Source organism: Pseudomonas sp. GW821-FHT07F05, from assembly GCF_059418765.1.
The window spans coordinates 148956-205118 of the sequence record NZ_JBWKQL010000002.1; the positions used below are offsets into that span (position 1 = coordinate 148956).

The 56163-nt window shown below is 61.8% G+C and carries 54 protein-coding genes, 3 tRNA genes, 2 pseudogenes and 1 riboswitch (2 of these 60 running past the window's edge); of the genes and pseudogenes, 24 read left to right on the plus strand and 35 right to left on the minus strand.

Annotated features, from left to right (window positions below; all coding sequences use genetic code 11):
- Both AC07RO_RS04870 and AC07RO_RS04875 read left to right on the plus strand, forming a co-directional pair.
- Window positions 1-109 carry the 3' end of a mannitol dehydrogenase family protein gene (locus tag AC07RO_RS04870; protein WP_495085417.1) on the plus strand. Its footprint begins 1022 nt before the window's first position, so the window shows 109 of its 1131 coding nt (coding positions 1023-1131); its start codon lies off the left edge, out of view; its stop codon occupies window positions 107-109.
- A 246-nt stretch (window positions 110-355) separates the two neighbouring features.
- A complete protein-coding gene (locus tag AC07RO_RS04875) occupies window positions 356-1063 on the plus strand; it encodes a FadR/GntR family transcriptional regulator (RefSeq protein ID WP_192173670.1) in 708 nt (235 codons plus the stop codon).
- Window positions 1064-1106: 43 nt separating this feature from the next.
- Here the strand turns inward: AC07RO_RS04875 and uxuA are convergent, their stop codons facing one another.
- Window positions 1107-2150: a mannonate dehydratase gene (gene uxuA / locus AC07RO_RS04880; RefSeq protein ID WP_423571232.1), complete on the minus strand. Its 1044-nt coding sequence runs from the start codon at window positions 2148-2150 to the stop codon at window positions 1107-1109.
- 338 nt (window positions 2151-2488) lie between these two features.
- On the opposite strand from uxuA, the gene AC07RO_RS04885 reads away from it, so the two are divergent.
- Window positions 2489-3778 (plus strand): MFS transporter, encoded by a 1290-nt coding sequence (locus tag AC07RO_RS04885; protein WP_495085418.1) that lies wholly within the window; start codon window positions 2489-2491, stop codon window positions 3776-3778.
- A gap of 203 nt (window positions 3779-3981) precedes the next feature.
- Here the strand turns inward: AC07RO_RS04885 and AC07RO_RS04890 are convergent, their stop codons facing one another.
- Complete coding sequence (locus AC07RO_RS04890) at window positions 3982-4881, minus strand: LysR family transcriptional regulator (RefSeq protein ID WP_495085419.1); 900 nt, start codon at window positions 4879-4881, stop codon at window positions 3982-3984.
- 238 nt (window positions 4882-5119) lie between these two features.
- Between AC07RO_RS04890 and AC07RO_RS04895 the strand changes: the two genes are divergently transcribed.
- A complete protein-coding gene (locus AC07RO_RS04895) occupies window positions 5120-6406 on the plus strand; it encodes an MFS transporter (RefSeq protein WP_495085741.1) in 1287 nt (428 codons plus the stop codon).
- Window positions 6407-6437: 31 nt separating this feature from the next.
- A complete protein-coding gene (locus tag AC07RO_RS04900) occupies window positions 6438-7712 on the plus strand; it encodes a glucarate dehydratase family protein (RefSeq protein ID WP_495085420.1) in 1275 nt (424 codons plus the stop codon).
- A 471-nt stretch (window positions 7713-8183) separates the two neighbouring features.
- Here AC07RO_RS04900 and AC07RO_RS04905 read toward each other — a convergent pair whose 3' ends face one another.
- The 5 genes from AC07RO_RS04905 to AC07RO_RS04925 all read right to left on the minus strand — a co-directional run bounded on the left by AC07RO_RS04905 (window position 8184) and on the right by AC07RO_RS04925 (window position 13370).
- A complete protein-coding gene (locus AC07RO_RS04905; protein WP_495085421.1) occupies window positions 8184-8990 on the minus strand; it encodes an ABC transporter ATP-binding protein in 807 nt (268 codons plus the stop codon).
- Window positions 8987-10018, minus strand: coding sequence for a FecCD family ABC transporter permease (locus AC07RO_RS04910; protein WP_495085422.1), 1032 nt, complete (start codon window positions 10016-10018; stop codon window positions 8987-8989). The genes AC07RO_RS04905 and AC07RO_RS04910 overlap by 4 nt, the downstream gene beginning before the upstream one ends.
- Window positions 10019-10029: 11 nt before the next feature.
- A complete protein-coding gene (locus tag AC07RO_RS04915; RefSeq protein WP_495085423.1) occupies window positions 10030-11031 on the minus strand; it encodes an ABC transporter substrate-binding protein in 1002 nt (333 codons plus the stop codon).
- Window positions 11032-11174: 143 nt separating this feature from the next.
- A riboswitch (cobalamin riboswitch) is annotated at window positions 11175-11370 on the minus strand.
- A 221-nt stretch (window positions 11371-11591) separates the two neighbouring features.
- Window positions 11592-12314 carry an aspartate/glutamate racemase family protein gene (locus tag AC07RO_RS04920; protein WP_495085424.1) on the minus strand — a complete coding sequence of 241 codons (723 nt, stop codon included), beginning with the start codon at window positions 12312-12314 and terminating at the stop codon, window positions 11592-11594.
- 60 nt (window positions 12315-12374) lie between these two features.
- Entirely contained in the window at window positions 12375-13370 is a 996-nt protein-coding gene (locus tag AC07RO_RS04925; protein WP_192173987.1) for an aldo/keto reductase, read from the minus strand.
- A gap of 383 nt (window positions 13371-13753) precedes the next feature.
- Here AC07RO_RS04925 and AC07RO_RS04930 point away from each other — a divergent pair, with 383 nt between their 5' ends.
- Together AC07RO_RS04930 and AC07RO_RS04935 are read left to right on the plus strand one after the other, a co-directional pair.
- Window positions 13754-14311 (plus strand): ATP-dependent Clp protease proteolytic subunit, encoded by a 558-nt coding sequence (locus AC07RO_RS04930; RefSeq protein WP_237254443.1) that lies wholly within the window; start codon window positions 13754-13756, stop codon window positions 14309-14311.
- Window positions 14312-14388: 77 nt separating this feature from the next.
- Window positions 14389-14553: a hypothetical protein gene (locus AC07RO_RS04935; protein WP_423571244.1), complete on the plus strand. Its 165-nt coding sequence runs from the start codon at window positions 14389-14391 to the stop codon at window positions 14551-14553.
- A gap of 118 nt (window positions 14554-14671) precedes the next feature.
- Here the strand turns inward: AC07RO_RS04935 and AC07RO_RS04940 are convergent, their stop codons facing one another.
- The 5 genes and pseudogenes from AC07RO_RS04940 to AC07RO_RS04960 form a co-directional block, all read right to left on the minus strand.
- On the minus strand, window positions 14672-14854 hold the full coding sequence (locus tag AC07RO_RS04940) for a con-10 family general stress protein (RefSeq protein ID WP_282373580.1): 183 nt from the start codon (window positions 14852-14854) through the stop codon (window positions 14672-14674).
- A gap of 129 nt (window positions 14855-14983) precedes the next feature.
- A complete protein-coding gene (locus AC07RO_RS04945) occupies window positions 14984-15733 on the minus strand; it encodes an endonuclease/exonuclease/phosphatase family protein (protein ID WP_197984053.1) in 750 nt (249 codons plus the stop codon).
- A gap of 268 nt (window positions 15734-16001) precedes the next feature.
- Window positions 16002-17228, minus strand: coding sequence for an MFS transporter (locus tag AC07RO_RS04950; RefSeq protein ID WP_192173983.1), 1227 nt, complete (start codon window positions 17226-17228; stop codon window positions 16002-16004).
- A 321-nt stretch (window positions 17229-17549) separates the two neighbouring features.
- Entirely contained in the window at window positions 17550-19136 is a 1587-nt protein-coding gene (locus AC07RO_RS04955; protein ID WP_133774936.1) for an ABC-F family ATPase, read from the minus strand.
- Window positions 19137-19183: 47 nt separating this feature from the next.
- Window positions 19184-19363, minus strand: a pseudogene (locus AC07RO_RS04960) (hypothetical protein); the annotation flags it as partial.
- Window positions 19364-19480: 117 nt separating this feature from the next.
- On the opposite strand from AC07RO_RS04960, the gene AC07RO_RS04965 reads away from it, so the two are divergent.
- A complete protein-coding gene (locus AC07RO_RS04965; RefSeq protein ID WP_346630457.1) occupies window positions 19481-20098 on the plus strand; it encodes a DcrB/PsbP domain-containing protein in 618 nt (205 codons plus the stop codon).
- Window positions 20099-20218: 120 nt separating this feature from the next.
- On the opposite strand, the gene AC07RO_RS04970 is transcribed toward AC07RO_RS04965, so the two are convergent.
- From AC07RO_RS04970 to AC07RO_RS04985, 4 genes and pseudogenes are all read right to left on the minus strand, one after another.
- Window positions 20219-20749: a GAF domain-containing protein gene (locus tag AC07RO_RS04970; protein WP_495085425.1), complete on the minus strand. Its 531-nt coding sequence runs from the start codon at window positions 20747-20749 to the stop codon at window positions 20219-20221.
- A gap of 150 nt (window positions 20750-20899) precedes the next feature.
- Window positions 20900-21349, minus strand: coding sequence for a methyl-accepting chemotaxis protein (locus AC07RO_RS04975; RefSeq protein WP_423571583.1), 450 nt, complete (start codon window positions 21347-21349; stop codon window positions 20900-20902).
- A gap of 84 nt (window positions 21350-21433) precedes the next feature.
- A pseudogene (locus tag AC07RO_RS04980) lies at window positions 21434-22210 on the minus strand (PAS domain-containing protein); the annotation flags it as partial.
- Window positions 22211-22440: 230 nt separating this feature from the next.
- Window positions 22441-22809, minus strand: coding sequence for an NUDIX hydrolase (locus AC07RO_RS04985; protein ID WP_192173979.1), 369 nt, complete (start codon window positions 22807-22809; stop codon window positions 22441-22443).
- A gap of 583 nt (window positions 22810-23392) precedes the next feature.
- Here AC07RO_RS04985 and AC07RO_RS04990 point away from each other — a divergent pair.
- The 8 genes from AC07RO_RS04990 to kdgK all read left to right on the plus strand — a co-directional run bounded on the left by AC07RO_RS04990 (window position 23393) and on the right by kdgK (window position 29923).
- Window positions 23393-24241, plus strand: a complete 849-nt coding sequence (locus tag AC07RO_RS04990; RefSeq protein ID WP_192173978.1) for a transporter substrate-binding protein — start codon at window positions 23393-23395, stop codon at window positions 24239-24241.
- 75 nt (window positions 24242-24316) lie between these two features.
- On the plus strand, window positions 24317-24979 hold the full coding sequence (locus AC07RO_RS04995; RefSeq protein WP_282372237.1) for an amino acid ABC transporter permease: 663 nt from the start codon (window positions 24317-24319) through the stop codon (window positions 24977-24979).
- Between the two features lie 12 nt (window positions 24980-24991).
- Window positions 24992-25654, plus strand: coding sequence for an amino acid ABC transporter permease (locus AC07RO_RS05000; protein WP_282372235.1), 663 nt, complete (start codon window positions 24992-24994; stop codon window positions 25652-25654).
- Complete coding sequence (locus tag AC07RO_RS05005; protein ID WP_495085426.1) at window positions 25651-26442, plus strand: amino acid ABC transporter ATP-binding protein; 792 nt, start codon at window positions 25651-25653, stop codon at window positions 26440-26442. Before AC07RO_RS05000 ends, AC07RO_RS05005 begins: the two co-directional genes overlap by 4 nt.
- 24 nt (window positions 26443-26466) lie before the next feature.
- Window positions 26467-26853 (plus strand): RidA family protein, encoded by a 387-nt coding sequence (locus AC07RO_RS05010; RefSeq protein WP_172611983.1) that lies wholly within the window; start codon window positions 26467-26469, stop codon window positions 26851-26853.
- A gap of 103 nt (window positions 26854-26956) precedes the next feature.
- On the plus strand, window positions 26957-27718 hold the full coding sequence (locus AC07RO_RS05015) for an IclR family transcriptional regulator (RefSeq protein ID WP_495085427.1): 762 nt from the start codon (window positions 26957-26959) through the stop codon (window positions 27716-27718).
- Between the two features lie 45 nt (window positions 27719-27763).
- The gene (locus AC07RO_RS05020) at window positions 27764-28969 is read left to right on the plus strand and encodes an amino acid deaminase (protein ID WP_495085428.1); all 1206 of its coding nucleotides are present in this window, start codon (window positions 27764-27766) and stop codon (window positions 28967-28969) included.
- Between the two features lie 12 nt (window positions 28970-28981).
- Window positions 28982-29923: a 2-dehydro-3-deoxygluconokinase gene (kdgK, locus tag AC07RO_RS05025; protein WP_495085429.1), complete on the plus strand. Its 942-nt coding sequence runs from the start codon at window positions 28982-28984 to the stop codon at window positions 29921-29923.
- 89 nt (window positions 29924-30012) lie between these two features.
- Here the strand turns inward: kdgK and AC07RO_RS05030 are convergent, their stop codons facing one another.
- Window positions 30013-30288 carry a peptidylprolyl isomerase gene (locus tag AC07RO_RS05030; protein ID WP_037009819.1) on the minus strand — a complete coding sequence of 92 codons (276 nt, stop codon included), beginning with the start codon at window positions 30286-30288 and terminating at the stop codon, window positions 30013-30015.
- Window positions 30289-30499: 211 nt separating this feature from the next.
- Here AC07RO_RS05030 and AC07RO_RS05035 point away from each other — a divergent pair, with 211 nt between their 5' ends.
- Window positions 30500-31666: a PilT/PilU family type 4a pilus ATPase gene (locus AC07RO_RS05035; RefSeq protein ID WP_346630450.1), complete on the plus strand. Its 1167-nt coding sequence runs from the start codon at window positions 30500-30502 to the stop codon at window positions 31664-31666.
- A 155-nt stretch (window positions 31667-31821) separates the two neighbouring features.
- Here the strand turns inward: AC07RO_RS05035 and AC07RO_RS05040 are convergent, their stop codons facing one another.
- The 11 genes from AC07RO_RS05040 to AC07RO_RS05090 form a co-directional block, all read right to left on the minus strand.
- Window positions 31822-32592 carry a 3-hydroxybutyrate dehydrogenase gene (locus tag AC07RO_RS05040; protein WP_463581778.1) on the minus strand — a complete coding sequence of 257 codons (771 nt, stop codon included), beginning with the start codon at window positions 32590-32592 and terminating at the stop codon, window positions 31822-31824.
- 10 nt (window positions 32593-32602) lie between these two features.
- Window positions 32603-33994, minus strand: coding sequence for a GntP family permease (locus tag AC07RO_RS05045; RefSeq protein ID WP_495085430.1), 1392 nt, complete (start codon window positions 33992-33994; stop codon window positions 32603-32605).
- 257 nt (window positions 33995-34251) lie between these two features.
- Entirely contained in the window at window positions 34252-35667 is a 1416-nt protein-coding gene (locus AC07RO_RS05050) for a sigma-54 interaction domain-containing protein (RefSeq protein WP_495085431.1), read from the minus strand.
- 63 nt (window positions 35668-35730) lie between these two features.
- Complete coding sequence (locus AC07RO_RS05055; RefSeq protein WP_463581775.1) at window positions 35731-37314, minus strand: ABC transporter ATP-binding protein; 1584 nt, start codon at window positions 37312-37314, stop codon at window positions 35731-35733.
- 1 nt (window position 37315) lies between these two features.
- Window positions 37316-38338 carry an ABC transporter permease gene (locus AC07RO_RS05060; RefSeq protein WP_192173966.1) on the minus strand — a complete coding sequence of 341 codons (1023 nt, stop codon included), beginning with the start codon at window positions 38336-38338 and terminating at the stop codon, window positions 37316-37318.
- Window positions 38338-39402 (minus strand): microcin C ABC transporter permease YejB, encoded by a 1065-nt coding sequence (locus tag AC07RO_RS05065; RefSeq protein WP_192131888.1) that lies wholly within the window; start codon window positions 39400-39402, stop codon window positions 38338-38340. Before AC07RO_RS05065 ends, AC07RO_RS05060 begins: the two co-directional genes overlap by 1 nt.
- Window positions 39402-41270 (minus strand): extracellular solute-binding protein, encoded by a 1869-nt coding sequence (locus AC07RO_RS05070; RefSeq protein WP_495085432.1) that lies wholly within the window; start codon window positions 41268-41270, stop codon window positions 39402-39404. Before AC07RO_RS05070 ends, AC07RO_RS05065 begins: the two co-directional genes overlap by 1 nt.
- A gap of 212 nt (window positions 41271-41482) precedes the next feature.
- Entirely contained in the window at window positions 41483-41764 is a 282-nt protein-coding gene (locus tag AC07RO_RS05075; protein ID WP_122624576.1) for a peptidylprolyl isomerase, read from the minus strand.
- A 107-nt stretch (window positions 41765-41871) separates the two neighbouring features.
- Window positions 41872-42753 carry an esterase/lipase family protein gene (locus tag AC07RO_RS05080; protein WP_495085433.1) on the minus strand — a complete coding sequence of 294 codons (882 nt, stop codon included), beginning with the start codon at window positions 42751-42753 and terminating at the stop codon, window positions 41872-41874.
- A gap of 301 nt (window positions 42754-43054) precedes the next feature.
- Complete coding sequence (locus tag AC07RO_RS05085) at window positions 43055-44140, minus strand: 3-deoxy-7-phosphoheptulonate synthase (RefSeq protein WP_495085434.1); 1086 nt, start codon at window positions 44138-44140, stop codon at window positions 43055-43057.
- A gap of 586 nt (window positions 44141-44726) precedes the next feature.
- Complete coding sequence (locus AC07RO_RS05090; protein ID WP_192173961.1) at window positions 44727-44957, minus strand: DNA-binding protein; 231 nt, start codon at window positions 44955-44957, stop codon at window positions 44727-44729.
- An 81-nt stretch (window positions 44958-45038) separates the two neighbouring features.
- Here AC07RO_RS05090 and AC07RO_RS05095 point away from each other — a divergent pair, with 81 nt between their 5' ends.
- The 6 genes from AC07RO_RS05095 (at window position 45039) to AC07RO_RS05120 (ending at window position 48898) form a co-directional block, all read left to right on the plus strand.
- The gene (locus tag AC07RO_RS05095) at window positions 45039-45389 is read left to right on the plus strand and encodes a helix-turn-helix domain-containing protein (RefSeq protein WP_346630441.1); all 351 of its coding nucleotides are present in this window, start codon (window positions 45039-45041) and stop codon (window positions 45387-45389) included.
- A gap of 191 nt (window positions 45390-45580) precedes the next feature.
- Entirely contained in the window at window positions 45581-46225 is a 645-nt protein-coding gene (gacA, locus tag AC07RO_RS05100; RefSeq protein WP_065990451.1) for a response regulator transcription factor GacA, read from the plus strand.
- Window positions 46226-48049 (plus strand): excinuclease ABC subunit UvrC, encoded by a 1824-nt coding sequence (gene uvrC / locus AC07RO_RS05105; RefSeq protein ID WP_133774984.1) that lies wholly within the window; start codon window positions 46226-46228, stop codon window positions 48047-48049. It begins immediately after the preceding gene.
- Window positions 48050-48081: 32 nt separating this feature from the next.
- The gene (gene pgsA / locus AC07RO_RS05110) at window positions 48082-48642 is read left to right on the plus strand and encodes a CDP-diacylglycerol--glycerol-3-phosphate 3-phosphatidyltransferase (RefSeq protein WP_065990459.1); all 561 of its coding nucleotides are present in this window, start codon (window positions 48082-48084) and stop codon (window positions 48640-48642) included.
- Window positions 48643-48703: 61 nt separating this feature from the next.
- Window positions 48704-48779 (plus strand) — tRNA-Gly (locus AC07RO_RS05115).
- Window positions 48780-48824: 45 nt separating this feature from the next.
- Window positions 48825-48898, plus strand: a tRNA-Cys gene (locus AC07RO_RS05120).
- 168 nt (window positions 48899-49066) lie between these two features.
- On the opposite strand, the gene sodC is transcribed toward AC07RO_RS05120, so the two are convergent.
- Entirely contained in the window at window positions 49067-49585 is a 519-nt protein-coding gene (gene sodC / locus AC07RO_RS05125) for a superoxide dismutase [Cu-Zn] SodC (RefSeq protein WP_495085435.1), read from the minus strand.
- Window positions 49586-49816: 231 nt separating this feature from the next.
- Between sodC and AC07RO_RS05130 the strand changes: the two genes are divergently transcribed.
- Window positions 49817-49903 (plus strand) — tRNA-Leu (locus tag AC07RO_RS05130).
- Between the two features lie 46 nt (window positions 49904-49949).
- Here the strand turns inward: AC07RO_RS05130 and AC07RO_RS05135 are convergent.
- The 6 genes from AC07RO_RS05135 to modA all read right to left on the minus strand — a co-directional run.
- Window positions 49950-52616: an excinuclease ABC subunit UvrA gene (locus AC07RO_RS05135; protein ID WP_495085436.1), complete on the minus strand. Its 2667-nt coding sequence runs from the start codon at window positions 52614-52616 to the stop codon at window positions 49950-49952.
- 37 nt (window positions 52617-52653) lie between these two features.
- Window positions 52654-52827, minus strand: coding sequence for a hypothetical protein (locus tag AC07RO_RS05140; protein WP_346625953.1), 174 nt, complete (start codon window positions 52825-52827; stop codon window positions 52654-52656).
- On the minus strand, window positions 52824-53894 hold the full coding sequence (locus AC07RO_RS05145) for a DNA topoisomerase IB (RefSeq protein WP_282372348.1): 1071 nt from the start codon (window positions 53892-53894) through the stop codon (window positions 52824-52826). The genes AC07RO_RS05140 and AC07RO_RS05145 overlap by 4 nt, the downstream gene beginning before the upstream one ends.
- A gap of 96 nt (window positions 53895-53990) precedes the next feature.
- The gene (gene modC, locus AC07RO_RS05150) at window positions 53991-55079 is read right to left on the minus strand and encodes a molybdenum ABC transporter ATP-binding protein (RefSeq protein WP_495085437.1); all 1089 of its coding nucleotides are present in this window, start codon (window positions 55077-55079) and stop codon (window positions 53991-53993) included.
- Complete coding sequence (gene modB / locus AC07RO_RS05155) at window positions 55076-55762, minus strand: molybdate ABC transporter permease subunit (protein ID WP_495085438.1); 687 nt, start codon at window positions 55760-55762, stop codon at window positions 55076-55078. Before modB ends, modC begins: the two co-directional genes overlap by 4 nt.
- Window positions 55763-56163, minus strand: partial view of a molybdate ABC transporter substrate-binding protein gene (modA, locus tag AC07RO_RS05160; protein ID WP_495085439.1) — the 3' portion only. It continues 367 nt past the right edge of the window; only the last 401 of its 768 coding nucleotides appear in the window; the start codon falls outside the window, past its right edge — the gene reads right to left on this strand; the stop codon is at window positions 55763-55765.

The window sequence follows — 56163 nt, forward strand, 5'->3', positions numbered from 1 at the left end:
GCAGAACCACGAGGAGAAGAAACGCCGCAGGTTCTTGCCGGTGGTGGAGATGGGGCGGGGGATTGCTGGGTTGGAGCAGCCGACGCTCAAGGGAGCGCTGGCGGAGTGATTCCCGGCTAAAGCCGGTCCTACTAAATGGGACGCATCCATTGATGATCGTCCCTACGCTCCGCGTGGGAATGCCGCCCGGGACGCTCCGCGTCCCCTCGTGTGACGCAGAGCGTCAGGGGATGTGTTCCCACGCGGAGCGTGGGGAACAATCATAAATTAAGGTTGTTCGCCGACTGCAAGGCCACCTGACAAGGCGCCCCAACGCCTGTGATATCCTCCGGCGCATCCTGATGGAACGTGATTGATGACCGCGCCAAGCCCAGCCCCCGAACGCCGCCTTTACCAGATCACCGCCGACCGATTGCGCGAGCACATTCGCAAGCATGGCATCGCCCCCGGCGCGCGGCTGCCGCCTGAACGTGATCTGGCGCAGTTGCTCGGGGTCTCTCGTCCGTCCTTGCGCGAAGCCCTGATTGCCCTGGAAATCGAAGGCAGCGTCGAGATTCGCATGGGTTCCGGCATCTATGTCTGCGAGCACCTGCTGGGCGTCAAAGGCAAAACCCGCACCTTGGGCGAGAGCCCGTCAGAGCTGATGCAGGCCCGGGCGTTGATCGAAGGCGAGAGCGTGATGCTGGCCTGTCTGCACGGCAGCAAAGCTGATTTCCGCTACCTGCAGGGGTGCATCGACAAGATGCGCGAGGGTGCGCTCAAAGGCGTGCCGGCACTGGACGACGACCGCAAATTCCACCAGCGGCTGGCGAAAATGAGCGGCAACTCGACCCTGGTGCGCATCATCACGTCCCTGTTCGAAGAGCGTTACAGCCCGCTCACCGCCCACGTCAGCGAACACTCCGAAACCCGCGAAACCTGGGCCATGGCGGTGGCCGAGCACGAAGCCATCCTGCACGCCGTGCAGACCCGCGACCTGATCGGCGCCCAGACCGCCATGCGCGAACACCTGCGCCGGTCCGAAGCGCGCTGGCTGGACGGGATGGACGCGGAATTGCGTTAACAGTCGCCCGCCGCAAGGCGGTGCTGTTCAAAGGTCCTCAGCCTCACGCCATGGTCTTGCGAATCCCTTCCCACAAGCCGTTCAGGTACACCGCCCCCAGCGCCCGGTCGTACAGGCCGTAGCCCGGTTTGCCGGTTTCACCCCAGATCATCCGCCCGTGGTCAGGGCGGTAATAGCCCTCGAAGCCGGTCTCGACGTAGGCCTTGACGATCTCGGCCATGTCCAGCGAGCCGTCTTCCGAGCGGTGCGCGGTCTCGTAGAAATCACCGGCTTCGTTGACCTTCACATTGCGCAGATGGGCGAAGTGAATGCGTCCCTGACCGCCGAATTCTCTGACCAGCGACGGGATGTCGTTACCCAGATCGGCGCCGAGGGAGCCTGAACACAGCGTCAGGCCATTGGCCGGGTCGTCGACCATCGCCAGTATGTGCGCCAGGTCCTCGCGGTTCTTCACCACCCGTGGCATGCCGAACATGGAGCGCGGCGGGTCGTCCGGATGTAGGGCCATTTTGATGCCCGCATCTTTCGCCACCGGAATGATCCGCTCCAGAAAATACGCCAGTCGCTCGCGCAAAGTGGCCTCGTCGACCTGAGCGTATTCGTTGATCAGCGCGCGCAGGACTTCCGGCTCGTAGCTGACGTCCCAGCCGGGCAGGCTGATGCCGTTGTCGAGATTCGCCTGCTCGATCATCGCCACGTCGAACGCCAGGGTGGTCGAACCGTCCGGCAGCTCCATGGCCAGGGTCGAGCGTGTCCAGTCGAACACCGGCATGAAGTTGTAGCAGACCACCTTGATCCCGCAGGCCGCAAGGTTGCGCAGGGTCTGGCCGTAGTTGTCGATCAATTGATCGCGGGAAGGCAAACCACGCTTGATGTCTTCGTGGACCGGCACGCTCTCGATGACCTCCAGCTCAAGGCCGTGGGCATTCACCGTGGCTTTCAGGGCGGCGATTTTCTCCAGCGGCCAGACCTCGCCCACCGGGATGTCGTAAATGGCGGAGACCACGCCGGTCATGCCGGGGATCTGACGAATATAGGGCAGGGTGACGGGATCGCTGTCGCCGTACCAACGGAAGGTCATTTTCATTACGCAGTCCTTGTTGTTATGGGGAGCGGGCCGCTCAAGACCGCCTGTGCTTCATTGAAGCCGGCCGGAGCGTGGCGTGCGCAGCAGCATAGATTGGTCAGGCCAAATTATGCAAATCCCGACCGTCGAGCCATAAATCGGCAAATAAATCGCCTTTTCGATTTCCATATCCCGGATTGCGGGTCTAGTATCGGCTGCATTCGGATATTTGGTCAGGCCAATTATGTCGTTCCCAAAGAGGGCTTTATCCCTCGGTGAACAGCGCGTGAATCAGGGCCCGGGCGCTAGACGAAGCTCTAACGACGTCTTACTCATAAAAATAATTAGGAGGACTCGCCATGCAGAAAGGGCGCTGGTTGGTAATTTTTCTGTGCTTCCTGGCGGTGGCCATCAACTACATCGACAGGGCCAACCTCGCGGTTGCCGCCCCCTATATCCAGAAAGAACTCGGTTTGGGCTCAGGGCAAATGGGCCTTCTGCTCAGCGGTTTCTTCTGGACCTACGCACTCATGCAAATGCCGTTTGGCTGGTTCGTCGACAAGGTCGGCGCGCGCATCGCGCTGCCCCTCGCAGTGGCCTGGTGGTCGCTGTTCACGGCGGCCACGGCGGCGGCCGGGAGCCTGGCGGCGATGTTCGGTTGCCGCCTGATGCTCGGCGTGGGGGAGGCGGGGGCGTATCCGTCCTGCGCGAAAATCGTCAGCCAGTGGTTCGACGTCAAGGAACGCGGCTTTGCCACCAGCATCTTCGACAGCGGCTCGCGGGTCGGCTCGGCGCTGTCCATCCCGCTGGTGGCGCTGATCATCGAGCTGTGGGGCTGGCGCGCGTCGTTCATCATCACCGGCGCAGTGGGTTTGATCTGGGTCGTGGGCTGGTTCCTGATCTACAAAGAGCCTCAAGCGGTTGCGGCCATCGAGCAGCACGAAGCGGGCAAGGCGGCGACCCTCGCCGCACGGCCGAAAGTGAAATGGGCGTCGCTGTTTCGTCACCGCACCCTGTGGGGGATGATGCTGGGCTTCTTCTGCCTGAACTTCGTGATCTATTTCTTCATCACCTGGTTCCCGACCTACCTGGTCACCGAACGCGGTTTCTCGCTGAAATCCCTCGGAACACTCGGTACCATTCCGGCGATCGCGTCCATCGTCGGCGGCTGGATCGGCGGGCTGACCTCCGACGCGCTGTATCGCCGGGGCTGGAGCCTGACCGCTGCGCGCAAGACCTGCATCGTCGGCGGCATGCTGATGTCGTCGAGCATTTCCCTGTCGGTGTTCGTCGATGGCACCTACGCGATGCTCGGCTTTTTCAGCCTGGCCTATGCGAGCCTGGCGTTTGCCGGCGCGAGCATCTGGTGCCTGCCGGCTGACGTCGCGCCGACCCCGGCCCATGTAGCCTCGATCGGTGGCATTCAGAACTTCGCATCGAATACCGCCGGCATCTTCATCACTACTTTCACCGGCTTCATGCTGGTGATCGGCAACGGCTCGTTCACCGCGCCGCTGCTCACCGCCGGGGCGTTTGCGCTGCTGGGGGCGTTCAGCTACCTGTTCATCGTCGGCAAGATCGAGCCGTTTTCCACGACGCCGGAGGATGCCGCGCCGCTGGATGCGACAGCGGTCGCCCAGCGCACCTGAGTGTTGAAATGGATGCGGGCATCACTTTTGCGGGGTGCCCACTGACGCTTTCCCGGCTGAAGCCGGTCCCACAAGTCGGCGTTCCAGCCAGTCCCATTGAATGCACGCGGATGGTTTAGTGGGACCGGCTTTAGCCGGGAAGAGGCCAGTGCAGGCACCGTCACGTTCACGGTGTGATTGACGCGTTCCCGGCCGCATCCGCTTCACACCCCTTCGGCTTTCACCGCCGCGCGAATCGCCTCCAACAGCATCTGACACGCCGGGTTGTCGTTGTCCGAGCGCCAGACCAGGTGCAGCTCGCTCTGCACCCCTTCACCGAGATCGATGTCGCGGAACGTCACGCCTTTGAACACCACATTCGTAGCGCAGCGGGGCACCAGCGCCAGGCCCATGCCGGCATTCACCAGCGCCAGAATGGTCAGCGACGAACCCAGCCACTGCACGTACTCCGGCGCCACTTGCGCCGAGCGAAACATGCCGGTGAGCAGTTCGTTGAACGGTGGGTAAGCCGAGTGGGAGTACATCAGGAAGGGCTGGGCGTCGAGGTCCTGCACGCCGATGTGCCGGGCGTTGGCCAGCGGATGACTGCTGGGCACCGCCAGCACAAATGGCTCGCGGACCAGGCATTCGGTTTCATAACCGGGTTGCAGCAGCGGCGCCCGCACGATGCCCAGATCGATGCGCCGGGCGCGCAGGGCTTCATGTTGCTGATAGGTATTGAGTTCGGTCAGGGAGATTTTCACGTGGGGCTGGTTCTGCCGCGCTTCGGCGATCACCCGTGGCAGAAACTCGTACACCGCGCTGCCGACGAAGCTGATGGTCACCGAGCCGATGTCGCCCTCGGCAAAGCGCCGCGCGGCGATGGCCGCCTGATGCGCACGTTCCAGCAGCGTCTGGGCTTCGATGAAAAATGCCCGACCCGCCGCGGTCAAGGCGACGCTGCGGGTGTTGCGGTTGAACAGCTGAACCCCCAGCGAATGCTCAAGCAGCTGGATCTGCCGACTCAGCGGTGGCTGGGTCATGTTCAGCCGTTCGGCAGCCCGGCGGAAGTTGAGTTCGGTGGCGACGGTGGTGAAGCAGCGTAGCTGGGCAAGCTCGAACATTGATCTATTCCGGGTATCAATCAACAGTCAATCTAGATTAGACGGGAACAATGCGGCGGTCCATGATCGGCTCATCACCTGCATTTCCCACGCTCATCCCAAAAAAAATACAAAGACCGGGAGTCGCACCTTGAACCGCACCGTTCCCACGCCTGAACCCATCAGCAGCGCCGATCCCACTGTTCTGGCCCGCGCGGCTGCGAAAGTGAAGCGTCATGTGTTGCCGTTGTTCGTGATCATGTTCATCGTCAACTACATCGACCGGGTCAACATCGGCTTCGTCCGCAGCCACATGGAAACCGACCTAGGCATCGGCGCCGCGGCCTACGGGCTCGGCGCCGGGCTGTTTTTCGTCGGCTACGCGCTGTTCGAAGTCCCGTCAAACATGCTCCTGCAACGCTTCGGCGCCCGCGCCTGGCTGACGCGCATCATGTTCACCTGGGGCGCAGCGGCGATGGCCATGGCCTTCGTGCGCGGCGAAACCAGTTTCTATGTGCTGCGCTTCATCCTCGGCGCGGCCGAAGCGGGGTTCTTCCCGGGCATCATTTATTACTTCACCCAGTGGCTGCCTTCGAGCGAACGCGGCAAGGCCATGGCCATCTTCCTCAGCGGCTCGGCCATTGCCTCGGTGATTTCCGGGCCGGTGTCCGGGGCCTTGCTCGGCGTCAGCGGCATGAACCTGCACGGCTGGCAGTGGATGTTCATCATCGAAGGCTTCGCCTCCATCGCCCTGTGCGGCTTTGTCTGGTTCTGGCTGCAGTCCCATCCCCGCGAGGCGAAGTGGCTGAGCGAAGAAGAGAAGGGTGCACTGATCAGTGCCATCGACGCCGAACAGCGCGCCCGTGAAGCGGCGCAAGTAATCAAGCCGTCGATCTTCAAGCTGCTCGCCGACCGGCAGATCATGCTCTTTTGCTTCATTTACTTTTCCGTGGCCCTGACCATCTACGGCGCGACGTTCTGGCTGCCGAGCATGATCAAGAAGATGGGTAGCCTCAGCGATTTCGAAGTCGGCCTGTTGAACTCGATCCCGTGGATCATCTCGATCATCGCCATGTACGGCTTCGCCGCGCTGGCGGCCCGCTTCAAGCGTCAACAGGCGTGGGTTGCGGTCACCCTGGTGATTGCCGCCTGCGGAATGTTCATGTCCACCGTCGGCGGGCCGATCTTCGCCTTCGTCGCCATCTGCTTCGCGGCCATCGGTTTCAAAGCGGCGTCCGCGCTGTTCTGGCCGATTCCCCAAGGCTATCTGGACGCGCGCATCGCAGCGGCGGTGATCGCGCTGATCAACTCGATCGGCAACCTCGGCGGCTTCGTGGCGCCCACCGCGTTCGGCTTTCTGGAGCAGAAAACCGGCTCCATTCAAGGCGGCATGTACGGCCTGGCACTCACCTCATTGGTGGCGGCCGTGGTGATCTTTTTCGCCCGTACCACACCGAAAGGCGACCCACACCGCCCAAAGCTTGAGGACGCTGCGCCACTGCGAGCAGCCGCGTCGCTCAGCTCATCGTCAAGCGTCAAACCCTAGCCTCACACCCTGATTGACCGGGAGAAGTCATTTGAAAATCACACGCGTCACCGTCACCCCGATTGCCTTCCGCGATCCGCCGTTGCTCAACGCCAGCGGCATCCACCAGCCGTTTGCCCTGCGCTCGATCATTGAAGTCGAAACCGACAACGGCTACCTCGGCCTGGGAGAAAGCTACGGCGATGCCCCGGCCCTGGCGATTCAGCAGCAGTTGCAGAGCCAGTTGATCGGCATGGACCCGTTCAACCTCAATCAACTGCGGGCGGTGGTCAAAGCCACGGTGGCGGCGAACAAACCCACTTCGGTAGCGGGTGCCGAATTGGCGCCGGGTTCCCATGCCAGCAAGGCGGTGAGCAATGCCTATTCGGCGTTTGAAGTGGCGTTTCTGGATGTGCAGGCACGTTCCATGAATCTGCCATTGGTTGACCTGCTGGGCGGTGCCGTTCGCGACCGCGTGCCGTTCAGTGCGTACCTGTTCTTCAAATACGCCCAGCACGCCGATTCGCCCTACGCGCCCGACAGCTGGGGTGAAGCGCTGAGCGAAGAACAGATCGTCGCCCAGGCGCGGCGGATGATCGACGCCTACGGCTTCAAAAGCATCAAACTCAAAGCCGGCGCTCTGGACCCAGAGCACGAAGTGTCCTGCATCAAAGCGCTGAAAAAGGCCTTCCCGGGCTATCCGCTGCGCATCGACCCGAACGGCAACTGGTCGTTGGAAACCTCGATCCGCATGGCCGAACTGCTCGGCGATGACCTGCAATACTACGAAGACCCGACCCCCGGACTGGAGGGCATGGCCGAACTGCACACACGCACCGGCCTGCCGCTGGCGACCAACATGGTCGTCACCGACTTCGACGAATTCCGCCGCAGCGTCGCGCTGAACAGCGTGCAGATCGTCCTCGCCGACCACCATTACTGGGGCGGCCTGCGCGACACCCAGGCCCTGGCAAAAATGTGCGACACCTTCGGCCTCGGCGTCTCCATGCACTCCAACTCCCACCTGGGCATCAGCCTCATGGCCATGACCCACGTCGCCGCCGCCGTCCCCAACCTCGACTTCGCCTGCGACACCCACTACCCGTGGCAAGAACCGGACGAAGAAGTCATCAAAGGCGGCAAACTTCCCATCATCGACGGCTGCGTCCACCTCACCCGCGAGCCTGGGCTGGGGCTTGAACTGGACTATGACCAGCTGGGCAAACTCAATGACCAATTCCTGACGTGCGGGATTCGCCAGCGGGATGATGTGCGGCAAATGCAGAAATACAAACCGGAGTGGAAGGCGGTGAAGCCGAGGTATTGAGGTTGGGGGTGGGGCTGCATGAACGGCGCCGTTTGGGATACCGCATTCGCGAGCAAGCTCGCTCCCACAAATACCGTTCAGGCCGGAGATCCTTCAGCGCCTGAACTGGCCTCTTCCCGGCTAAAGCCAGTCCTACGAGACCGCGTCAAGCCAGTGAGGGACGCGTGACCTCACTGTAGGACCGGCTTCAGCCGGGAAGCCTTTGATCTGCTCTTGATCTTCATACCCAAAAGGCTCAAACACCGCAAAACGCGACTTGGGTGCAGGCTGAACGGAGGTCTCGCGGAGTGGGCCGAGCCGCATGGATGCGGCGAGAGCGCCGTCAGGGCATGGATGCCCGTTCGGCGCGGGCCCACGCAGCGAGACCGGAGTGAAGGTATTCCGACGAAGGAGGAACCCAACCAGGAGCAAGCACCCTTGGTTACTTGGGGTGCTTTTCCAAGTAACTCGCCGAAGGCGAAAACGAGGCCGTTAGGCCGACGCCTTTGATCTTGGCGCCCTCAACCTCAACACCTTAGCCCCGTCAAACGGATCAACCAACCAATGCCCCCGCACCCCAAAAACCTCACCCAATAGCTCCGGCGTCAACACATCAAACGGCGAACCCAACGCCACCAACCGCCCCCCATCCATCACCGCCAGACGATCACACCCCAGCGCCTGATTCAAATCATGCAACGCCACCACCGTCGTCACCGGCAAATCCTGCACCAACCGCAAAATCGACAACTGCTGCTGAATATCCAGATGATTCGTCGGCTCATCCAGCAACAACACCTGCGGCCGCTGCGCCAAAGCCCGCGCAATATGACCCCGCTGCTGCTCCCCACCCGACAACGTATGCCACGCCCGATGCGCCAAGTGCTGCACACTCACATCCGCCAGCGCCTGCGCCACAATCCGGTCATCGTCCGCGCCCCACGGCGCCAGCGCCGAGAGCCACGGCGTACGGCCCAACTCAACCGCCTGCAACAGACTGATCGAATCACCCGTCTGCGCGTGCTGCTCCACCACCGCCACCTGCCGCGCAATGTCCCGCCGGCTCAGCGACGACAATCGCTGCCCGCCCAGGCGAACGTCGCCCTGAGACGGCGACTGAATCCCCGCCAGCAACTTCAGCAGCGTCGACTTCCCCGAGCCATTGGGCCCGACGATCCCCAGGTTTTCCCCCGGCCGAATCGCCAGGCTCACCCCACTGAGCAGCGACGCGCCCTTGACCGAATAACTCAGGTCACTGCCTTCCAGCATGGCACCGGGCACCTCCTGACGGGCGTTCATCGAGGACGATTCCCGCGGACCAGAATCATGGCGAAAACCGGCGCGCCGACCAGCGCCGTAATGACCCCGATCGGCAACACCTGACCCTTGATCAAGGTGCGCGACAGCACGTCGGCGGCGATCATGAACAGCGCGCCGATCAGGGCGCTCAAGGGCAACAGACGCGCGTGGCGCACCCCGGCCATCAGGCGCACCGCATGGGGAATCACCAGCCCGACGAAGCCGATGGAGCCGACGATCGACACCATCACCGCCGTCATCAGCGCGGCGGTGAGAATCAGCACGGCCTGCACCCGGCGCACCGGAATGCCCAGGGATGCCGCCGAGTCGCTGCCGAACGTGAACGCATCCAGCGCGCGCCGATGCCACAGGCACACCAGCAAGCCGAGCACCACGACCGGCACCGACAGCGCCACCGACGACCAGCGCACGCCGCTGAGATTGCCCAGCAACCAGAACATGATCCCGCGGGCCTGTTCGGCATTGGCCGACTTGGTGATCAGGAAGGACGTCAGGGCGTTGAACAGCTGGGACCCGGCAATGCCCGCCAGGATGATCTGGCCGGCAGCGGTCTGGCCCCGAGAGGAGCGGGCGAGCAGGGCGACCAGCGCGAAGGCAGCAATCGCCCCGGCAAACGCGCCGGTGGAGAGTGAAATCGTCCCGGCACCGATGCCGATGATCGCCACCAGCACCGCGCCAGTCGAAGCGCCGGCGGAAATGCCCAGCAAGTAGGGATCGGCCAGCGGGTTGCGCAGCAGCGATTGCAGAACCACACCCGACACCGCCAGCCCTGCGCCGCAGGTGGCGGCCACGATGGCCCGGGTCAGGCGGTAATTCCAGACGATGCCCTCATCGATGGGGTCGAGGGGATAGCCTGTGGCCCACAGCTTGTTCGCCAGCACCTGAACGATCACCGGCAGGCTGATCGACGTCTCGCCGATCGCCACGCCCGCCAGCACCGCCAACGCCAGCAACGCGGTGGCCCAGGCAACGTGGCCGAAGATTCGAACGACGCTCGAACGGGGCATGCTGAATGACGTCATTGCGGGTGAGTGGCCTGAGCCAGTTGTTCGATGCCGTCAAACAGCCGTACGCTGGACTCCATGGCGCTGGCGTCCATGATCACGATGCGATTGTTTTTCACCGCATCCATATTCCGTGTGACCGGGTCCGAGCGGAGGAAGGCCAGCTTCTTCTCGTGATCGTCGGCCGGGAAGCGGCGACGGTCCATGCGCGCGATGACCAGCACGGTCGGGTTGGCCTTGGCGATCGTTTCCCAGCCCACGGTCGGCCATTCCTCGTCGGAGTCGATGACGTTACGCATGCCGAGGGTGTCGAGCATGAAGTTGGGAATGCCCTTGCGTCCGGCCACGTACGGATCGACGTTGATGTCCGGGCTGGAAAACCAGAAGACCGCCGAGACGGGCGGGTTGGCATGGGCGTTCGCCTGCGCCACAGCCCGAGCCATTCGCGCCTGGTAATCCGCGATCAACTGCTCGCCACGGTCCTGCACGTCGAAAATCTGCGCCAGCTGCCGCAGGCTTTTGTACAGCGTGTCGATGCGGAAGGCTTCGAGGCGCGTGCCGTCGGCGCCGACCCGGTTGTTCTTGCCCTCGCAATCGGACGGCAGGATGTAGGTCGGGATGCCCAGGTCGCGGAACTGCTCGCGGGTGCCAACGGCGCCCTGGGGCCCGACCATCCACTCAAACTGCACCGGGACGAAATCCGGGCGTTTGCCGATCACCGATTCAAAACTCGGCGCGTTATCCGCGAGCCGAGCGATGCCGTCGTTGAGGGTTTTGTACTGGGGCAGGACGGGGTTAAACCATAGCGACGTGCCGATCACGTTCGGGCCCAGTCCGAGGGCATAGAGCATCTCGGTGGCCGCCTGGCCGATGGTCACGGCTTTCTGCGGGGCGTGGGTGAAGGTCAGCGCTTGGCCGCAGTTGTCCACGGTCAAGGGGTAAATCGTCGACGCCGCGAGGGCGGCAGTGGGCAAGGTCAGGGTGACGAGCAGGGCAGCGAGGCGGCGCAGCGGCATGAACAGCGATCTCCAGATAGCCTGAATGCTTGGCGAAGCAGGCGCTGGAAAGTCCATCCCGACAGACGCCCCGGAAAAAAGGGCGGGCTCATGGTGCGCGCACGGCACGCGAACGGGAGTCCTTCCCCGGACACCCCGCCGGTGAATGAATATGCTGGCCGGCAGGTCTCCTGACTGACGCTTCATCGCCGTGCTTCGGCCTTCCCGGGGTCACCCAGTGGCAAACAGGAAGCAGGGCTCAGCGCCTACAGTTGCGGGGACAGTTCCCTTTCAGCGCGCAGCACGCGCCTGGGGATTCCCTATTAATTCCGAGCGGAAACCGGCGGCGGGGATACTAAACGATTCGGTGGGGAGAGGCGAATGCAGCGACAGTGTGCCGGAGATGTATTGACACCTCGCAGTAACTGGACGGACGCAACACCTGTGGGAGTGAGCTTGCTCACGAAGAGGCCAGCACATCCGCTAAATCTTCTGCGGCTGGAATGCAGTCTTCGCGAGCGAGCTCGCTCCCACAAGGTATGTGTTTGCAGCGCCATCGGCGTGAGCTCAACACCACCGGCTTAGAGCTTAAACGGCCAACCGACAATCTTCTTCGGCCGAGGCGTCGCATAGGTCCGCACTTTCGAGGTCTTCAACCCCAGACGCACCAGTGATTCTGCCAGTGCCACCGCTGCGGTCACGCCCTCCACCACCGGCACGCCGGCGCGGTCACGGATGAGTTGATCCAGCCCGGCCATGCCGCCGCAGCCCAGGCAAATCACCTCGGCCTTGTCCCGATTCACCGCTTCCATGGCCTGCTCAACGATCGCCTCGACCGCACGCTCCGGCGATGCCTCCAGCTCCAGCACGCTCATGCCACTGGCCCGCACCGACGCGCAGCGTTCGTACACGCCGGCCAGTTTCAGGCGATCCTCGATCAGCGGCACGGTGCGGTCCAGCGTGGTGACCACCGCGTATTTATGCCCCAGCAGCATCGCCAGGCTGGCCGCCGCTTCGGTGATGTCCACCACCGGCACCTCGAGCAATTCCTGCAAACCCTCGCGGCCATGTTCGCCGTAACCGGCCTGAATCACGGCGTCATAGGGCCCTTCGTAGGACATCACCCGGTCCATCACCGCGATGGCCGCCAGGTAGCTTTCGAAATTGCCTTCCACCGACTCGGCGCCGAAGCGCGGGGTCAGGCCGATGATCTCGGTGCCAGGCGAGGCCACGCTGCGGGCCTGCTCGGCGATGGTCTCGGTCATCGATTCGGTGGTGTTGACGTTGACGATCAGAATTCGCATGGACAGATCTCGCGCAGAAAACAAGGCCGGGCGTCTGGCCCGGCGTCGTTGCCCACGATATCAGTCTTTCATCGGCACGGGCGCCTGCAGGGCGATGAAGCCCTGATCGCGCATGGCCTGCCAGAAACCGTCAGGCACCTGTGCGTTAAGCGCGGTGACGTCCTCGATGATCCGCGAAGGGCGGCTGGCACCCGGAATCACCGCCGCCACCAGGGGGTTGGCAAGGACAAATTGCAGCGCTGCCGATTTAATGTCGACCTGGTACTGACGGGCGATCTCCTGAATGTGCGCCACCTTGTCGAGCATCGCTGGCGACGCTTCCTGGTACTCGAAATGCTTGCCGCCCACCAACACGCCGGAGCTGTAAGGCCCGCCGACGACGAATTCGGCGTTGTGCTGACGGGCCTTGTCGAACAGCCGTTGCAGCGGTTGGTCGTGATCGAGCAGCGAATAGCGGCCGGCGAGCAGGAAACCATCGGGCTGGGCTTCTTCCAGGTCCAGCGTCAGTTCGCACGGCTCGACGCGATTGACGCCCAAGCCCCAGGCCTTGATCACGCCTTCTTCACGCAGGCGGGTGAGGGCGCGGAAAGCGCCAGTGCGGGCGATATTGAAATGCTCGATCCAGGCATCGCCGTGGGCGTCCTGCGCCACATCGTGGACAAACACGATATCCAGACGATCAGTGTTCAACCGCTCCAGGCTCGCTTCAATGGAACGCAGCGTGGCGTCGGCGGAATAATCGGTGACGATCTTGTTTTTCAGGCCTTCGGCGAACGGGCCGCTGCGGGTCTCGGTGTCGATCTCGTCGGAAATCAGCCGGCCGACTTTGGTGCTTAGGGTGTATTGGTCCCGGGGGACGCCGGCGAGGGCCTTGCCCAGGCGCTGCTCGGACAAGCCGGCGCCGTAGATGGGCGCCGTGTCGAAATAGCGAATGCCCTGGTCCCAGGCGGATTGAACGGTGGCCGCTGCTTCCTCCTCGTCGATGGTGCGGAACATGTTGCCCAGCGGTGCGGAGCCGAAGCCGAGGCGGCCGATGATCTTGTCGTGCAGACTCATGGAAGGTGTCCTGTGCGGTGGGGCGTGTTGGATGGCGCGCGGTTCATGGCCCGGATCGAGCACGATGAAACCGGCGAAGCTTCTTTACTGACTGTTGATTGCCGCAGGGGTTCTTCGGAATGCGCGGCGGTGGACTTTCACATGCTCGGCGAGCGGCTATCCTCATCCCATGCGACTTTAGCCACGAGTGCGAATTTCAACATTTCAGATAGATCCGTCGACGGCACAGATTTGAGGATTGCCCATAGCCTGTATTTGCGGAGTGGCGTCCGACGCCTTCCCGGCTGAAGCCGGTCCTACGAAGGCGCCGGGATTCTTGGTAGGACCGGCTTCAGCCGGGAAGAGGCCCGTGAGTACGCCATCCATGACCAGCGAGGCCGCCGATGAGCGAGCACATCATTCATTTCCACTGCGGGGTCGATCAGGCCAGCACCGAGCATTTTCGGGATCGCTGCCTCGAAGCCCTCGGCAAGGGCGCGACCGGATTGCTGCTGAATCTGTCGACCGCCGGCGGCAGCACCGCACTGGGATTCACCCTCTACAACTTCCTGAAATCCCTGAAAGTGCCGATCCGCGCGTTGAACAGCGGCAACATCGAATCCATGGGCATCGTGATCTACCTGGCGGCTCAGGAGCGGATCGTCTGTCCCCACTCGCGATTTCTGATCCACCCCATGAGCTGGTACTTCAATCAGAGCTCGGTAGACCACTCACGCATGCGCGAATACCTGCGCAGCCTGGACAACGACCTGCAGCGCTACGTGAACATCTATCAGAGCGAAACCGTGAGCGCGGTGCACCCGCTGGACATAGGGCGCTGCCTGTCAGCGGAGGAGAAGGTGATCCGCGCTGAAGACTCCCTGGCGTGCGGCATTGCCCATCGTGTCGAGCAATTGCAGTTTGCCGAAGACGCCGTGCACTGGACCGTCAGCGCCAGCTAAGCTCGATCCATTGAACCCGGTCGTTGTCGAGCCCTCTGACTCTATTATTGGCCACATTGAAACGAGAGGTGACTGCCATGCAATCCCATACACCTGACGCTGCACCCGTTCCGCCGCGCCCCGCTCCTCAGCCGGGTGATGAAGAGACAGGATTTGACGCCGACATGGATCCGGGCAACGAAGACCCGGGTTCCCAGCTTGATCGGGACGCAACGGTGCCGCTGATCGATCCGGATAAATGAGGGGGAGGGTGCCGCTGACACGTGTGCTTGCTATGAGGCGTACATTGCTTTTTTGACTGATGCTCAAACAAAAGAGCGAGAGCCTTGGCCCTCGCTCGCTTCACTCAGCCGCACGTCGTTACGACTTGCCGCCTGAGCCGCCTTTCTTGCCGGTGCCGCTCGCGCCTGCACCCGATTCTTTCTTCATATCGCTTCCGGCATTGCCGCTGCCTGAAGCCTGTCCGCCTTTCTTGCCGGCTTCGGACGCTTTCTCTTTATCGTTCGCAAAATTGCCAGGGTTCGACTTTCCGGTGTTAGCCATGATCGCAGACCTCTTGTTATTGAGAAGGCGAGACAGGTGCCTCGCCTTAACTGTGAGGGGGCGTTCACGCAATCGTTTAACCCGTCGACTCGCTGGCAGACCAACGGCGGTGACGAGTGATGCCCGCTGTTACATGTGCACTTCGACGGTCAGCGGCAGGTGATCGGACAGATGCGTCCATGGCCGCGTGCCGAGGATTTTTGGTTGGTGGCTGGTGGCGTTGCGCAGGTAGATCCGGTCCAGGCGCAGCATCGGGAAGCGCGCCGGGTACGTTTTCGCCAGCCGGCCCTGACTGCGCTCGAAAGCTTCATGCAGGTAGCCGCAGCGCTGCAGGCGCTTGTTGCCCTGGAGCTGCCAGTCGTTGAAGTCGCCGGCGATCACCACCGGTGCGTCCTCGGGCAGGGAGTCGAGCAGATCGCAAAGCAGATTGAGCTGCAACTGGCGGTGGCTTTCCAGCAGGCTGAGGTGCACGCAAATCGCATGGACCTCGGCGTGCCCTGGCACTTGCAGCACGCAGTGCAACAAGCCGCGGCGCTCCGGCCCGGTGATCGAGATGTCCAGATTGCGGTAATGCAGGATCGGATATTTGGACAGCAGCGCGTTGCCGTGGTGGCCATCGGGGTAGACCGCGTTGCGGCCGTAGGCGAAGTCCGTCCACATACTGTCGGCGAGAAATTCGTAGTGCGGCGTGTCGGGCCAGTCTTCGTACTTGGCGGCGTGGCGGTCATGGCCGCCGAGGACTTCCTGGAGAAACACCAGGTCGGCACCGGTGCTGCGCACGGCTTCACGCAACTCCGGCAGGATGAAACGCCGGTTCAGTGCGGTGAAGCCCTTGTGGGTGTTCACGGTCAGCACGCGCAGTTTGTGGACTTCGCGCAACGTGGCCGGGTCCGGAGGGGTAGCGTTCGAGCCAGCGGGATCGGGGGTCACGCCCTCACTCCTGTTCGGGGGATGTGCTATTCGGACCGGGACGCGAGGCGGCAGTTCAGCTTTTAGGTGGGACGGGCTGTGGCCGGGGGATTTCAACAGCCAGTGAGCGCTGTTGCAGAGTCGCCGGCCTCTTCCCGGCTGACGCCGGCCCTACTGAACCAACGCGGGCTCTCTGTGGGACCGGCTTCAGCCGGGAAGCTTTGAGGCGCTGCGCTCGCTACACCCGCGTGTCGACCGGCGCCCTGCGCGACAGCACCACGGCCAGCGTCAACGCCGCCACCGACAACAACGCCGCGAAGAAGAAAATCCAGCCGTAGCCCATGCCCAGCGCCACCGCGCCCATCAGTGGTCCGGCAATGGCCAGGGCCAGGTCGAAAAACACCGCGTAGGCGCTGAGCCCCGCGCCACGACTGCTGTTGGGCACCTGCTTGATGGCTTCCACGCCCAGTGCCGGGTACACCAGCGACAAACCAAAACCGGTCAGCCCCGCGCCGATCAGGGCGAAAGTGGTGTCGGGTGCCAGCCACAACAGCAAAAGCCCCAGGGTTTCCACCGAGATGCAGACGATCGCCGAGCGAAAGCCGCCGAAGCGGTTGATCGCATTGATGAACAGCAACCGCGCCAGGATGAAGCAGACGCCGAACACGGTCAGGCACCAGGCCGCGCCTTCCCAGCCACGGGCCAGGTAAAACAGGGTGATGAACGTGGTCAGTGTGCCGTAGCCGATAGAGGACAGGGTCAGGCTCAGGCCGAACGGCGCCACCCGGCCGAACACCGAGAAGAACGGCAGGCGCTCGCCGCGCACCACGGGGATCGCCGGCTTGTTGCGGATCAACAACAGTGCCCCGGCGGCCAGCACGAACAGCACCACGCCCAGGCTGGCAAAGCCCAGCGCGCCGACCATCACCACCCCCAGCGGCGCGCCGATCGCAATGGCGCCGTAGGACGCGATGCCGTTCCAGGAGATCGAGCGGGCGGTGTGCTCCGAACCGACCTGGCCGATGCACCAGCTGATGGTGCCGACGCCGATCAAGCCCTGGGACGCACCGAGGAACAGGCGAGCGATGATCAGGATGGTCAGACTGACTCCGGCGAAACGCTCCAGAAGGATTGCTGCCAACGTCAGCACGCCGCTCAACGCGATGCCCGACAGCCCGTAAACAATGGCGCGCTTGGTGCCGATGGTGTCGCAAATGCGTCCGGCCACCGGACGACTCAACAGCGTCGCCAGGTACTGCGCGCCGATCACCAGCCCCGCGATGACGGCGCTGAAACCCAGTTGGTTGTGCACGTAGCCAGGCATCACCGCGATCGGCAGGCCGATGCACAGGAAGGCGATGAAGGTGTAGACGACGATGGAGACGATTTGCAGCGTGATCGCCATCGAACTGGCGTCATGGGTGGGGGAATGGGCAGGCGCATCGGGCGGCAGGGCGGCAGACATGGGGACTCTTCGCTGGAGCGGTGGGAGTGCCGCATCATCGCCCGTGGTGTCAGGAAATGAAAGCTGGCTAACGGTTTTTCTCCGCAATCAGAGGACACCCGGACTCGCCCTTTCCCGGCTGAAGCCGGTCCTGCGAGTGTTTGCATTTGCCTTCGTAGGACCGGCTTTAGCCGGGAAAGCGTCGGATGTCACACCGCAGGATCGGGGGCGCCTGGCCTGGCGTCTTCCCGGCTGAAGCCGGTCCCACTGTCACAAAAAAGCCCCGTCACGATGGACGGGGCTTCTTGTTTTCAGCATGGCTCTGTCAGTGCATGACCCTGATCAGAACGCGACGCCCTGGCTGCGCAGGTAATCGTCGTAGGTGCCGCTGAAGTCGGTCACGCCACTTGGGCTCAACTCGATGATGCGGGTGGCGAGGGACGAGACGAACTCGCGGTCGTGGCTGACGAAGATCAGCGTGCCCGGGTAGTTCTCCAGCGCCAGGTTCAGCGCCTCGATCGACTCCATGTCCAGGTGGTTGGTCGGTTCGTCCATGATCAGCACGTTCGGCTTCTGCAGGATCAGCTTGCCGAACAGCATGCGGCCTTGCTCACCACCGGAAATCACCTTGACCGACTTGAGGATCTCGTCGTTGGAGAACAGCATCCGGCCCAGGGTGCCACGAATGACTTGCTCACCTTGAGTCCATTGCCCCATCCAGTCGAACAGGGTGACATCGTCTTCGAAGTCGTGGGCGTGGTCCTGGGCGTAGTAACCCAGCTCCGCCGCATCGGTCCACTTGATCGTGCCGGCATCCGGGGTCAGCTCATTGACCAGGGTGCGCAGCAGGGTGGTTTTACCGATACCGTTCGGGCCGATGATCGCAACGCGCTCGCCGGCTTCAACCTGGAAGCTGAAGTTCTTGAACAGCGGCTTGCCGTCGAAGCCTTTGGCCATTTGGTCAATGATGACCGCCTGACGGTGCAGCTTCTTGTTCTGATCGAAGCGGATGAACGGGCTGACGCGGCTCGACGGTTTGACCTCGGCCAGCTGGATCTTGTCGATCGCCTTGGCGCGGGACGTGGCCTGCTTGGCTTTCGAGGCGTTGGCCGAGAAGCGGCTGACGAACGACTGCAGCTCGGAAATCTGGGCTTTCTTCTTGGCGTTGTCCGACAGCAACTGCTCGCGGGACTGGGTCGCCACGGTCATGTACTCGTCGTAGTTGCCCGGGAACAGGCGCAGCTCGCCGTAATCCAGGTCAGCCATGTGGGTGCACACGCTGTTGAGGAAGTGACGGTCGTGAGAAATGATGATCATCAGGCTGGAGCGCTGGGTCAGGATGTTTTCCAGCCAGCGAATGGTGTTTATGTCCAGGTGGTTGGTCGGTTCGTCGAGCAACAGCACTTCAGGATCGGAGAACAGCGCCTGGGCCAGCAACACGCGCAGCTTCCAGCCCGGCGACACTTCGCTCATCGGCCCGTTGTGCTGCTCGATGCCAATGCCCAGACCGAGCAACAGCTCACCGGCACGGGATTCGGCGGTGTAGCCGTCCATTTCAGCGAATTCGGTTTCCAGCTCGGCGACGGCCATGCCGTCTTCTTCGGTCATTTCCGGCAGCGAGTAGATGCGATCGCGCTCGGCCTTGACCTTCCACAGCTCTTCGTGACCCATGATCACGGTGTCGATGACGGTGAAGTCTTCGTAGGCGAACTGGTCCTGGCGCAATTTACCCAGACGCACGTTCGGCTCAAGCATCACCTGGCCGCCAGACGGCTCCAGATCGCCGCCGAGGATCTTCATGAAGGTGGACTTGCCACAGCCATTGGCGCCGATGAGGCCATAGCGATTGCCACCGCCGAATTTGACCGAAACGTTCTCGAACAGCGGCTTGGCGCCAAACTGCATGGTGATGTTAGCTGTGGAAATCAATTACCTTACCTATCAATGGGTTGCGGGTTGCTAGATGTGACCTTGGGTCAATCCTGGGGCATTTCTGAGTTTTCCATTTCCCCCCAATCACCGCTGGAGCAGAGCCAGCGCGCATATGTCGAGAGCAGCATCTGGACGGGGCGTCCGAGCTGTTGGGCGATAAAGGAGGGATTCGTTCCAGACATTGCGCGTAGTGTCGCATAAGTATGACGACAGTTGTATGGCGGACTCTGGAACAAATGTCTGAAGGACCTGTCAGCTGAATGCGTAAAGGTGGCTCTACGCTGGGCTCTGTACTGGCTAGAGTCGCTTGAATCTCCCTGTGATCATTTCTGGAATCGATTATGTTGAATAAATGGAATTTGCCTGCCGTGACGAACCGATCGCTAAAAAAAGGCGCGCTGAATCTCACATTGAGCCTGGCCGTGTCAATGACCGTTGGCGTCACGGCCGCTCTGGCCGCCTCACCGCCAGAGGCGCAGAGCAGTTACACCGCCCAGCAGGCCTCGATGTTAGGGGGCAAGCTTTCAGTCAACGTACCGGCGGGGTTTGTCAAAGATCCTGCGCCAATCGACCCTAGAGCGACTGCCATGGGCATGACCGGCGCCAACTACCTCAACAAAGCAGAAAAAAGCGTGCTGATCACCGGGCAGGTTCCCCTTGCGACAGCCGTCGATTCCGACAACGACGAAACCGCCTTGAACGGTCTACTGACCGGCACGGCGCTGCAGCAACGTACCGATTACCAAAACTATAAAAAACTTGGGGAAAAAAGCATCGTTAAAGCCAGTGGGTTGGGCTTGCGTCAGCTCGATGCCTCTTTCAGTGCGGGTGGTAAGCCGATGCTCGCGACTACCGTGGCCGCTGCCTCTGGTACACAGTCCGCAGTCGTAACAGTGATTACCAACGCGGACAACCCGAAAGGCCACTCTGCACTTGTGAAGACTGTTACCGGCGAGTGAGTAAAAGCTATCGCTGGCGCTCAGGCACTACGACGCCACGTCACCGATGAGGTGACGTGGCCTGATGAAGGTGGCTAAGCGTGAGCGGCCCTGACGCCGCTCCCGAATTGCATCACCTGATCAAGCGTGCTCGACCTGCGTCCTGACCTTGTTCACCGTGGAGTAATGGGAGAACACGATGCAGCCGATCAGTCGGGAGAACAGCCCAAGGGTTTCGACGAGGTCGGGGTTCTCGAAGGTGCTGGCCCTGGAGTCGAGCAGGCACAGCGCGCCGAAGAGTTGGCCGTCGGGCAGGGAGATCGGTACGCCGATGTAGCTTTCGATGGCGTAACGCTTGACCACCGGGCGACCCGCATAGTGCTCGCTTTTGCTGATGCTGGGGATGATCAGCGCCTTCGGGTTTTCGATCAGCTCGTTACACAGTGTTGATTCCAGCTCCAGGACTTCGCCTTCCTGGATACCGATGTGAATCTCGTCATAGACCGCGCAGGCGACCCACTCGGCATCGGTGAACTTGGCGATGCCCGCAAAGCGCATGCCGGTCAGCCGGGTCACGAGTCTGAGGATGTTCGTCGTGGCCTCAACCTCGGCGATCGCCGAACGCTCGGCAATGGTCAGCAAATCCGGGCAGAGCAGGGAATCCAAAGCCATTGTCGGCTCCATATCGATGTGTAGTGGCGTACCGGCCGGGGCATGTACGTCGCGCAGATTAGCATCTTGTGCTGCACCCGTATCCTCCCCCTCGGCTCTCTGCGACCATTTGCCATGGGGCCGATCGTCGAAAAGATGCAGCCGAGGCCGTCAGAGCTGGTGGGTAAACCGCTGCACCGCCCCCACGACCTGCCGCGCGCCCTCCTGAATTTCCACGATCACGCTGCCCGCCTGGTTGGCCAGCGACAGGCCCTGTTCGGCCTGAACCCGCGTGCTGCCCATGTCCTTGACCACGTCATCCACCAGTTTCTGGTTCTGTTGCACCACCGCGACAATTTCCTCGGTGGCCGTGCTGGTGCGCCCGGCCAACTGACGCACTTCATCCGCCACGACGGCAAAGCCACGCCCTTGTTCACCGGCGCGGGCCGCTTCGATGGCGGCATTGAGGGCCAGCAAGTTGGTCTGCTGGGCGATGCCACCGATGGTTTGCACGATGGTGCTGATCAGCAGCGATTGCTTGCCCAGCGCTTCCATGCCATGGGAGGCGGAAAGCATCTGGTCGGCAATGCCGTTCATGGTTTCCACAGTGTTGTTGATCACCGCTGCTCCACGCTGGGCCGAGACATCGGTGCGCTGGGAGATTTCGAAGGCAGTGCCCGCCGCGACGCTGATTTCCGCTTCGCGATGTACCTGATCAGTAATGACAGTGGCGAATTTCACCACTTTGTAAAGTTTGCCCTGGGTGTCGTGGACCGGGTTGTACGTCGCTTCCAGCCAGACTTCATCGCCACGGCTGTTCAAGCGTTTGAACCGGTCTGCTACAAACTCACCGTTGTTCAGGCGTTTCCAGAACGCTTTGTAGTCTTCGGTGGCGGCGAATTTCGGATCACAGAACAGGCTGTGGTGCTTGCCGAGAATCTGATCCTGGCTGTAGCCCATTTCCTGGAGGAAGGACTGGTTAGCCTTCAGCACGTGGCCGCCGAGGTCGAATTCGATGACCGCTGTCGACCGCAGCAGGGCGTTGATGAACGACTCGTTTTCCCGGGCCTTGTTGACTTCGGCGGTGACGTTGGTGGCCAGGCATTTGAAGGCGACGAGGCGACCTTGCTCATCTTTCAACGGCGACCAGGTGGCGTGCAGCCAGATCAGCGAACCGCCTTTGCTGACGAAGCGGTAGTCGTCGGTCACTGCCGTGCCGCTGGTGGCTGCGGCCTTGAAGTTGCGAAAGCATGGCATGGTCGCCACGTAGGAAGGGATAAATGCCGCCATGGGGTTGCCGACCAGTTCATCGTGGGAGTAACCGATTGCTGCGCAGAACTTGCTGTTGGCGTCCGTGATGCGCAGGTCGGAATCCACCGTCAGCGACAGCATCTCCTGCATGAGGGCGTCATGAAAATTTTTGAGCGTGACCAGCTCCGAGCTTAGTGTGGCCACCTGCTTTTTGACTTTGGAATTAAACATCTGCCGCTCCTTGGATATCCTCTGCTTGATGTCGGCGTTCGTATGCCGAAATTAAGCCCGGTCGTCAGAATGTGTATAGATCATGCGTGGATAAAAGGAGGGCGCTGACAAGGAATTCCGGACAAGAAAAAGCCCGCGATGGGGGGTGCGGGCTTAAAGTCAGTCTTGGAGGAGCAATTGAAGACTACCGCCCTCAATGTGAAAAACCTGTGAACACCTCTCAACAACAGTTAATAAATAGCGTTGGTCAGAAAAGCTTTCACGATGGACTTCGCAGAAGGCCTGACTTTCTGGCTGCCCAGCTCTTCAGTGGTAAACCACTTGCAGTCGGCAATTTCATTGTGGGGGGCAGGGGTGGCGATCATCGTCACCGACACTTCGAACACGTGATGCAACACAGTGCCGCCTTCAAACCGGGTGATGTACGCCAGGTCTTCCAGGATCAGTCCGGTCTCTTCACGTAGTTCTCGGGCAGCCGCCTGCGCGGGCGATTCATCGGCTTCGACCTTGCCGCCCGGCAGGTTCCAGCGGGCTTTGGATTTGCGCACGTAGAGGATCTGATTGTCCCTGCGGCAAATGACTGTGGCTCGTTCTTTCATTGGCGTTCCTCCACCGTACAACCCGTAAAAGCGCCTGCCGTCCGTGCATGTTCACGCGGTTGTCATAAAAGCTTCATAAAGACGTTTGAAGCAGTAACGGTGCCAATGTTCCCTTGACCTCCACATAAATCGGCCGGTCACAGCAAAACCATAGCTGGAGTGGGGGGAGTTTGTCGTCAACCCGCCCGGCGGCGTGTTGTAGCGGCCTGGGCTGGACCCAGCACAGCCCAAAGTGCCACTACTGAGGTGGCGCGATGCTTAGGGGTCACACCAAGGCGATCGTGCCCTTGGCGCGATGAACGGTCGGCGGAGGTAACACGTGATGCGCGTTTCTGGCGCGGGGCGCACACCGATGGGGCCCAATGCTCACTGCGTGGGGTGATCCGTAGCGCTGAATTCTCTCGGCCCGCGCAAGGTTTCGATCTGCACCCGCCTGCCTCTGCACCCATGTGATTGAAAACACCGGTGATTCTTGCGCCTTCTTCTAGCGCCCAGGTCTGTGGCACACTTTCTGCTGTCTATTCCGTTGTGGCAAACAGTGTTCCGCTATAGCGGAATAAATACAACCGGCGGAGTTTCTCTCATGTGGCGCGGATCCCTTTCTTTGAAAGCTTGTGCACTGGCCCTGATAACAGCAGCGACGTTTGCGACGACGGCGTACGCCGCTGACAGCAAGCTCGACAGCGTTCTGCAACGTGGCCATCTGATCGTGGGTACGGGGAGCACCAATGCCCCTTGGCACTTCCAGGGTGCAGACGGCAAGTTGCAGGGTTTTGATATCGACATCGCGCGGATCGTCGCCAAGGGCCTGTTCAATGACCCGAGCAAAGTCGAGTTCGTCGTGCAGTCTTCCGACGCGCGTATCCCGAACCTGCTGACCGACAAAGTCGACATGAGCTGCCAGTTCATCACGGTCACCGCCAGCCGCGCCCAGCAGGTGGCCTTCACCCTGCCTTACTACCGCGAAGGCGTCGCGCTGCTGCTGCCGACCAACAGCAAGTACAAGGAAATCGATGACCTGAAAGGCGCCGGCGATGGCGTCACCGTTGCCGTGCTGCAGAACGTCTATGCCGAAGAGCTGGTGCATCAGGCGCTGCCCAAGGCGAAGGTTGATCAGTACGACAGCGTCGATCTGATGTACCAGGCCATCAACTCCGGTCGTGCCGATGCGGCGGCCACCGATCAGTCGTCGGTGAAATACCTGATGGTGCAGAACCCCGGTCGCTATCGTTCGCCCGCGTTCGCCTGGAGCCCGCAGACCTACGCCTGCGCCGTGAAGCGTGGTGATCAGGACTGGCTGAACTTCGTCAACACCGCCCTGCATGAAGCGATGACCGGGGTTGAATTCCCGATGTATGCCGAGTCGTTCAAGAAGTGGTTCGGCGTGGACCTGCCGACCCCTGCGATCGGTTTCCCGATGGAATACAAATAACCCGCGCCGCTTGCGTCGCCCACTGAAGCGGGCGAGGACGGCCGTGGTGCCGTCCCGCCCCAGGTACTGCTGACCATGAATTATCAGCTGAATTTTGCAGCGGTCTGGCGGGATTTCCCCAGTCTGCTGGCGGGGCTGGGGCTCGGCCTGGAACTGGCCCTGATCTCCATCGCCATCGGGTGCGTGATCGGCATGATGGCCGCGTTTGCGATGCTGTCGCGCTATCGGGCCCTGCGCATCGTGGCGTCGGTTTACGTCACCGTGGTGCGCAACACGCCGATTCTGGTGCTGATCCTGTTGATCTACTTCGCCTTGCCCGGGCTCGGTATTCGTCTGGACAAGATCCCGTCGTTCATCATCACCCTGTCGCTGTATGCCGGGGCGTACCTGACCGAGGTGTTCCGTGCAGGGCTGCTGAGCATTCACAAGGGCCAGCGCGAAGCAGGGCTGGCGATCGGCCTCGGCGAATGGCAGGTGCGTGCGTACATTGTGGTCCCGGTGATGCTGCGCAATGTGCTGCCGGCACTGTCGAACAACTTCATTTCGCTGTTCAAGGACACGTCCCTGGCCGCCGCCATCGCGGTGCCGGAACTGACCTATTACGCGCGCAAGATCAACGTCGAGAGCTACCGGGTGATTGAAACCTGGCTGGTGACCACGGCGCTGTACGTCGCGGCCTGTTACCTCATAGCCATGCTGCTGCGTTACCTCGAGCAGCGTCTGGCGATTCGCCGCTAGGAGGCCCGGACCATGTACGAACAACCCAGTTGGTTGCATGAATTGTGGATTGCCCGCGAGGCGTTGTGGGCAGGGTTTCTCACCAGCGTGCAGTGCGCGGGACTGGCGATCGTGTTCGGGACGGTGATCGGCGTGTTCGCCGGGCTGATCCTGACCTACGGGAAATGGTGGGCGCGCCTGCCGTTTCGCGCCTACGTCGATCTGATTCGCGGCACGCCCGTGTTTGTCCTGGTGCTGGCCTGCTTCTACATGGCGCCGGCGCTGGGCTGGCAGATCGGCGCGTTCCAGGCTGGTGCGCTGGGGCTGACGCTGTTTTGCGGCTCCCATGTCGCCGAGATCGTGCGCGGTGCCTTGCAGGCCATCCCGCGCGGGCAACTGGAAGCCGGCAAGGCCATCGGCCTGACGTTCGGTCAGTCCCTCAGTTATGTGCTGTTGCCTCAAGCGCTGCGGCAGATATTGCCGACCTGGGTCAATTCGTCGACGGAGATCGTCAAGGCCTCGACCCTGCTCTCGGTGATAGGCGTGGCCGAGCTGCTGCTCAGCACCCAGCAGGTCATCGCGCGCAACTTCATGACCCTCGAGTTTTACCTGTTCGCCGGCTTTCTCTTCTTCGTCATCAACTACGCCATCGAGCTTCTTGGGCGGCAAATCGAAAAACGGGTGGCCTTGCCATGACACAGACTCAAACCGCACCTGCCGCCCCGGCTCTGTTGAGCATCGAAGGGCTGCACAAATCCTATGGCCAGGTTGAAGTGCTCAAGGGCGTCGACCTGAAGATGAACAAAGGCAACGTGGTGACGCTGATCGGCTCCAGCGGCTCGGGCAAAACCACGCTGCTGCGTTGCGTCAATCTGCTGGAAGAATTTCAGGGCGGGCACATTCGTCTCGAAGGTCAGGACATCGGCTACAGCGACGTCAGTGGCAAGCGCGTGCGTCATCCGGAAAAACTCATCGCGCAGCACCGGGCGATGACCGGCATGGCGTTTCAGCAGTTCAACCTGTTCCCGCACTTGACCGCGCTGCAGAACGTTACCCTCGGCCTGCTCAAAGTAAAAAAGCTGCCCAAGGACCAGGCCGTTGCGCTGGCCGAAAAGTGGCTGGAACGCGTCGGCCTGCTGGAGCGGCGCAATCACTTTCCCGGCCAGTTGTCCGGCGGTCAGCAGCAGCGCGTGGCGATTGCCCGCGCCATTGCCATGAACCCGAGCCTGATGCTGTTCGACGAGGTTACGTCGGCGCTGGACCCGGAGCTGGTGGGCGAAGTGCTCAGCGTGATCAAGGGCCTGGCGGAAGAGGGCATGACCATGCTGCTGGTGACCCACGAGATGCGCTTCGCCTACGAGGTGTCCGATCAGATCGTGTTCATGAACCAGGGCCGCATCGAAGAACAGGGCCCGCCCAAGGCATTATTCGAACAACCCAAGTCAGCGCGTCTGGCTGAATTCCTCAAGAACATTCGTTTTTAAGACGCTCAATCAAAGGAGATTTTCATGAGCATTACTCGTTACGGTGCCGGCAGTACCGCAGGTGGCGGCCAGCCACGTCCATTCGCCCGCGCCGTCGAAGCCGATGGCTGGCTGCATGTGTCGGGGCAGGTGCCGGCCGAAAACGGTGAGATCATCAACGGCGGGATCGTCGAGCAGACCCATAAAACCATGCAGAACCTGGTGGCCATCCTGACCGAGGCCGGTTACGGCCTGGAAGACGTGGTGCGCGTCGGCGTGTGGCTGGAAGACCCCCGTGATTTCTGGAGTTTCAACAAGGTCTTCGGCGAGTATTTTTCCCCGGAGCATGCCCCGGCCCGCGCCTGCGTGCAGGCCAACATGATGGTCGACTGCAAGGTCGAGATCGATTGCATTGCCTATAAGCGCAAGTGAGGCGAGCGGCAAGCTGCAAGCCGCAAGTCGATACAGCGGTGATCGAACGCTTGCCGCTTGAAGCTTGCCGCTTGAAACTTCCTTCTAGTCTGGAGCTGCTCTTATGACCGAAGACATCAAACGCCGGGCCCGTGGTTTAGACCGAGCGTTCGATATTCTCGATTTTCTCAGGGAAACCGGCACGCCGATGCGGCCCAACGAGATCGCCAGTGGCATCGGCAGCCCGAAATCGACGGTGTATGAGCTGGTCAGTTCGCTGCTGGAGCGGCGCGTCCTCGAGACCGTCGGCAAGGACGGCCACGTGTACCTGGGTCGGCAGCTGTATTTCCTTGGGCAGGCGCATTTGCGTCACTTCGACTTCACCCGCGAGGCCGAAGTCAGCTTGGGTGAGATCGTCGAGCAGACCCGGGAAACCGCGCAGATGTGCCTGCTCAACGGCCGCAAATACACCGTCGCGCTGATGAAAGAAGGCGCGCGGCATTTTCGTATTTCGTCGGACATCGGCGAGGACGCGCCGATCCCGTGGACCGCCTCGGGGCGGCTGCTGCTCGGGCACCTCACCGATCAGGCGATCATCGACCTGATCGACGACGAGGACTTCATCCTTCCGGACGGCAAGCGCCTGCAGATCGAGACGTTTCTCGCCGAGATCCGCAAGGCCCACGACGACGGCTTCTTTTCCTTCGACAGCATCGCCGACACCTTCACCCATTGCTTCGCCGCGCCGGTGCGGGACAAACAGGGCATCTGCATCGCGACCCTTTGCATTGTCGCCCCGCGCGCCGACGCCACCGCCCATTACGATCATTACCGGCGCGTGCTGATTGACAGCGCCAACGGTCTGGCCCGGCGCGTCATCGAATAGCGTCGGCCTTACGTACACTCGAACAAAAAATTCAGGAGAACAGAGATGAGCATTGCCGCGATTGAAAAAGGCGCCACGCAACCTGGCGACCACCTGGTGCGCGACGTCAGCCTGCCCGCGCTGGTGATCCACGACACGGCGCTGGAGCACAACCTGCGCTGGATGCAGAGGTTCGTCAGCGACAGCGGCGCCGAGCTCGCGCCCCACGGCAAGACCAGCATGGTCCCGGCGCTGTTCCTGCGGCAGTTGCAGCACGGCGCGTGGGGCATGACCCTCGCCACGGCGGTGCAGACCCGCGCGGCCTACGCCCATGGCGTGCGTCGCGTGCTGATGGCCAACCAGCTGGTCGGCGCGCCGAACATGGCGATCATCGCCGAGATGCTCACTGACTCCATGTTCGACTTTCACTGCATGGTCGATCACCCGGACAACGTCAAGGCGCTGGGCGAGTTCTTCGCCGCCAGGGGCCTGAACTTGAATGTGATGATCGAGTACGGCGTGGTCGGTGGGCGCTGCGGTTGCCGCAGTGAAGCCGAGGTCATGGCCCTGGCCGACGCCATCGCCGCGCAACCGGCGCTGAAGCTGACCGGCATCGAAGGCTACGAAGGCGTGATCCATGGCGACCAGGCCGTGAGCGGCATTCGCGCGTTCGCCACGTCGCTGGTGCGGCTGGCCGTGACGCTGCAGGACAAGGGCGCGTTTGCGCTGGATCGCCCGATCGTCACGGCGTCGGGGTCGGCCTGGTACGACCTGATCGCCGAAGAATTCGACAAACAGCAGGTGCGCGAGCGTGTCCTGAGCGTGTTGCGCCCCGGCAGTTACGTGGTCCACGACCACGGCATTTACAAAGACGCGCAGTGCTGCGTGCTCGATCGACGTCACGACCTGAGCGAGGGCTTGCAGCCAGCGATGGAAGTCTGGGCCCATGTGCAATCGATGCCGGAGCCGGGTTTTGCGGTGATCGCCATGGGCAAACGCGACGTGGCGTTCGATGCCGGCATGCCCAACCCGATCAAACGCTATGCGCCGGGGGCGGTGCCGGCGATTGGCGAGGACGTCAGCGCCTGCAAAGTCACTGCTGTGATGGACCAGCACGCGTTCATGACCGTCGCGCCCGATTGCGAATTGAAAGTGGGCGATATCATTTCGTTCGGCACCTCTCACCCGTGCCTGACCTTTGACAAATGGCGCACGGGTTGCCTGGTGGGTGATGATCTGTGCGTCATCGAATCCTTCGATACCTGCTTCTGACAGGAGTCTGCGATGAGTGAAATGGTCAGTCACAGCTATCCGCGCGTCGCGCTGATCGGCGAATGCATGATCGAGTTGCAACAGCACGCCAACGGCACGCTCAAGCAGAGCTTCGGCGGAGACACGCTGAACACCGCGGTGTACCTGTCGCGCCTGCTGGGTTCGGCGGCGCAGGTGGATTACGTCACGGCGCTGGGCGACGACAGTTTCAGCGACGCCATGTGCCAGGTCTGGAAGGATGAGGGCATTGGTCTGAGTCGGGTACAGCGTCTGCCGGGGAGGCTGCCGGGGTTGTATTGCATCCAGACCGACGCCAGCGGCGAGCGGCGTTTTCTCTACTGGCGCAACGAGGCGGCGGTGCGCGAATGCTTCACCACGCCGGCGGCCGAGCCGGTGCTGGCCGCGCTGCCGGATTACGACGTGCTGTATTTCAGCGGCATCACCCTGGCGGTGCTGGGTGAAACGGGCAGGGCGCGGCTGCTCTCGACCCTTGGCGATGCCCGAGACCGAGGGGCGAGGGTGGTGTTCGACAACAATTACCGCCCGCGCTTGTGGCGCAGCGTCGAGCAGGCGCGGCAGGCGTATCGCGCAGTCATGCACGAAGTCGATCTGGCGCTGCTGACCGAGGAGGATGAGCAGGCGCTGTTCGACTACAGCGACGGCGAGGAGATTCTGCAGACCTACCGGGCCATGGGTGTCAGTGAGGTGGTGGTCAAGCGCGGGGCGCAGAGCTGTCTGGTCAGCGTCGATGACCGGCGTTATGAAGTGCCTGCGCATGCCGTGCAGAAAGTCATCGACACCACGGCGGCGGGGGATTCATTCAGCGCCGCGTATCTGGCTCGGCGTTTGCGCGGCGGGGGTCCAAAAGATGCGGCCAACGCCGGGCATCAGTTGGCGAGCCTGGTGATTCAGCACCCGGGCGCTTTGATACCGCGCAGCGTGATGCCGGTCTGAGGCAGGCCGCTGGGTTCGCGCACTCTGTGGGACCGGCTTCAGCCGGGAAGGGGCCAGTCTGATCACCACAAAATTGCAGAGACAGCCCCTCAATCCCGATAAAACACCTGCACCAGGTGATACCCGAATTTGCTTTTGACCGGACCATGCACGGTCCGCAGCGGCTTTTTGAAAATCACCTGGTCAATCGCGCCGACCATCTGGCCCGGCCGCACCTCACCCAGATCGCCGCCGCGCTTGCCGCTCGGGCACGTCGAATACTTCTTCGCCAGCACGTCGAACGCCTCGCCCTTGGCAATGCGCTGCTTCAGTTGCTCGGCTTCTTCAGCGGTCTTGACCAGAATGTGGCGGGCTTGGGCTTTCATGATGGTCCGGACGTCTCGATAAAAAAGCCGCGCATTATGCCTTTGCTGCGCGATTTCGGGTAATTTCCCACACCTTGACCGGACGAACGTGTGAATCGGCACTGAGACACGCCTGACATGGCCAGTTAAACAGGCCGAACGTTGAAACCGGCCGAAGGTCGACACACTGTAGGCCTGCAGTCTCCTCAAACCTCATGTGCGGTGTTGCCTTATGGATTTTCCGGCGTTGTTGAAGGTGCTTGCCACCCAGGATGGATCGGACCTTTACCTGTCCACGGGCGCGCCCCCTTGCGCCAAGTTCAACGGCGTGCTCAAGCCGCTGGGCACGGAAGCGTTCAAACCCGGCGACGTCGGCCTGATCGCCAACGGCATCATGGACGCCGAGCAGCGCGTGGATTTCGAACGGGATCTGGAAATGAACCTGGCGTTTTCCCTGTCCGGCGTCGGGCGTTTCCGGATCAATATCTTCAAGCAGCGCAATGAAGTGTCGATCGTGGCGCGCAACATCAAGCTCGACATCCCTAAATTCGAAGACCTGCACCTGCCGCCGATCCTGCTCGATGTGATCATGGAGAAGCACGGCCTGGTGCTCTTTGTCGGCGCCACCGGTTCGGGTAAATCGACCTCGCTGGCCGCGCTGATCGATCACCGCAACCGCCACGCCAGCGGCCACATCATCACCATCGAAGACCCGGTGGAGTTCATTCACAAACACAAGCGCTCGATCATCAACCAGCGTGAAGTGGGGGTCGACACGCGTAGCTTTCATGCGGCGCTGAAGAACACCCTGCGTCAGGCGCCGGACGTGATCCTGATCGGCGAAATCCGCGACCGCGAGACCATGGAGCACGCGCTGGCATTTGCCGACACCGGCCACCTGGCGATCTCGACGCTGCACGCCAACAACGCCAACCAGGCGCTGGACCGCATTATCAATTTCTTCCCCGAAGAGCGCCGCCCGCAGTTACTCCATGACCTGGGCAACAACCTCAAGGCGTTCGTCTCCCAGCGACTGGTCAAGACCACCGACGGTAAGCGCCGTGCGGCAGTGGAGGTGATGCTCGGCACGCCGACGATTCGCGACCTCATCCACCGCAACGAGCTGACCGAGCTCAAGGGCATCATGGAGAAATCCACCAACCTCGGCATGCAAACCTTCGACAACGCGCTGTATGACTTGGCGGTGGAGGGTGCGATCACGGAAGACGAGGCCCTGAAGAATGCGGATTCCGCCAACAACGTGCGCCTGCGGTTGAAGTTGCACAGCGAAGACGGACCATCCACCATCGCCACCGCGCCGCGCGCGCCCCAGCCTGCTGCGCAGGTGAATGTGAAGGATTGGGGGCTGGTGGATGAGCGGGACGAGCCGGGGAGTTGAGGTTTCCTCGTCGATGATTCTGCGGTGTCATCACCGATGCGTACCCTTGTAGGTCCGGCTTCAGCCGGGAATGGGCCGGTTTGAGCAACACACCTTTAGAGGTGCAGCGACCGACGCTTTCCCGGCTAAAGCCAGTCCTACTGGGCTTGCCCTGTCTACCGCGCCAGCCACCCGCCATCGATATTCCACGCCGCGCCACGCACCTGCGCGCCCGCTTCGCTGCAGAGAAACAACGTCAACTCCCCCAGCTGCGAAGGGGTCACGAATTCCAGCGACGGCTGCTTCTCCGCCAGCAGGTCATGCTTCGCCTGTTCCAGGTCACCGGTCTGCGCAGCGCGATCATCGATCTGCTTCTGCACCAGTGGCGTCAGCACCCACCCGGGGCAGATGGCGTTGCAGGTGACATTGCTTGCAGCGGTTTCCAGCCCGACCACCTTGGTCAACCCGATGACGCCGTGCTTGGCTGCCACGTACGCCGCCTTGCCCGTCGAACCCACCAGGCCATGCACCGACGCAATGTTCACGATTCGCCCCCAGCCCTTGGCGCGCATGCCCGGCAGGCACAACCGCGTGCTGTGAAACACCGACGACAGGTTGATGGCAATGATCTTGTCCCAGCTCTCCACCGGGAAATCCTCCACCGCATCGACGTGCTGAATCCCTGCGTTGTTGACCAGGATGTCGACGCCGCCAAACTCACGCTCGGCGTAGGCAATCATGTCGGCGATCTGCGCGACATCGCTGACGTCCGCCGGGTGGTGGCCGACTTTCCCGCCGTACTGCTTGACCTGGTCGATCACCGCCGACGCATCGCCGAAGCCATTGAGCACCAGATTTGCGCCAGCCTTGGCCAGCGTCAGCGCGATGCCCAGGCCGATGCCGCTGGTGGAGCCGGTGACCAGTGCGGTTTTGCCTTGCAGACTCATGTTCAATTCCTCATACGATGCCGGTTGCATAGAAAACGCCGATCACCACGAACACCGCCAGTGTCTTGATGAGGGTGATGCCGAAGATGTCCTTGTAGGCCTCACGGTGTGTCAGGCCGGTGACCGCCAGCAGGGTGATGACCGCGCCGTTGTGCGGCAGCGTGTCCATGCCGCCGCTGGCCATCGCCGCGACGCGGTGCAACACCTCCAGCGGAATGTTCGCCGTGTGGGCCGCCGCGATAAAGCTATCGGACATCGCCGCCAGCGCAATACTCATGCCCCCGGACGCCGAACCGGTGATCCCCGCCAGCAAGGTCACGGTAATCGCTTCGTTGACCAGTGGATTGGGAATGCTTTTGAGCCCGTCAGCCAGCACCAGGAATCCGGGCAACGACGCAATCACAGCGCCAAAACCGTATTCCGACGCCGTGTTCATCGCCGCCAGCAGTGCACCGCTGACCGCACCCTTGCTGCCTTCGGCCAGTTTCGATTTCACCGTCTTGAAGGCGAACAGCAGCACAAAGACAATCCCCACCAGCAACGCCGCTTCCACGGCCCAGATCGCGGTGATCTTGGCGATGTCGGTCTGCACCGGCGTCGCCATACCCGGGAGCGCGAGGGTGTGAGTCTTGCCGTACCACTGGGGAATCCATTGGGTAAACAGCAGGTTCATGATCCCTACCAGCAACAGCGGCGCCAGTGCGATCCACGGGTTGGGCAGGGCGATGTCGTCCGGGGTGTCCGGCTCGTTGCGCAACTCAGTGCCATAGCCTTCGCCGGCATGCTGGGCCTTGTTGCGCTGGCGCTGCAGAAACAGCATGCCGACGCTGAACACGAACGCTGTGCCAATCAGGCCCAGCCACGGCGCCGCCCACGCCGTGGTGTTGAAGAAGGTCGAGGGGATGATGTTCTGGATCTGCGGGGTGCCGGGCAGGGCGTCCATGGTGAACGAAAACGCACCGAGGGCGATGGTCGCCGGAATCAGCCGTTTGGGAATGTTGCTCTGGCGAAACATCTCGGCGGCGAACGGGTAGACCGCAAACACCACCACAAACAGCGATACGCCGCCATAGGTCAGCAGCGCGCAGACCAGCACGATCACCAGCATCGCCTGGCGGGTGCCGAGCAGGCGTATGGCTGCCGCCACGATGGAGCGCGAAAAACCCGACAGCTCGATCAGCTTGCCGAACACGGCACCAAGCAAAAACACCGGGAAGTAGAGTTTGACGAAGCCGACCATCTTGTCCATGAACACGCCGGTGAAGGCGGGCGCCACGGCAGAGGGGTCGGTGAGCAGTACGGCACCGAGGGCCGCGATGGGGGCAAAGAGGATGACGCTGTAACCCCGGTAGGCAGCCAGCATCAGCAGCGTAAGGGCCGCTAAAGCGATGATCACACTCATCGAGTGTCTCCTGTTGTTTTTGTTTTGGGTGCGGCGAGGCCGCGCAACAGGAGGTATAGCTACTTTCATGCCAGTGCGCTAACTGGCTGATTCCTAAGAGATTTGCTCGGTGGCGTCAGGGCAAGGGGTCGGATTCGTCCAGGAAATGAGACCACGACTGTGGAATTCGGCATGTGACTAACCCGTTGCCCTTGCTGGCGACAGCTCCGGATCAAGGCTTCCATCGATCAGTCCAGCATCATGGACAGCCAGTCTCTCTATTGAGACTCGGCGATCCCCAGCGCTGCCATTTTCTTGTACAGCGTCGAACGCCCCAGTCCCAGCTGCCGGGCCGCGAGGATCACGTTCCCCGCACACTGCGCCAGCTTCGCCTGAATCAGCTCCCGGTCGAAATGCTGCCGCGCCTCGCTGTACGTCTGATCATTGGACGCCAACGAGGCCGTTGCCGGCGAACTGGTCACGGGAACCAGCGTGCCGATGGCCGCGCGGATGTCGCCGGGATTGAGCTGCAGATCGTCGCTGAGCAATGCCGCACGTTCGAGCACGTTGCGCAGCTCGCGAATGTTGCCCGGCCAGGCATGCTGTGCGAGGGCGGCCATGGCTGCCGGCGCCAGTTCGTGCTGGCTGCGCAGGTCCTCGAGAATCGCTTCGGTCAACGCCGGAATATCATCCAGACGCTCGCGCAACGGCGGCACCTGGATGGGCAACACGCTCAACCGGTAATACAGGTCAGCACGAAACTCCCCACGCTTGATCGCCGCTTCGAGATCCGTAGAGGTCGCCGCGATCAGGCGCACATCGCTTTTGATCATTTCGTTGGAACCCACCGGCTCGTACTCTTTTTCCTGCAGTACGCGCAGCAGCTTGCTCTGCAACGGCAGGGGCATGTCGCCGATCTCATCAAGAAACAGCGTGCCGCCCTCGGCCAGGTGCAATTTGCCCTGGCGCCCCTTGCGGTCGGCGCCGGTGAATGCGCCGGGGGCGGTGCCAAAGAACTCCGCCTCAAGCAACGCTTCGGGGATGGCCGCGCTGTTGATGCTGATGAAGGGTTTGTGCGCCCGTGGCGAGCTATTGTGCACGGCGTGGGCCAGCAGCTCCTTGCCGGTTCCGGTTTCACCGAGCAGCAACACCGGCGAATCGGTGCTGGCGCTGCGCCGGGCGCGGCGTTTGACTTCCAGACTGGCGGCGCTGGTGCCGATGAAGTGGGCAAAACTGTATTTGGCCTGACGGGCGCGCAGGAGGGAGCGGGTCGAGGCCAGTTCCTGCTGCATGCTCGAATAGCGCTTGAGCAGCGGCGACAGCGCGTGCAGCTCATCGAACAGCGCAAAACCGATGGCGCCGATCACCGCGCCGCCGTCGTCATGAATCGGCAGGCGCATGACCACCAGCGGGTCCTTTGCCGTGTCCATCATGTCCAGCAGGATCGGCTGGCCGTTGCTCGCCACCTGACGCAGCAGGCTGCCGGGAATCACCTGTTCACACGGTTGACCTACCGCGCGGCTGGGATCCTCGAGGCCAAAGCGGCGTGCGTAGCGCTCATTGATCCAGACGATGCGCGCGTCGCGGTCGACGATGACCGTGCCTTCGCTGGACTGCTCGATGATCTCGAAGAGCGAACGAATCGCCAGTCGCCGAACGCGTCGGTAATCCTTCAGGCTCTCAGTGTCTTTCATGTGCGGTTCCGTCCTTCCTGTTCCTCGGCATCTGGCCGCACAGACTGCTGATTCAAACCGGCTTCAGTTGAAACCGGGGTGCGCCGCCGCCAGCAATTCCCGGGTGTAGGGATGCTGTGGCGCATCGAACACGTCATGGCTCGCCCCGCGCTCGACCACCTTGCCGTCCTTGACCACGATCAGGTCATGGGCCAGCGCCTTGACCACCGCCAGGTCGTGGCTGATGAACAGGTAAGTCAGGCCATGCCGTTCCTGCAACTGACGCAACAACGCGACGACCTGCTTCTGCACGGTGCGATCCAGCGCAGAGGTCGGTTCGTCGAGCAATATCAAGGCAGGTTTAAGCACAAGGGCGCGGGCAATGGCGATACGTTGCCGCTGCCCACCGGAAAACTCGTGGGGGTAGCGGTGCCGGCTCGACGGGTCGATGCCGACTTCCTCCAGCGCGCGAATCACTTCGGCCTCACAGCTGACCTTGTCCAGATCGCTGTGAACTTCCAGGCCCTCGCTGATGATCTGTGCCACCGACATGCGCGGGCTGAGGCTGCCGTAAGGGTCCTGAAACACCACCTGCATCTGCTTGCGCCATGGGCGCATCTGCTTCTGATTCAGGCTGTCCAGCCCATGACCCTTGAAGCGGATACTGCCACGGGATTCCAGCAAGCGCAGGATGGCCTGACCAAGTGTCGACTTGCCCGAGCCGGATTCGCCAACGATGCCCAGGGTTTTGCCGCGCTCGATGCTCAGGCTGATGTCATCGACGGCTTTCAGGTACTCGTGGTGCCGGTTGAAAATCCCGCCGCCGAGGGAGAACCAGACGCGCAGGTTGTCGACCTCCAGCACCTTCTCGCGGGTGTCCCGGGGCAACGGCTCGCCCGCCGGTTCCGCGTCCAGCAGCAAGCGGCTGTAAGGGTGTTGCGGGTTCTTGAACAACAGCTGGCAATTGGACTCCTCGACGATTTCCCCGGCGCGCATGACGCACACCCGCTGGGCGATGCTGTGCACCAGATTCAGGTCGTGGCTGATCAGCAACAGCGACATGTTCAGCCGTTGCTGCAGCTGTTTGAGCAGCAGCAGGATCTTGCGCTGCACCGTCACGTCCAGCGCCGTGGTCGGCTCATCGGCAATCAGCAGTTCCGGCTCGCAGGCCAGGGCCATGGCGATCATCACTCGCTGGCGTTGACCGCCGGACAACTCATGGGGGTAGGCCTTCAGGCGCTTCTTCGGGTGCTGAATGCCGACCAGCTCCAGCAGCTCGATGATCCGCGCCTGGGCCGCCTTGCCGGCCATCCCCTTATGCAGCAACAAGGTCTCGCCGATCTGGCGGGACACGGTGTGCAAGGGGTTCAGCGATGTCATCGGCTCCTGAAAGATCATCGCGATCTGATTGCCCCGCAGCTCGCGCATGACGTTGCCATCGGCGCCGAGCAGCTCTTTGCCGCGATAACGAATGCTGCCGGTGCTCAGCGTGCCGGCCTGGGGCAGCAGTTGCAGGATCGAGTGGGCCGTCACCGATTTGCCCGAGCCCGACTCTCCGACCAGTGCCAGGCACTCGCCGGCGGGGATGTCCAGGCTGAGGTGCTTGACCACCGTGTGGCCGTTGAACGACACCGAGAGGTCGCGGATTTCGATCAGGTTTTCGGACATCTCAGGACCTCGGGTCGAAGGCATCCCGCAGGGCCTCGCCAATAAACACCAGCAGCGACAGTATCAGCGCCAGTGTGAAAAATGCCGTGAAGCCCAGCCATGGCGCCTGCAGGTTCTGTTTGCCCTGGGCGATCAGCTCGCCCAGGGACGCGCTGCCGGCGGGCATGCCGAAGCCGAGGAAGTCCAGCGCGGTCAGCGTGGAAATCGCCCCGGTGAGGATGAACGGCAGATAGCTCAGGGTCGCGTTCATCGCGTTCGGGAGAATGTGCCGCAGGATCACCTTGCGATCACTCAATCCCAGCGCGCGCGCCGCTTTGACGTATTCCAGATTGCGCCCGCGCAGGAACTCGGCGCGCACCACGTCCACCAGCGCCAGCCATGAAAAGAGCGCCATGATCCCCAGCAGCCACCAGAAATTCGGCTCGACGAAGCCCGACAGAATGATCAGCAGGTACAGCACCGGCAGGCCGGACCAGACTTCCAGCAGGCGCTGGCCGAGCAAATCCACCCAGCCGCCGTAATAGCCCTGCAATGCGCCGGCAGCGATGCCAATCAGCGCACTGATGAAGGTCAGCGCCAGGGCAAACAGAATCGACACCCGCGCGCCGAAAATCACCCGGGCCAGCACGTCCCTGGCCTGATCGTCGGTGCCCAGCCAGTTGATCGAGGAGGGCGGGCTCGGCGCGGGCTTGTTCAGGTCATAGTTGGGGGTGTCATCGCTGAACGGGATCGGCGGAAACAGCATCCAGCCGTCACCCTTGCTGATCAGCTGGCGCACGTAATCGCTGCGGTAATCCGGCTGAAACGGCAACTGGCCGCCGAATTCCTGCTCGGTGTGGCGCTTGAAGGCGGGGAAATACAGTTCGTGCTGATAACTCAGCACCAGGGGTTTATCGTTGGCGATGAGTTCGCCGCACAGGCTGAGCACGAACAGCCCGCAGAACAGCCACAGCGACCACCAGCCGCGGCGGTTATTGCGAAAACGCTCGAAGCGACGGCGAGCCACCGGAGACAGTCTGCGCATCACGCATTCCTCGCGCTGAAGTCGATTCGGGGGTCGACCAGGGTGTAGCAGATGTCCCCGACCAGCTTTATCAGCAACCCGAACAGCGTGAAGATGAACAGCGAACCGAACACCACCGGGTAGTCCCGCGACACCGCGGCTTCGTAACTCATGCGGCCGAGGCCATCGAGGGAAAAGATCACTTCGATCATCAACGAACCGGCAAAGAACACACTGATGAACGCCTGGGGAATGCCGGCCACGATCAGCAACATGGCGTTGCGGAACACATGGCCGTAAAGCACCCGCCGCTCGCTCAGGCCTTTGGCCCGGGCGGTCACCACGTACTGGCGGGTGACTTCGTTGAGGAAGGAGTTCTTGGTCAGAATGGTCAGCGTCGCGAAGCCGCCAATCACCAGTGACGTCACAGGCAATACCAGGTGCCAGAAGTAGTCGGCGATCTTGCCCAGGGTGCTCAATTGATCGAAGTTTTCGGACACCAGGCCGCGCACCGGGAACCAGCTCAGCGACGTGCCGCCGGCAAACAGCACCACCAGCAGCATGGCGAACAGAAAGGCCGGCATCGCGTAGCCGATGATGATGGCCGTGCTGCTCCAGATGTCGAAGTGGCTGCCGTGCTTGACCGCCTTGCGGATGCCCAGGGGGATCGACACCAGGTAGGTAATCAATGTTGCCCACAGCCCCAGTGAGATAGAGACGGGCATTTTCTGCAGGATCAGGTCCGTCACCTTGGCGCCGCGAAAGAAGCTGTTGCCGAAATCCAGCTGCGCGTAGTTCTTCAGCATCAGCCACAAGCGCTCATGCAAGGGTTTGTCGAAGCCGTATTGATGCTCGATTTCCTTGATCAGCTTGGGGTCAAGCCCGCGACTGGCCCGGGATTGGCCGGCGTTCATGGTTTCGGTGTGGCCTGCGCCAATGGTGCCGCCCGCGACGCCTTGCAGCTTGGCGATGGCTTGCTCGACCGGTCCGCCGGGCGCGGCCTGCACGATGAAGAAGTTGACCAGCAGGATGCACAGCAGCGTCGGAATGATCAGCAGCAGGCGCCTCATCAGGTAGCCGAGCATTACTTGACCTCCGAGGGAATGGCCGAAGCGCCCCGTTGTCGGGCGAACTCTTCGTTGGTCAGTGCCTGGGGGCTGACTTCCCACCAGGTGTCGATGGCCTCACTGTTGCTGGCCTGCACCTTGGGAATGCCGAATCGGTTCCACCACACCGTGGACGAGCCGGGCGGGTAATAGTTGGGAATCCAGTAGAAGCCCCACTGCAGCACCCGGTCCAGGGCATGGGCGTAATCGATCATCGCGGGCTTGCTGTCGGCCTTGGCCAGGCCCTCGATCAGTGTGTCGACGGCCGGGTCGCGCAGGACCATGTAGTTGCTGGAGCCGGAATCGGTGGCGACTTTCGAGCCGAAGTTGTTGTACAGCTCCATTCCGGGGGAGGTCGAGACGCCGTAGCCGGTGACGATCATGTCGTAATCCCGGGCCATGACCCGGTTCAGGTACTGTGCCGAGTCGATGCGGCGGATTTCGAAATCGATGCCGATCTGCGCCAGATTGCGCTTGTAGGGCAGCAGGATTTTCTCGAAGCCGCTCTGGCCGTTGAGAAAAGTAAAACTCAACGGTTCGCCCTGGGCGTTGACCAGCTTGTCACCCTGGGGCATCCAGCCTGCTTCTTCGAGCAACGCCAAGGCTTGCAGCTGTTTGTCGCGAATGAAGCCGCTGCCATCGGTTTTCGGCGTCTGGAACACCGTGGTGAAGACTTCCGGAGGCACCTGACCGCGCAGCGGCTCAAGAATCTTCAGCTCGGACTCGGTGGGCAGCGCTGTCGCCGCCAGATCACTGTTGGAGAAGTAACTGTTCTGGCGCACATAGACGTTGCGCATCATCTGTTTGTTGGTCCACTCGAAATCCCACAGCATCGCCAGCGCCTGACGCACGCGACGGTCCTGAAACTTCGGACGGTCCAGATTGAAGATAAAACCCTGTGAGCTCTGCACCGCGCCCTTGGCCAGGTGCGCCCGCTGAAGACGGCCTTCGGTCAAGGCCGGGCTGTCATAGCCGATCGAATAACCGGTGGCGGAATATTCACGGTTGTAGTCATAGCCGCCACCGCGCAGCACCTGACGGGCAACGTCGGTGTCGCCGAAATACTCGACGCTGAAATGATCGAAGTTGTACTGGCCGCGATTGACCGGCAGGTCCTTGCCCCACCAGTCGGGGTTGCGTTCGAAGGTGACGCTGCGACCCGGGTCGACCTTGCCGATGCGATACGGGCCGCTGCCCACCGGGATCTCGAAGCCGCCGCCGTTGGCAAAATCGCGGTCCTTCCACCAATGTTCGGGAAACACTGGCAGCGAGGCCAGATCCAGCGGCAGGGTGCGGCTTTCGCTGCTTTTGAAATCAAACCTAATTTGCGTCGGCGACTCGACTTCCACGCCTTTGACGTCCTGAAACTCGGTGCGGTACGACAGGCTGCCCTGGGTCATCAGCAGGTTGTAGGTGTAGCGCACGTCTTCGGCGGTGATGGGCGAGCCGTCGGAGAATTTCGCCTTGGGGCTCAGGTAGAAACGCAATGACATGCCGTCGGCAGCGCGCTCCATTTTCTCTGCGATCAGGCCATACACGGTGTAGGGCTCATCCAGCGACTTGACTGCCAGGGGCGAGTAAAGCAAGCCGTTGACCTGGGAGACGCCGGTGCCTTTGTCGAGGTACGGCATGATGTGATCGAACTGGCCGATTTCCTGCGCCGAGCGGCGCATGCTCCCGCCTTTCGGGGCGGCGGCATTGACGTAATCGAAGTGTTCGAAATTCGCCGGATAGCGTGGCGCCTCGCCGTAAACGGTCAACGCGTGTTGAGGGGCGGCGGACAGAACCTGAAAACCTGAAACGAGGACGAGTGTTGTAACCATCAGCGATGACAAAACAAAACGCATTGCACGAATCCTGACTGACATTGGTGACCAATATCAGGGTTGAAGGTCATGACGGCGCGGCTGGCCGTTCCGGTTTTTTTATTGGTTACCCCGGTGGCAAGGTACCGCAAAGCCGAAGCCTTTGTAACCGGACAATACAGCGTTGGAGCAGGGATCCGATAAACAAACGGCCCGCTTTCAAGGGCGGGCCGTTCGTGCAGCAGCGCGGAGGATCAGTCCTGGCGGCTGGTCACTTCCAGCAGGTGATAACCGAACTGTGTTTTCACCGGGCCCTGGACGACGTTCACCGGTGCGCTGAACACCACGGTGTCGAATTCCTTGACCATTTGACCCGGCCCGAAGGAGCCGAGGTCGCCGCCTTGACGGCTGGACGGGCAGCTGGAGTTCTCTTTGGCGACTTCGGCGAAATCAGCGCCGCCTTCGATCTGAGCTTTGAGTTCGTTGCACTTCTCTTCGCTGGATACGAGGATGTGGCGGGCAGTGGCTTTGGCCATTTTGATGACTCCTGTGAAAAAAAAGAAACGAGCGTACCGGAATAAGGGTCGCGTTTCCCGAGAAAGTTCAGGCGCCTTTGTCTTGCCGTGATAGACGACATCATCGCTCAAAGACCTTTGCTGAACAGCAGACCGGCATGGTCCACGTACAGCTTTACCGGATCGACCTGCTTGCGCACCAGACCGGCACTTTGATTGATGGAGTCCACGTGGTCCATCGGGTAGTCGGAGCGGATCACCTTGCCCAGGTGGGAGCTGAAACGGCCCACCAGCCCGTCATTGGATGCAGCTTCCTTTTCGAACAGCAGTGCGTAACTGCGCAATGCCAGGTGCAGCGGGTCCATGGCATTGCGGCCTTCGGAAAACAGCGATCCGTCGATGCAGCCGCTCCACGAGTAATAGTGAACGCCGTTGACGCGTTCAGCGCCTTCGCCGCCCCAGGTCGATGGCAGCCCTTGGGAATACTTGCTGTTGAACGCTGCTACGCCCTCGGTGGTCAGCGCATCCAGCGCCTGAATCGGGTCTTGGGGCAAGTCCGCGTTGCCGCTCAACAGCGCAAGAAAATGCGCGAAACCTGCGGTCATCCGTGATGCGACCGCTTCAGGCATTTGCCCGGGCGTCAGCGCCCGACGTACCCGATCGGCCACTTCCGAGCCGTGATTGGGCCCGCTCACCGAGGTGACCGACGCCACGATGTCGGGACGCAGCGCGGCGGCATAGCGGGAGGTCAGCGCGCCCTGGCTGTGTCCGATCAGGTTCACCTTCAGGTAACCGGTGCGGCGCAGGAAGCGTTCGATCTGGTCAATCAACTGCTCGCCGCGGGTTTCGTTGTCGTGGACGCCGGACAGCGCCGGCACATGAACCCTGCAGCCGGCTTTCTCCAGCGCCTCGGGGATGGCATGGAACATGTCCACCTTGCCGATCCGGTCGAAACCGAACAGGCCGTGGACCAGCAAAAGGGGGTACTTGGTGGTGACTTCCCTGTACATGTCGATCATTCCTTGTATGGCGGAGAGGGATCGAGCTTAACCAGCGGAAGTGATAGGGGAAGGGCGCGCCGGTGCATGGCAATGCGCCGGTCGAGGCAGGTTGTGGAGGGCCTTTGACCGCTACAGGCCTTGGTTGCCGGGGAGGCTGGAAAAGGCGCAGCCGTTGCGGCCCAAATCCGCCGGGTGGGTGGGGCGCTTTCCCACGATCGGCGTCTTAGCTGCGACGGGCGGTGGCTGACAACGACGACGCCGCGGAGGGAAGCCGGACGCATGGCCGGCACCGGCTTCCCGTATGCAAATGTTACCTGTAGCGCAGTTTGTTCACGCCATCGCGCAGCAGGCGCTCGGTGGACTCCCAGCCCAGGCACGCGTCCGTCACTGACACGCCGTATTTGAGTGAAGCACTCAAGGGCTGGCAGCCTTCGAACAGGTGACTTTCCAGCATCATGCCGATCAGTGTTCGGTCGCCGGCCAGTCGTTGCTGCAGCACATCGTTGAATACGGCCGGCTGACGCAGCGGATCCTTGCCGCTGTTGGCGTGACTGCAATCGACCATGATGCGCGCGGCCATGCGGTGCTTCGCCAGGCTGGCATTCACCGCGGCGACACTGGCCGCGTCGTAGTTGGGACCGCCGTGACCGCCGCGCAGCACGATGTGGGTGTCGGGATTGCCCGACGTCTCGATAATCGCCGGGTGGCCCTGGGAATCCATGCCGAAATGCCGGTGCGCGTGGGCCGCCGATCGAATGGCGTCGCAGGCCACGGAAATGCCGCCGTCGGTGCCGTTCTTGAAGCCCGTGGGCACGCCGAGGCCGCTGGCCATTTCCCTGTGGATCTGCGATTCAGTTGTTCTTGCGCCAATCGCCACCCAACTCAGGACGTCATCGAAGTAACCCGCCGCCATCGGCTGCAGCAGCTCTGTGGCGATAGGCAGGCCGAGGCGGACCATTTCACGCATCAACTGCCGTGACAGGACCAGGCCCTCGGCCATGTCGTCACTGCCATCAAGCGAGGGATCGTACGCCAGGCCTTTCCAGCCCACCGTGGTGCGGGGCTTCTCGACGTAGGCGCGCATCACCAGCAGCATCTGGTCGCTGACTTCGGCCGCCAGGCGGGCCAGGCGCTCGGCGTATTCAAGGGCGGCATGGGGATCGTGGATCGAGCACGGGCCGACCACGACCAGCAGGCGCGAATCTTCACCATTGAGAATGGCGCGAATCGACTGACGGTGGGCGGCGACCTGTGCGGTCATGGCAGCGTCCAGCGGCAGCTGATGTTTCAGCGCGAACGGCGTGGGCAGGCGTTTCGGGGCAGGGCAGCTGTCATTCAGGGTGACGGCGCTGGACGGCAGATCGATGAGGGTGTTGCGGACGACGGGCGAATTCATGTGCTGGCTTCCTGGTCGGCGGGCGTTCCCGCGCGGACCTACTGGGGTGTTCGACAATTGGCCGGATTGGCTGTGAGCAGGGCTTTGCCACCTGTCAGTGACCGATCGGAGGCGGCAGGCTGTCCCGAACGGAGGTTGCTAAATCGCCAGGCGAAGTCGGTGTCGTAGCGGTAATAGTGGGTGTGGTTCATGTGCAGTTCCTCAAATCAATCGGTCAAAAATGGGTGGCCCAGAAAAACAAAACCCCCGGTCGGGAAGCCGACCGGGGGTGAGAGTTATCTCTGGTGGGCGTCCCGAAGTTCAGGGCGCCGTGTGGGTATCAGGCGCGCCAGTGGCTAAACCAATACCCATAAAAATAAGATGCAGGAGCGATAGATGCTGTCGCATTCCAGGCAGCCGCACGCTCGGCCGGACGTGAACCGTCGGCGACGAACAACTGGGTGGAAAGGGAAGGCAACATGGTCTGTCTCCGTGGAATGCCGCCGAGCTTACTTCAGACCCGTCGGATTCTTCAATTGGAAATTGCAATCGGGGTGATTGACGCCGGCTGCTTACCAAGACGCAGTTAAAACGGCAAAATGCCGATTCAGTCCTCAGGCACTTTCGCAGGGCCGCCTTCAAGCGGTATCACGCCGATCTTCATTCCCAGCAGCACCGCGACTTTGTGCGACTCGCCCCGGCGTCCCTTCTTTCGCCCGGACAGCACTTGATAGGTCGTCGCCGGGTCCACGTTGTGCTCCCTGGCAAACTCTTGAACCGATTTGCCTTGCTGTTCCAGCCAAGCCTTGGCTTGTGCGGCAGTACGGATTCCGGGCATAGTTCAAAACCGTTCAAGTTCGTTCAAATTATTTCGATTCTATCACTCAAAAGGGTGATGTCAACAAGGCTATACATTCAAATGAGTGGAATAAGTGCCCGAATTAGGGAAGAGCGTGAGCGCTTGGGGCTTTCACAGCGCGCATTCGGTGAAATCGGCGGCGTGGAAGCCAATGCACAGGGCAAGTATGAAAACGGCGAGCGCACGCCCAAGGCCGATTACCTGGCCCGCGTCGCACTTCGCGGTGTTGATGTGTTGTACGTGCTGACGGGGTCGCGCACCCCCGTGCCCATCGTCAGCCTGAGTGAAAACGAGGAGTGGATGGTGGGCAGTTACCGCACCCTCGGCAAGGAAGAGCAGGATGCCATCTGCCGGCTGACGACTACCCTGGCTGAATACCAGAGCAGCTATGCCCCGGACAAGAAGCCCTAGGACTTTGCGAGGGATGCAGCGGTCGTATGTTTGAAGATTTTTATCAAGTTTTGCGGTCGATGATGATAGCTTGTCGGCATCGTTGTAGATCATCTGGCACACATGCACGAGCAGTGCTCCAGAGCAGGTCGCGTACTTTCTTTTGTTAACGTGGCGGGTAGCCGCCATGAATCGTTCGGTGAGGTGTCTGCTTGATTAGGGTGCTGGTTGTCGATGACCACGATCTGGTTCGGACAGGTATCACGCGCATGTTGGCCGACATCGAAGGCTTGCAGGTGGTGGGGCAGGCCGAGTCCGGTGAAGAGTCGTTGCAGAAGGCCCGTGAGCTGAAACCCGACGTCGTGCTGATGGACGTGAAGATGCCTGGCATCGGCGGACTGGAAGCCACGCGCAAGCTCATCCGCAGCCACCCCGACATGAAGGTGGTGGCGGTGACGGTGTGCGAAGAAGATCCGTTTCCCACACGGCTGCTGCAGGCCGGCGCGGCGGGATACATGACCAAGGGCGCGGGTCTGACCGAGATGGTTCAGGCCATTCGCCTGGTGTTCGCGGGGCAGCGCTACATCAGCCCGCAGATCGCCCAGCAACTGGCACTCAAATCGTTCCAGCCGCAGACCAGCAATTCGCCGTTCGATCTCTTGTCCGAGCGGGAAATCCAGATTGCCCTTATGATTGTCGGCTGCCAGAAAGTGCAGACGATTTCCGACAAGCTTTGCCTGTCCCCCAAAACCGTGAATACCTACCGGTACCGCATATTCGAGAAGCTGTCGATCAGCAGTGACGTTGAGCTGGCCCTGCTGGCCGTTCGTCATGGCATGGTCGACGCCAGCGCATAAATGACCCAACCGTTTGATCCCAGTGCTTTTCTGTCCACCTGCAGTGGCCGCCCCGGCGTATATCGGATGTTCGATATCGACGGCAAGCTGCTGTACGTCGGCAAGGCCAAGAATTTAAAGAAACGCCTCGCCAGCTATTTCCGCAAGACCGGCCACGCCCCGAAAACAGGCGCATTGGTCGCGCGGATCGCTCAGGTTGAAACCACCATCACCGCCAACGAAACCGAGGCGCTGTTGCTGGAACAAACCCTGATCAAGGAGTCGCGCCCGCCGTACAACATCCTGCTGCGCGACGACAAATCCTACCCCTACGTGCACCTGTCCGACGGCGAATTTCCGCGGTTGAGCATCCATCGTGGCGCTAAAAAGGCCAAGGGCCGCTACTTCGGGCCTTACCCCAGCGCCGGCGCCATTCGCGAAAGCCTGAGCATTCTGCAGAAGACCTTCCACGTTCGTCAGTGCGAAGACAGCTTCTACAAGAACCGCACGCGGCCTTGCCTGCAGTACCAGATCAAGCGCTGCAAGGCGCCGTGCGTGAACCTGGTCGAGCCGCAGATCTACAACGAGGACGTGCGTCACTCGGTGATGTTCCTCGAGGGCCGCAGCAATGCCCTCACCGACGAACTCAATGCGCTGATGGAAAAGTCGGCAATGAACCTCGATTTCGAGCACGCCGCCGAGCTGCGTGACCAGATCGGTCTGCTGCGTCGCGTCCAGGATCAGCAGAGCATGGACGGCGGGACCGGCGACGTTGACGTCGTGGCGGCGTTCGTCAATCCGGGCGGCGCCTGCGTGCATCTGATCAGCGTGCGTGGCGGGCGGGTGCTCGGCAGCAAGAATTTCTTCCCCCAGGTCGGGATCGAGGAGGAGGTGGGCGAGGTTATGTCCGCTTTCCTGGCCCAGTATTTCCTGGGCGGTGGCGAGCGCGAATTGCCCGGCGAAGTCATCGTCAACGTGGTCAGCGAGGATTTTCCCGCGCTGATCGACGCCATCGATGCCTCACGCGGCCGCGAAATCATCATCAGCCATCGGGTGCGTGGCACCCGTGCGCGCTGGCAGCAACTGGCCGTGACCAATGCCGAGCAGGCACTGATGGCGCGGCTTGCCAATCGCCAGCACGTCACTGCGCGTTTTGAAGCGTTGGCCCAAGTGCTCAAACTCGAGGAGCCGCCGCAGCGTCTGGAATGCTATGACATCAGCCATTCCAGCGGTGAAGCGACGGTAGCGTCGTGCGTCGTGTTCGGTCCCGAGGGCCCGATCAAGTCGGACTACCGCCGCTACAACATTGAAGGCATCACGGCGGGGGACGACTACGCCGCCATGCACCAGGCCCTTACCCGTCGCTTCAGCAGAATCAAGGACGGCGAGGGCAAATTGCCGGACATCCTGCTGGTGGACGGCGGCAAGGGTCAGTTGAGCATGGCCCGCGACGTGATGAACGAGTTGGCGATCCCCGACCTGATTTTGCTGGGCGTCGCCAAGGGCGCTACACGCAAGGCCGGTTTCGAGACGCTGTACTTGAACGATGCGGCCCATGAGTTCACCCTCAAGGGCGATTCCCCCGCGCTGCATTTGATCCAGCAAATCCGCGACGAAGCTCACCGGTTTGCCATCACCGGGCACCGTGCGCGTCGCGGTAAAACCCGTCGTACTTCAACCCTAGAAGGCGTTGCGGGGGTGGGCCCGACCCGCCGTCGCGATCTGCTCAAGCATTTCGGCGGTCTTCAGGAATTGTCCCGGGCCAGCATCGAAGAAATCGCCAAGGCGCCGGGAATCAGCAAAAAGCTCGCAGAGTCGATTTATGCAAACCTGCACAGCGAGTAGAATGCTCGCTCACCTCGTAGCCAGTTGTGCCGATGAATATCCCTAATCTGATCACCGTATTACGTGTCCTGCTGATTCCGATCTTCATTCTGTTGTTCTATCTGCCGTACCACTGGAGCTACATGGCCGCCAGTTCGGTATTTGCCCTGGCAGCCGCGACCGACTGGCTGGACGGATACCTGGCACGACGCCTGGAGCAGAGCACACCGTTCGGAGCGTTTCTCGATCCGGTGGCTGACAAGTTGATGGTGGCCGTTGCGCTGGTGTTGCTGGTACAAGCCCACGCCAACCTTTGGCTCACGCTGCCCGCCGCTGTGATTATCGGCCGCGAGATTGTCATCTCGGCGCTTCGCGAGTGGATGGCCGAGCTGGGGGCACGGGCACAGGTAGCCGTGTCGAACCTGGGCAAATGGAAAACCGCTGCGCAAATGCTTGCGCTGGTCATCCTGCTTGCCAACCCGCCTGCGTTTACCTTCTGGGTGGTGTTGGGTTACGTACTGCTGATGATCGCGGCGGGCCTTACGCTCTGGTCGATGGTGCAATACCTGCGCGCGGCATGGCCGCATCTGCGCACGACCACAGATGAAAAATAAGTATTTTTAAATCAAGGGGTTGACGGGTTCATTTGAGTGTATAGAATGGCGCCCACACAAAGCGGGAATAGCTCAGTTGGTAGAGCACGACCTTGCCAAGGTCGGGGTCGCGAGTTCGAGTCTCGTTTCCCGCTCCAGTTTGTATGCGTTTAGCGGTAGTGGTTGGATCGTTGAGCGTTTGAGGCCGAGTAGCAAAATGGTTATGCCGCGGATTGCAAATCCGCTTACGCCGGTTCGATTCCGACCTCGGCCTCCACATTTAAAGCCCGTAAGATCAACGTCTTACGGGCTTTTTTGTGGATGGCGTTCAGTGAATCACTTCCGCAACTCTGCTCATCACTTCCGTTACCTTGAAGCGAGAGCTCACATCCCACGCCACTCTTCTCTGTCATCGGCTCAGCTGAGCCCAGGCAGTTGAGTGCCTTCAGATAACACCGCACGCCATGCGATCACCGCCACCGCCCAATGGCATCGGCATATCCGAATGGTTGTCGCCGCCCACATGGATCATGAGCGCGTGGCCTTTGATGTCGGCAATTTTCTTCAGGCGTGGTGCAAGCACAGGATAGTTGGCCACACCATCGGCATTGACGTAGACCGCCGGCAGATCACCCATGTGGCCATCGCCGTATGGCCCCAGATGCTTGGCGGTACTGGCTGGGTCAAAATGGCCGCCTGCTGCCAGTGCCGCGACTTTTTTGCCGTCTTTCATGCCCGAATCGCAACTCGCTTTTTCGTGAACATGAAAACCGTGAATGCCGGTAGGTAAAGATTTCAGCTCGGGGGTGAACACCAGCCCGTAAGCGGTCTCGCTGATATTGACCTCGCCAACAGGCTGTGGGGCGCCATCGGCGCTCACCAGGTTCATTGGGACATTGAGCGACGCCGCCTGAGCGCTCACCGAAAATGCTCCAATCAGGCCAAGCCACAAAGCGGATTTCATAGACACCTCATTCAGTTTGTCAAAAGAAGGGCAGGACAGCTGCGCGAGCGTGTCACCCTTCGCTGGGAGAGAGCATAGACAAGGTATCGAGATTGCGACGGTAAACAAACGTAACCAATTGAATCCGAAAGCTTTGAACTTGCCTCCCGGGCTTAGGGTGTATATATTCCCCACTCTTGTCAGCAGGCCTCGCGACATGGCTCGCGATGGTCAAGGTTGATATGTGCTACCGCCCTGATGGTGAAATTGGTAGACACACCGGACTTAAAATCCGTCGTCCGAAAGGATGTGCCGGTTCGACCCCGGCTCGGGGCACCATTCAGAAAAAAGGCACTTGAGGGCAACCTCAAGTGCCTTTTTCGTTTCACCCCTTCAAAACCTTCCGCAAAAACGGCGCCGTCCGGCTCTCTGGCACATCCGCAACCTGTTCAGGCGTACCACACGCTACAACATTCCCACCCTTGTCCCCAGCCCCCGGGCCGATGTCGATCACCCAGTCACTTTGGGCAACCACGCGCATTTCATGCTCGACCACAACGACGCTATGGCCTGCATCCACCAACGCATTCAACTGCGTCAGCAGCCGATCCACATCAGTGGGGTGCAGGCCCGTGGTCGGCTCATCGAGGACATACAACGTGGCGCCGCGCTGACTGCGCTGTAGCTCCGTCGCCAGTTTGATGCGCTGGGCCTCGCCGCCGGACAGTTCAGTCGCAGGCTGACCGAGGCGCAGATAGCCCAGACCAATATCACGCAGCACAGTCAGCGAGCGCAGCACGCCGGGTTGTTCGGCGAAGACGTCCACCGCTTGTTCAACCGTCAGCTGCAACACGTCGGCGATGCTCAAGCCGTCCCACTTGATGGCCAGGGTGTCCGGGTTGTAGCGCGCACCATGGCAGGTCGGGCAGGGCGCGTAAACGCTGGGCATGAACAGCAATTCAACGCTGACGAATCCTTCGCCCTCGCACACCGGGCAGCGGCCTTTGGCGACGTTGAACGAGAACTGTCCGGCGTCGTAGCCGGCCTTCTGCGCATCGGGCGTCGCGGCGAACAGTTTGCGCACGTTGTCGAACAGCCCGGTGTAGGTCGCCAGGTTGGAGCGAGGGGTGCGGCCGATGGGTTTCTGGTCGACCTGCACCAGACGCTTGATCGCGCTTAATCCGCCAGCGATGTGCCCGCCGGTGGGTTGCGGCGCGTCGTCTTCGAGGCTGGATTCTTCCGCTTCGACTTCCGCGACCGGGCGTCCCAACTCCGCGCCCACCAGTTCCAGCAGCGCTTGGCTGACCAGGCTGGATTTGCCCGAGCCGGAGATGCCGGTCACGGATGTGAAGCAGCCCAGCGGAAACTTTGCGCTCAGTTCGTTGAGGTTGTTGCGGGTGATGCCTTCCAGGCGCAGCCAGTCAGTGGGCTGCCTTCTTGCGGCGCGCAACTCCGTGTGTTCGGCGAACAGATGCCGCCGAGTTTGCGACGCCTCGATCTCGGCCAGGCCTGCGGGAGGGCCGCTGTACAGCACGTGCCCGCCATGCTCCCCGGCGGCGGGGCCGACGTCGATCAGCCAGTCGGCGCGGCGCATGGTTTCCAGGTCATGCTCGACGACGAACAGCGAATTGCCGGACGCCTTGAGCTGCTGCAGCGCTGTAAACAGGGCTTCGCTGTCCGCCGGGTGCAGACCCGCCGACGGCTCGTCCAGCACGTAGATCACGCCGAACAGTTGCGAACCCAATTGCGTCGCAAGGCGCAGGCGCTGCAGTTCGCCGGACGACAGCGACGGCGTGCTGCGATCCAGCGCCAGGTAACCGAGCCCCAGCTCGGTGAGGGTGCTGACCCGCGCCAAGAGATCCTGCGCAATGCGCTGAGCGGCGAGGCGCTTTTCGACAGACAGGTTGGGCGTCGCGCGTACGTCGGGCGCGGCGTCGTGGGCCGCGCCGCCTGCACTGACCCGCTTCTTTTTCGCCTTGGCCATCTGCTCGCGATCCAGCACGGCGCTGTCGCGATCTTCATCATCGAAGACGCCGGCTGCCACGGGGCGCAAGACCTCGGCCAACCGCAGCAGCGGCATCTGCGCCAGCTCGCCGATATCGAGGCCGGCGAAGGTCACCGACAGCGCTTCGCGCTTCAAGCGTTTGCCATCGCACAGCGGGCAAGGGCTGCCGCGCATGAACCGCGAGACGCGCTTTTTCATCAGCGCGCTCTGCGTGGTGGCGAAGGTGTGCTGCACGTAGCGGCGGGCGCCGGTGAAGGTGCCCTGGTAGCTCGGCTCGACCTTGCGCTTGATCGCCAGACGCGTCTCTTCAGGCGTCAGGCCGGCGTAGACCGGTACGTTGGGCTGTTCGTCGGTAAACAGAATCCAGTCGCGGTCCTTTTTCGGCAGGTCGCGCCACGGGGTGTCGACGTCGTAACCCAGGGTCACGAGGATGTCGCGCTGGTTCTGACCGCCCCAGGCCAAGGGCCATGCGGCGATAGCGCGCTGGCGGATGGTCAGCGAATCGTCCGGCACCATCAGTTCTTCGGGAATCTCATAGACCCGGCCCAGGCCATGGCACTCGGGGCAGGCGCCCTGGGGCAGGTTGGGCGAGAAGTCCTCGGCGTAGAGCATGGGTTGGCCCGGCGGATAGGTGCCGGCGCGGGAATAGAGCATGCGGATCAGGCTGGACAGGGTGGTCACGCTGCCGACCGAAGAGCGCGTGCTCGGCGTACCCCGTTGCTGCTGCAGTGCAACGGCGGGCGGCAGGCCTTCGATGGAGTCGACGTCGGGCACGCCCACTTGGTCGATGAGGCGTCGGGCGTAGGGCGCGACGGATTCGAAATAGCGGCGCTGGGCTTCGGCGTACAGGGTGGAGAACGCCAGCGAGGATTTACCCGACCCCGACACGCCGGTGAACACCACCAGCGCGTCGCGGGGGATGTCGACGTCCACGTCCTTGAGATTGTGCTCGCGGGCACCGCGAACCCGGACGAATCCGGGACGGTCGGCATCTACGGTGAAGGAAGAAGGGCGGGCGTCGTCTGTCAGGTGCGGCGGTGTGGTCATGGGTGAGGCCTTTGAATCCTGAAATGCAAGAACGGGTTTACTCGGCGAGGGGCACCTTGGGGGTGTGCCCGGCGTCATCGTGGTCGCCGCCGGTCAGCGGCTCGTCTTCACGCACATCGTCGGTGCGGTCGCGGTCGTCGGCCACGTCAGCGGGGCGCGCGTCCGGGTCGTTGAGTTTTTCACCGGGAATATGAGCGTCATGGGGGGTCATGCTGTTTCTCCTGTCAGTTCTTCGGATGCTTCACGAATGACCTCGGCGGCCTGCAGGCCCTGAAGGAAACCGGCCAGCGCCACTTCTTCCAGACGCAGGCCCTTGCGCTGGCGGATGCGCGGCAGCTTGGCCAGTTCGCCCATGGCGAAGGCTTCCAGCACGGCCGGGTGGATGTAGCACTTGCGGCAGACGGCCGGGGTGTTGCCCAGCAATCGGGCGACTTCCTTGACCATGGACACGACGTGTTTCTTCGCGTCCGCCTCCGGTTCCCAGTGCAGCTTGCGCAGGGTCGCCAGCGCCATCGCGCTGCCGGCCCAGGTGCGGTAATCCTTGGCGGTGAAATCGGCGCCGGTCAGTGTGTGCAAGTACTGGTTGATATCGTGGGAGGACACGGTATGCCGCTGGCCGTCGTCGTCCAGGTACTGGAAGAGGTTCTGGCCGGGCAATTCCATGCAGCGTTTGATGATGTTGGCCAGGCGTCGGTCGGTGACGCTGAGCCGGTGCTCGACGCCGCTCTTGCCGCGAAACTCGAAGTAGATCTTGCTGCCCTTCACGTCGACATGTTTGTTGCGCAGCGTGGTCAGCCCATAGGAGCGGTTGTCCCGGGCATACTGGCTGTTGCCGATGCGGATCAGCGTCTGGTCCAGCAATGACAGCACCGCCGCCATGACCTTCTCGCGGCCCATGCCGGGTTTCGCCAGTTGCGTTTCCAGCTGCTTGCGCACCTTGGGCAGCGCCTGGCCGAAGGCGATCATCCGCGAGTATTTGTTCTCGTCGCGGATCTCGCGCCAACGCGGGTGATAGCGGTACTGCTTGCGCCCGCGGGCGTCGCGGCCAGTGGCTTGCAGATGGCCCTGGCGGTCGGCGCAGATCCACACGTCGCTGTAAGCCGGGGGGATCACTAGCGCGTTGATGCGCTTGATCTCGTCCTCGTCGCGGATGCGCTGGCCGTCGATGTCGAAATAGGCGAACTTGCCGCGCAGGATCTTGCGGCTGAATCCGGGCTGGCTGTCGTCGACGTAGTGCAGATCTTTGGGCAGGTCTTCGCTGTGAATTGTGTCCGGCATGAAAGGCAGTCCTGAACGCGGGGTCTTTTTGCATTGACCGTGGCGCTGCGCAGTCGTGCCGAATAATTGCGTTCTGACGAGTGCGATGGATCGGGCCTAGGCCAGCAGCGCCACCGACTTGATCTGCGCCCACAGCCGTTGACCCGGTGCCAATTGCAGCTGATCCCTGGAATAGCGGGTGATCCGCGCCAGCAGCGGCGAGCCGTCGGCATCGAGGCGGACCAGCACATGGGCGGTGTTGTCAGCGGCGATCTCTTCGATGACCGTGACCGGCAGGCGATTGAGGATGCTGCTTTGAGCGTCGGGTTGCAGACTCAGGCTCACGTCCCGCGCCTGCACTTTGAGACGCAGCGGCTTGCCGGGCAGCAATGCCGAGTGGGCGACGCGGATGCTCAACTGGCTACGCGGCAGTTGGACGGTGATGAGCTGATACGCAGCGTCATAGGCCAGCACGCTGCCTTCGATGACCACGCCCGCGTCGTCGCCCATCGCCAGCGGCAGATCCAGCCGCGCCAGGGTCTCGCCGATGGGGCCGCTGGCCAGTGCTTTGCCGTCGCTGAGCAGCACCAGATGATCAGCCAGTCGAGCCACTTCATCCTGGGCGTGACTCACGTAGATCACCGGAATATCCAGCTCGTCATGGAGGCGTTCGAGGTACGGCAGGATTTCGCTCTTGCGTTGCGCATCCAGCGCCGCCAGGGGTTCGTCCATCAACAGCAGGCGCGGGCTGGTCAGCAACGCCCGGGCGATGCCGACCCGCTGACGCTCGCCGCCGGAGAGTTTGTCGGGCGCGCGGCTGAGCAGATGATCGATGCCCAGCAATGACGTCGCTTGTTGCAGCGTGATACGCCTGTCGCGCTCGGGGATGCGCTTGAGGCCGAAACGCAGATTGCCCTCGACGTCGAGGTGCGGAAACAGGCTGGCTTCCTGGAACACGTAGCCCAAGGGGCGTTTGTGTGGGGGGAGAAAAAAATGGTTGGCGCTGTCCTGCCAGACCTCGCCGTTGACACGGATATAACCGTCGGCTGCCTTTTCCAGCCCGGCGATGCAACGCAGGCAAGTGGTTTTGCCAGAACCGGAATGGCCGTAGAGCGCCGTGACGCCGCGACCGGGCAGATTGAGGTCGACGTCCAGAGCGAACTCGGCGTAGTCGACCTTGAAGCGCACTTCAATGTTCGCGCTCATGCGCCGCTCCACGCCGAACGCGCCTTGCCGCTGGAGTACAGCGCCAGCAGCACCACAAAGGAAAACACCAGCATCGCCCCGGCCAGCCAATGGGCCTGGGCGTATTCCATGGATTCGACGTGGTTATAGATTTGCGTGGACACGACCCGGGTTTTCTCCGGGATGTTGCCACCGATCATCAGCACCACGCCAAACTCACCCACGGTGTGAGCGAAACCCAGAATCGCCCCGGTGATAAAGCCAGGGCGCGCCAGCGGCAGGATCACCGAGAAGAACGTGTCCCAAGGGCCTGCGCGCAACGTGGCCGCCACTTCAAGGGGGCGCGAGCCGATGGCGGCGAAAGCGTTCTGCAAGGGCTGAACCACGAACGGCAGGGAATACAGCACCGAGCCGATCACCAACCCGGTGAAACTGAACGTCAGCGTGCCGAGCCCCAGGCTCTGAGTCAGTTGCCCGACCGCGCCGTTCGGCCCGAGCAACAGCAACAGATAAAAGCCGATCACCGTGGGCGGCAACACCAGCGGCAATGCCACCACCGCGCCGATCGGGCCTTTCAGCCATGAGCGGGTGCGCGACAGCCACAGCCCGATGGGCGTGCCGACGATCAGCAGAATCACGGTGGTCAGGGACGCCAGTTTCAGCGTCAGCCAGATGGCCGCGAGGTCGGCACTGCCCAGCAGCATTTACAGCTGGTACCCGTAGGACTTGATGATCGCGGCGGCTTTCGGGCCCTTGAGGTAGTCCATCAGCGCCTTGGCGGCGGCGTTGTCCTTGCCCTTGTTGAGGATCACGGCGTCCTGCTTGATGGGTTCATGCAGGTTGGCCGGAACGATCCACGCCGAGCCGCCGGTCAGCTTGCCGTCCTTGAACACCTGGGAGAGAGCGACGAAACCCAGTTCCGCGTTGCCGGTCTGCACGAACTGATAGGCCTGGGCGATGCTCTGGCCTTCGACGATCTTGCTTTTGGTCGAGTCAGTCAGGCCCAGTTTGTCCAGGGTCTGAGTGGCGGCGAGGCCGTACGGAGCGGCTTTCGGGTTGGCAATCGAAAGGTGTTCAAACTTGCCGTCTTTGAGCACTTGGCCTT

Bases quoted from the DNA above. Each gene is read 5' to 3' on its own strand.
- AC07RO_RS05000 (WP_282372235.1), top strand. From the start codon at position 24,992: ATGTACGAACAACCCAGTTGGTTGCATGAATTGTGGATTGCCCGCGAG.
- AC07RO_RS05060 (WP_192173966.1), bottom strand. From the start codon at position 38,338: ATGCGCAGACTGTCTCCGGTGGCTCGCCGTCGCTTCGAGCGTTTTCGC.
- AC07RO_RS05075 (WP_122624576.1), bottom strand. From the start codon at position 41,764: ATGGCCAAAGCCACTGCCCGCCACATCCTCGTATCCAGCGAAGAGAAG.
- AC07RO_RS05135 (WP_495085436.1), bottom strand. From the start codon at position 52,616: ATGACCACACCGCCGCACCTGACAGACGACGCCCGCCCTTCTTCCTTC.
- AC07RO_RS05010 (WP_172611983.1), top strand. From the start codon at position 26,467: ATGAGCATTACTCGTTACGGTGCCGGCAGTACCGCAGGTGGCGGCCAG.
- AC07RO_RS05035 (WP_346630450.1), top strand. From the start codon at position 30,500: ATGGATTTTCCGGCGTTGTTGAAGGTGCTTGCCACCCAGGATGGATCG.
- AC07RO_RS04965 (WP_346630457.1), top strand. From the start codon at position 19,481: ATGTTGAATAAATGGAATTTGCCTGCCGTGACGAACCGATCGCTAAAA.
- AC07RO_RS04910 (WP_495085422.1), bottom strand. From the start codon at position 10,018: ATGCCCCGTTCGAGCGTCGTTCGAATCTTCGGCCACGTTGCCTGGGCC.
- AC07RO_RS05090 (WP_192173961.1), bottom strand. From the start codon at position 44,957: ATGCCCGGAATCCGTACTGCCGCACAAGCCAAGGCTTGGCTGGAACAG.
- AC07RO_RS05020 (WP_495085428.1), top strand. From the start codon at position 27,764: ATGAGCATTGCCGCGATTGAAAAAGGCGCCACGCAACCTGGCGACCAC.
- AC07RO_RS05140 (WP_346625953.1), bottom strand. From the start codon at position 52,827: ATGACCCCCCATGACGCTCATATTCCCGGTGAAAAACTCAACGACCCG.
- AC07RO_RS05040 (WP_463581778.1), bottom strand. From the start codon at position 32,592: ATGAGTCTGCAAGGCAAAACCGCACTGGTCACCGGCTCCACCAGCGGC.
- AC07RO_RS04930 (WP_237254443.1), top strand. From the start codon at position 13,754: ATGAGCGAGCACATCATTCATTTCCACTGCGGGGTCGATCAGGCCAGC.
- AC07RO_RS04915 (WP_495085423.1), bottom strand. From the start codon at position 11,031: ATGCCGCTGCGCCGCCTCGCTGCCCTGCTCGTCACCCTGACCTTGCCC.
- AC07RO_RS04970 (WP_495085425.1), bottom strand. From the start codon at position 20,749: ATGGCTTTGGATTCCCTGCTCTGCCCGGATTTGCTGACCATTGCCGAG.
- pgsA (WP_065990459.1), top strand. From the start codon at position 48,082: ATGAATATCCCTAATCTGATCACCGTATTACGTGTCCTGCTGATTCCG.
- AC07RO_RS05070 (WP_495085432.1), bottom strand. From the start codon at position 41,270: ATGCGTTTTGTTTTGTCATCGCTGATGGTTACAACACTCGTCCTCGTT.
- uxuA (WP_423571232.1), bottom strand. From the start codon at position 2,150: ATGAAAATGACCTTCCGTTGGTACGGCGACAGCGATCCCGTCACCCTG.
- AC07RO_RS05145 (WP_282372348.1), bottom strand. From the start codon at position 53,894: ATGCCGGACACAATTCACAGCGAAGACCTGCCCAAAGATCTGCACTAC.
- AC07RO_RS05055 (WP_463581775.1), bottom strand. From the start codon at position 37,314: ATGTCCGAAAACCTGATCGAAATCCGCGACCTCTCGGTGTCGTTCAAC.
- uvrC (WP_133774984.1), top strand. From the start codon at position 46,226: ATGACCCAACCGTTTGATCCCAGTGCTTTTCTGTCCACCTGCAGTGGC.
- AC07RO_RS05095 (WP_346630441.1), top strand. From the start codon at position 45,039: ATGAGTGGAATAAGTGCCCGAATTAGGGAAGAGCGTGAGCGCTTGGGG.
- AC07RO_RS04990 (WP_192173978.1), top strand. From the start codon at position 23,393: ATGTGGCGCGGATCCCTTTCTTTGAAAGCTTGTGCACTGGCCCTGATA.
- AC07RO_RS04875 (WP_192173670.1), top strand. From the start codon at position 356: ATGACCGCGCCAAGCCCAGCCCCCGAACGCCGCCTTTACCAGATCACC.
- AC07RO_RS05015 (WP_495085427.1), top strand. From the start codon at position 26,957: ATGACCGAAGACATCAAACGCCGGGCCCGTGGTTTAGACCGAGCGTTC.
- AC07RO_RS04885 (WP_495085418.1), top strand. From the start codon at position 2,489: ATGCAGAAAGGGCGCTGGTTGGTAATTTTTCTGTGCTTCCTGGCGGTG.
- AC07RO_RS05085 (WP_495085434.1), bottom strand. From the start codon at position 44,140: ATGAATTCGCCCGTCGTCCGCAACACCCTCATCGATCTGCCGTCCAGC.
- AC07RO_RS04940 (WP_282373580.1), bottom strand. From the start codon at position 14,854: ATGGCTAACACCGGAAAGTCGAACCCTGGCAATTTTGCGAACGATAAA.
- modB (WP_495085438.1), bottom strand. From the start codon at position 55,762: ATGCTGCTGGGCAGTGCCGACCTCGCGGCCATCTGGCTGACGCTGAAA.
- AC07RO_RS05030 (WP_037009819.1), bottom strand. From the start codon at position 30,288: ATGAAAGCCCAAGCCCGCCACATTCTGGTCAAGACCGCTGAAGAAGCC.
- AC07RO_RS04890 (WP_495085419.1), bottom strand. From the start codon at position 4,881: ATGTTCGAGCTTGCCCAGCTACGCTGCTTCACCACCGTCGCCACCGAA.
- sodC (WP_495085435.1), bottom strand. From the start codon at position 49,585: ATGAAATCCGCTTTGTGGCTTGGCCTGATTGGAGCATTTTCGGTGAGC.
- kdgK (WP_495085429.1), top strand. From the start codon at position 28,982: ATGAGTGAAATGGTCAGTCACAGCTATCCGCGCGTCGCGCTGATCGGC.
- AC07RO_RS04905 (WP_495085421.1), bottom strand. From the start codon at position 8,990: ATGAACGCCCGTCAGGAGGTGCCCGGTGCCATGCTGGAAGGCAGTGAC.
- AC07RO_RS04935 (WP_423571244.1), top strand. From the start codon at position 14,389: ATGCAATCCCATACACCTGACGCTGCACCCGTTCCGCCGCGCCCCGCT.
- AC07RO_RS04925 (WP_192173987.1), bottom strand. From the start codon at position 13,370: ATGAGTCTGCACGACAAGATCATCGGCCGCCTCGGCTTCGGCTCCGCA.
- AC07RO_RS04985 (WP_192173979.1), bottom strand. From the start codon at position 22,809: ATGAAAGAACGAGCCACAGTCATTTGCCGCAGGGACAATCAGATCCTC.
- AC07RO_RS05050 (WP_495085431.1), bottom strand. From the start codon at position 35,667: ATGAAAGACACTGAGAGCCTGAAGGATTACCGACGCGTTCGGCGACTG.
- AC07RO_RS04920 (WP_495085424.1), bottom strand. From the start codon at position 12,314: ATGCGAATTCTGATCGTCAACGTCAACACCACCGAATCGATGACCGAG.
- AC07RO_RS05080 (WP_495085433.1), bottom strand. From the start codon at position 42,753: ATGTACAGGGAAGTCACCACCAAGTACCCCCTTTTGCTGGTCCACGGC.
- modC (WP_495085437.1), bottom strand. From the start codon at position 55,079: ATGAGCGCGAACATTGAAGTGCGCTTCAAGGTCGACTACGCCGAGTTC.
- AC07RO_RS04995 (WP_282372237.1), top strand. From the start codon at position 24,317: ATGAATTATCAGCTGAATTTTGCAGCGGTCTGGCGGGATTTCCCCAGT.
- AC07RO_RS04895 (WP_495085741.1), top strand. From the start codon at position 5,120: ATGTTCATCGTCAACTACATCGACCGGGTCAACATCGGCTTCGTCCGC.
- AC07RO_RS05045 (WP_495085430.1), bottom strand. From the start codon at position 33,994: ATGAGTGTGATCATCGCTTTAGCGGCCCTTACGCTGCTGATGCTGGCT.
- AC07RO_RS05005 (WP_495085426.1), top strand. From the start codon at position 25,651: ATGACACAGACTCAAACCGCACCTGCCGCCCCGGCTCTGTTGAGCATC.
- AC07RO_RS05065 (WP_192131888.1), bottom strand. From the start codon at position 39,402: ATGCTCGGCTACCTGATGAGGCGCCTGCTGCTGATCATTCCGACGCTG.
- AC07RO_RS04950 (WP_192173983.1), bottom strand. From the start codon at position 17,228: ATGTCTGCCGCCCTGCCGCCCGATGCGCCTGCCCATTCCCCCACCCAT.